General features: G+C 53.1%; 70 protein-coding genes and 4 tRNA genes (2 of these 74 only partly in view). 9 read left to right on the top strand and 65 right to left on the bottom strand.

Going from position 1 to position 55,356, the window contains the following annotated elements; all coding sequences use genetic code 11:
- A protein-coding gene (ispD, locus tag GCD22_RS02220; RefSeq protein WP_031573717.1) for a 2-C-methyl-D-erythritol 4-phosphate cytidylyltransferase crosses the window boundary here: on the bottom strand, positions 1-481 show its 5' portion. It extends 233 nt beyond the left edge of the window; 481 of the gene's 714 nt are visible here — the first part of the coding sequence; its start codon is at positions 479-481; the stop codon falls past the left edge of the window.
- A 139-nt stretch (positions 482-620) separates the two neighbouring features.
- On the opposite strand from ispD, the gene mfd reads away from it, so the two are divergent.
- The 4 genes from mfd (at position 621) to gorA (ending at position 7,499) form a co-directional block, all read left to right on the top strand.
- Positions 621-4,070 carry a transcription-repair coupling factor gene (gene mfd, locus GCD22_RS02215; protein ID WP_031573715.1) on the top strand — a complete coding sequence of 1,150 codons (3,450 nt, stop codon included), beginning with the start codon at positions 621-623 and terminating at the stop codon, positions 4,068-4,070.
- Positions 4,067-5,185, top strand: a complete 1,119-nt coding sequence (serB, locus tag GCD22_RS02210) for a phosphoserine phosphatase SerB (protein WP_031573714.1) — start codon at positions 4,067-4,069, stop codon at positions 5,183-5,185. Before mfd ends, serB begins: the two co-directional genes overlap by 4 nt.
- A 162-nt stretch (positions 5,186-5,347) precedes the next feature.
- Entirely contained in the window at positions 5,348-6,088 is a 741-nt protein-coding gene (locus GCD22_RS02205) for a glutathione peroxidase (protein ID WP_024894025.1), read from the top strand.
- 61 nt (positions 6,089-6,149) lie between these two features.
- The gene (gene gorA / locus GCD22_RS02200) at positions 6,150-7,499 is read left to right on the top strand and encodes a glutathione-disulfide reductase (protein ID WP_031573712.1); all 1,350 of its coding nucleotides are present in this window, start codon (positions 6,150-6,152) and stop codon (positions 7,497-7,499) included.
- Between the two features lie 49 nt (positions 7,500-7,548).
- Here the strand turns inward: gorA and GCD22_RS02195 are convergent, their stop codons facing one another.
- The 7 genes from GCD22_RS02195 to radC form a co-directional block, all read right to left on the bottom strand.
- The gene (locus tag GCD22_RS02195) at positions 7,549-8,364 is read right to left on the bottom strand and encodes an S-methyl-5'-thioinosine phosphorylase (RefSeq protein ID WP_024894023.1); all 816 of its coding nucleotides are present in this window, start codon (positions 8,362-8,364) and stop codon (positions 7,549-7,551) included.
- A complete protein-coding gene (locus GCD22_RS02190) occupies positions 8,365-8,913 on the bottom strand; it encodes a hypoxanthine-guanine phosphoribosyltransferase (RefSeq protein WP_024894022.1) in 549 nt (182 codons plus the stop codon).
- Between the two features lie 7 nt (positions 8,914-8,920).
- On the bottom strand, positions 8,921-9,298 hold the full coding sequence (locus GCD22_RS02185; RefSeq protein ID WP_010641460.1) for a DsrE family protein: 378 nt from the start codon (positions 9,296-9,298) through the stop codon (positions 8,921-8,923).
- Positions 9,299-9,405: 107 nt separating this feature from the next.
- A complete protein-coding gene (locus GCD22_RS02180) occupies positions 9,406-9,768 on the bottom strand; it encodes a YtxH domain-containing protein (RefSeq protein ID WP_024894021.1) in 363 nt (120 codons plus the stop codon).
- Between the two features lie 26 nt (positions 9,769-9,794).
- Positions 9,795-10,148 (bottom strand): hypothetical protein, encoded by a 354-nt coding sequence (locus GCD22_RS02175; RefSeq protein WP_031573709.1) that lies wholly within the window; start codon positions 10,146-10,148, stop codon positions 9,795-9,797.
- Positions 10,149-10,270: 122 nt separating this feature from the next.
- A complete protein-coding gene (locus GCD22_RS02170; RefSeq protein WP_010641454.1) occupies positions 10,271-10,639 on the bottom strand; it encodes a diacylglycerol kinase in 369 nt (122 codons plus the stop codon).
- Positions 10,636-11,310 (bottom strand): RadC family protein, encoded by a 675-nt coding sequence (gene radC / locus GCD22_RS02165; protein WP_010641452.1) that lies wholly within the window; start codon positions 11,308-11,310, stop codon positions 10,636-10,638. The genes GCD22_RS02170 and radC overlap by 4 nt, the downstream gene beginning before the upstream one ends.
- A 32-nt stretch (positions 11,311-11,342) precedes the next feature.
- On the opposite strand from radC, the gene coaBC reads away from it, so the two are divergent.
- Positions 11,343-12,593 carry a bifunctional phosphopantothenoylcysteine decarboxylase/phosphopantothenate--cysteine ligase CoaBC gene (gene coaBC, locus GCD22_RS02160; RefSeq protein WP_031573706.1) on the top strand — a complete coding sequence of 417 codons (1,251 nt, stop codon included), beginning with the start codon at positions 11,343-11,345 and terminating at the stop codon, positions 12,591-12,593.
- A complete protein-coding gene (dut, locus tag GCD22_RS02155; RefSeq protein WP_031573703.1) occupies positions 12,586-13,038 on the top strand; it encodes a dUTP diphosphatase in 453 nt (150 codons plus the stop codon). Before coaBC ends, dut begins: the two co-directional genes overlap by 8 nt.
- 9 nt (positions 13,039-13,047) lie before the next feature.
- Here the strand turns inward: dut and GCD22_RS02150 are convergent, their stop codons facing one another.
- The 48 genes from GCD22_RS02150 to GCD22_RS01915 form a co-directional block, all read right to left on the bottom strand.
- On the bottom strand, positions 13,048-13,329 hold the full coding sequence (locus tag GCD22_RS02150) for a high-potential iron-sulfur protein (protein WP_024894017.1): 282 nt from the start codon (positions 13,327-13,329) through the stop codon (positions 13,048-13,050).
- Between the two features lie 170 nt (positions 13,330-13,499).
- Positions 13,500-13,871 (bottom strand): 50S ribosomal protein L17, encoded by a 372-nt coding sequence (rplQ, locus tag GCD22_RS02145; RefSeq protein ID WP_031573699.1) that lies wholly within the window; start codon positions 13,869-13,871, stop codon positions 13,500-13,502.
- 29 nt (positions 13,872-13,900) lie between these two features.
- Positions 13,901-14,917, bottom strand: coding sequence for a DNA-directed RNA polymerase subunit alpha (locus GCD22_RS02140; protein WP_010641442.1), 1,017 nt, complete (start codon positions 14,915-14,917; stop codon positions 13,901-13,903).
- Between the two features lie 22 nt (positions 14,918-14,939).
- Complete coding sequence (rpsD, locus tag GCD22_RS02135; RefSeq protein WP_031573696.1) at positions 14,940-15,566, bottom strand: 30S ribosomal protein S4; 627 nt, start codon at positions 15,564-15,566, stop codon at positions 14,940-14,942.
- Positions 15,567-15,586: 20 nt separating this feature from the next.
- Positions 15,587-15,982: a 30S ribosomal protein S11 gene (gene rpsK / locus GCD22_RS02130; RefSeq protein ID WP_010639656.1), complete on the bottom strand. Its 396-nt coding sequence runs from the start codon at positions 15,980-15,982 to the stop codon at positions 15,587-15,589.
- A gap of 17 nt (positions 15,983-15,999) precedes the next feature.
- A complete protein-coding gene (gene rpsM, locus GCD22_RS02125) occupies positions 16,000-16,356 on the bottom strand; it encodes a 30S ribosomal protein S13 (RefSeq protein WP_010639657.1) in 357 nt (118 codons plus the stop codon).
- A 59-nt stretch (positions 16,357-16,415) separates the two neighbouring features.
- Positions 16,416-16,529: a 50S ribosomal protein L36 gene (gene rpmJ, locus GCD22_RS02120; protein ID WP_009568281.1), complete on the bottom strand. Its 114-nt coding sequence runs from the start codon at positions 16,527-16,529 to the stop codon at positions 16,416-16,418.
- Positions 16,530-16,538: 9 nt separating this feature from the next.
- Positions 16,539-16,757: a translation initiation factor IF-1 gene (gene infA / locus GCD22_RS02115; RefSeq protein WP_010639668.1), complete on the bottom strand. Its 219-nt coding sequence runs from the start codon at positions 16,755-16,757 to the stop codon at positions 16,539-16,541.
- Entirely contained in the window at positions 16,758-17,420 is a 663-nt protein-coding gene (locus GCD22_RS02110) for an adenylate kinase (protein ID WP_031573694.1), read from the bottom strand.
- Entirely contained in the window at positions 17,417-18,748 is a 1,332-nt protein-coding gene (gene secY / locus GCD22_RS02105) for a preprotein translocase subunit SecY (protein ID WP_010639671.1), read from the bottom strand. Before secY ends, GCD22_RS02110 begins: the two co-directional genes overlap by 4 nt.
- Positions 18,748-19,185 carry a 50S ribosomal protein L15 gene (gene rplO, locus GCD22_RS02100; RefSeq protein WP_031573691.1) on the bottom strand — a complete coding sequence of 146 codons (438 nt, stop codon included), beginning with the start codon at positions 19,183-19,185 and terminating at the stop codon, positions 18,748-18,750. Before rplO ends, secY begins: the two co-directional genes overlap by 1 nt.
- Entirely contained in the window at positions 19,182-19,367 is a 186-nt protein-coding gene (gene rpmD / locus GCD22_RS02095; protein ID WP_077273615.1) for a 50S ribosomal protein L30, read from the bottom strand. The genes rplO and rpmD overlap by 4 nt, the downstream gene beginning before the upstream one ends.
- Positions 19,360-19,890, bottom strand: a complete 531-nt coding sequence (rpsE, locus tag GCD22_RS02090) for a 30S ribosomal protein S5 (protein ID WP_010639676.1) — start codon at positions 19,888-19,890, stop codon at positions 19,360-19,362. Before rpsE ends, rpmD begins: the two co-directional genes overlap by 8 nt.
- 14 nt (positions 19,891-19,904) lie before the next feature.
- Positions 19,905-20,258 carry a 50S ribosomal protein L18 gene (gene rplR / locus GCD22_RS02085; RefSeq protein ID WP_153940364.1) on the bottom strand — a complete coding sequence of 118 codons (354 nt, stop codon included), beginning with the start codon at positions 20,256-20,258 and terminating at the stop codon, positions 19,905-19,907.
- A gap of 18 nt (positions 20,259-20,276) precedes the next feature.
- On the bottom strand, positions 20,277-20,801 hold the full coding sequence (rplF, locus tag GCD22_RS02080) for a 50S ribosomal protein L6 (RefSeq protein WP_031573684.1): 525 nt from the start codon (positions 20,799-20,801) through the stop codon (positions 20,277-20,279).
- 12 nt (positions 20,802-20,813) lie between these two features.
- A complete protein-coding gene (gene rpsH / locus GCD22_RS02075) occupies positions 20,814-21,209 on the bottom strand; it encodes a 30S ribosomal protein S8 (protein WP_031573681.1) in 396 nt (131 codons plus the stop codon).
- 9 nt (positions 21,210-21,218) lie between these two features.
- On the bottom strand, positions 21,219-21,404 hold the full coding sequence (locus tag GCD22_RS02070; protein WP_010639684.1) for a type Z 30S ribosomal protein S14: 186 nt from the start codon (positions 21,402-21,404) through the stop codon (positions 21,219-21,221).
- Between the two features lie 14 nt (positions 21,405-21,418).
- On the bottom strand, positions 21,419-21,961 hold the full coding sequence (gene rplE / locus GCD22_RS02065; protein WP_010639686.1) for a 50S ribosomal protein L5: 543 nt from the start codon (positions 21,959-21,961) through the stop codon (positions 21,419-21,421).
- Between the two features lie 14 nt (positions 21,962-21,975).
- The gene (rplX, locus tag GCD22_RS02060; protein ID WP_031573678.1) at positions 21,976-22,296 is read right to left on the bottom strand and encodes a 50S ribosomal protein L24; all 321 of its coding nucleotides are present in this window, start codon (positions 22,294-22,296) and stop codon (positions 21,976-21,978) included.
- Between the two features lie 9 nt (positions 22,297-22,305).
- Positions 22,306-22,674, bottom strand: a complete 369-nt coding sequence (gene rplN / locus GCD22_RS02055; RefSeq protein WP_010639690.1) for a 50S ribosomal protein L14 — start codon at positions 22,672-22,674, stop codon at positions 22,306-22,308.
- Positions 22,671-22,946, bottom strand: coding sequence for a 30S ribosomal protein S17 (rpsQ, locus tag GCD22_RS02050; RefSeq protein ID WP_010639691.1), 276 nt, complete (start codon positions 22,944-22,946; stop codon positions 22,671-22,673). The genes rplN and rpsQ overlap by 4 nt, the downstream gene beginning before the upstream one ends.
- On the bottom strand, positions 22,946-23,140 hold the full coding sequence (rpmC, locus tag GCD22_RS02045) for a 50S ribosomal protein L29 (protein ID WP_031573675.1): 195 nt from the start codon (positions 23,138-23,140) through the stop codon (positions 22,946-22,948). Before rpmC ends, rpsQ begins: the two co-directional genes overlap by 1 nt.
- Positions 23,137-23,553, bottom strand: coding sequence for a 50S ribosomal protein L16 (gene rplP / locus GCD22_RS02040; RefSeq protein ID WP_010639694.1), 417 nt, complete (start codon positions 23,551-23,553; stop codon positions 23,137-23,139). The genes rpmC and rplP overlap by 4 nt, the downstream gene beginning before the upstream one ends.
- Before the next feature lie 12 nt (positions 23,554-23,565).
- The gene (gene rpsC / locus GCD22_RS02035; protein ID WP_010639696.1) at positions 23,566-24,228 is read right to left on the bottom strand and encodes a 30S ribosomal protein S3; all 663 of its coding nucleotides are present in this window, start codon (positions 24,226-24,228) and stop codon (positions 23,566-23,568) included.
- 11 nt (positions 24,229-24,239) lie between these two features.
- Complete coding sequence (gene rplV / locus GCD22_RS02030; RefSeq protein WP_010639697.1) at positions 24,240-24,572, bottom strand: 50S ribosomal protein L22; 333 nt, start codon at positions 24,570-24,572, stop codon at positions 24,240-24,242.
- 11 nt (positions 24,573-24,583) lie between these two features.
- Complete coding sequence (gene rpsS, locus GCD22_RS02025) at positions 24,584-24,859, bottom strand: 30S ribosomal protein S19 (protein WP_010639699.1); 276 nt, start codon at positions 24,857-24,859, stop codon at positions 24,584-24,586.
- Between the two features lie 18 nt (positions 24,860-24,877).
- Positions 24,878-25,702 (bottom strand): 50S ribosomal protein L2, encoded by an 825-nt coding sequence (gene rplB / locus GCD22_RS02020; RefSeq protein ID WP_031573671.1) that lies wholly within the window; start codon positions 25,700-25,702, stop codon positions 24,878-24,880.
- Positions 25,703-25,717: 15 nt separating this feature from the next.
- On the bottom strand, positions 25,718-26,011 hold the full coding sequence (gene rplW / locus GCD22_RS02015; RefSeq protein ID WP_153940363.1) for a 50S ribosomal protein L23: 294 nt from the start codon (positions 26,009-26,011) through the stop codon (positions 25,718-25,720).
- Entirely contained in the window at positions 26,008-26,625 is a 618-nt protein-coding gene (rplD, locus tag GCD22_RS02010) for a 50S ribosomal protein L4 (protein ID WP_010639705.1), read from the bottom strand. The genes rplW and rplD overlap by 4 nt, the downstream gene beginning before the upstream one ends.
- Positions 26,626-26,635: 10 nt before the next feature.
- Positions 26,636-27,268, bottom strand: coding sequence for a 50S ribosomal protein L3 (gene rplC / locus GCD22_RS02005; protein ID WP_010639707.1), 633 nt, complete (start codon positions 27,266-27,268; stop codon positions 26,636-26,638).
- A 19-nt stretch (positions 27,269-27,287) separates the two neighbouring features.
- Positions 27,288-27,596, bottom strand: a complete 309-nt coding sequence (gene rpsJ / locus GCD22_RS02000) for a 30S ribosomal protein S10 (RefSeq protein ID WP_012536086.1) — start codon at positions 27,594-27,596, stop codon at positions 27,288-27,290.
- Positions 27,596-28,786: an elongation factor Tu gene (gene tuf, locus GCD22_RS01995; protein ID WP_010639711.1), complete on the bottom strand. Its 1,191-nt coding sequence runs from the start codon at positions 28,784-28,786 to the stop codon at positions 27,596-27,598. The genes rpsJ and tuf (GCD22_RS01995) overlap by 1 nt, the downstream gene beginning before the upstream one ends.
- Positions 28,787-28,806: 20 nt before the next feature.
- Positions 28,807-30,906, bottom strand: coding sequence for an elongation factor G (gene fusA, locus GCD22_RS01990; protein WP_010641430.1), 2,100 nt, complete (start codon positions 30,904-30,906; stop codon positions 28,807-28,809).
- Between the two features lie 32 nt (positions 30,907-30,938).
- Complete coding sequence (gene rpsG, locus GCD22_RS01985; protein WP_010641428.1) at positions 30,939-31,409, bottom strand: 30S ribosomal protein S7; 471 nt, start codon at positions 31,407-31,409, stop codon at positions 30,939-30,941.
- Positions 31,410-31,435: 26 nt separating this feature from the next.
- On the bottom strand, positions 31,436-31,807 hold the full coding sequence (gene rpsL / locus GCD22_RS01980; RefSeq protein WP_010641426.1) for a 30S ribosomal protein S12: 372 nt from the start codon (positions 31,805-31,807) through the stop codon (positions 31,436-31,438).
- A gap of 109 nt (positions 31,808-31,916) precedes the next feature.
- Positions 31,917-36,074, bottom strand: a complete 4,158-nt coding sequence (rpoC, locus tag GCD22_RS01975; RefSeq protein WP_081577454.1) for a DNA-directed RNA polymerase subunit beta' — start codon at positions 36,072-36,074, stop codon at positions 31,917-31,919.
- Positions 36,075-36,107: 33 nt separating this feature from the next.
- Positions 36,108-40,196: a DNA-directed RNA polymerase subunit beta gene (gene rpoB / locus GCD22_RS01970; protein ID WP_081577437.1), complete on the bottom strand. Its 4,089-nt coding sequence runs from the start codon at positions 40,194-40,196 to the stop codon at positions 36,108-36,110.
- A gap of 126 nt (positions 40,197-40,322) precedes the next feature.
- Positions 40,323-40,709 (bottom strand): 50S ribosomal protein L7/L12, encoded by a 387-nt coding sequence (rplL, locus tag GCD22_RS01965; protein WP_024895005.1) that lies wholly within the window; start codon positions 40,707-40,709, stop codon positions 40,323-40,325.
- 30 nt (positions 40,710-40,739) lie between these two features.
- Complete coding sequence (rplJ, locus tag GCD22_RS01960) at positions 40,740-41,261, bottom strand: 50S ribosomal protein L10 (protein ID WP_010641415.1); 522 nt, start codon at positions 41,259-41,261, stop codon at positions 40,740-40,742.
- Between the two features lie 142 nt (positions 41,262-41,403).
- A complete protein-coding gene (gene rplA / locus GCD22_RS01955; protein WP_024895004.1) occupies positions 41,404-42,096 on the bottom strand; it encodes a 50S ribosomal protein L1 in 693 nt (230 codons plus the stop codon).
- A gap of 3 nt (positions 42,097-42,099) precedes the next feature.
- The gene (gene rplK, locus GCD22_RS01950; protein WP_010641411.1) at positions 42,100-42,528 is read right to left on the bottom strand and encodes a 50S ribosomal protein L11; all 429 of its coding nucleotides are present in this window, start codon (positions 42,526-42,528) and stop codon (positions 42,100-42,102) included.
- Positions 42,529-42,581: 53 nt separating this feature from the next.
- Positions 42,582-43,115: a transcription termination/antitermination protein NusG gene (gene nusG, locus GCD22_RS01945; RefSeq protein ID WP_010641409.1), complete on the bottom strand. Its 534-nt coding sequence runs from the start codon at positions 43,113-43,115 to the stop codon at positions 42,582-42,584.
- Positions 43,116-43,466 carry a preprotein translocase subunit SecE gene (gene secE / locus GCD22_RS01940; RefSeq protein ID WP_024895003.1) on the bottom strand — a complete coding sequence of 117 codons (351 nt, stop codon included), beginning with the start codon at positions 43,464-43,466 and terminating at the stop codon, positions 43,116-43,118.
- 20 nt (positions 43,467-43,486) lie between these two features.
- A tRNA-Trp gene (locus GCD22_RS01935) sits at positions 43,487-43,562 on the bottom strand.
- A 52-nt stretch (positions 43,563-43,614) separates the two neighbouring features.
- Positions 43,615-44,805 (bottom strand): elongation factor Tu, encoded by a 1,191-nt coding sequence (gene tuf, locus GCD22_RS01930; RefSeq protein ID WP_010639711.1) that lies wholly within the window; start codon positions 44,803-44,805, stop codon positions 43,615-43,617.
- Positions 44,806-44,843: 38 nt separating this feature from the next.
- Positions 44,844-44,919 (bottom strand) — tRNA-Thr (locus tag GCD22_RS01925).
- Between the two features lie 7 nt (positions 44,920-44,926).
- A tRNA-Gly gene (locus GCD22_RS01920) sits at positions 44,927-45,000 on the bottom strand.
- Positions 45,001-45,060: 60 nt separating this feature from the next.
- Positions 45,061-45,145: transfer RNA gene (locus GCD22_RS01915), tRNA-Tyr, on the bottom strand.
- 255 nt (positions 45,146-45,400) lie between these two features.
- Here GCD22_RS01915 and GCD22_RS01910 point away from each other — a divergent pair.
- The 3 genes from GCD22_RS01910 (at position 45,401) to GCD22_RS01900 (ending at position 48,210) form a co-directional block, all read left to right on the top strand.
- Positions 45,401-46,045 carry an OmpA family protein gene (locus GCD22_RS01910; protein ID WP_031573652.1) on the top strand — a complete coding sequence of 215 codons (645 nt, stop codon included), beginning with the start codon at positions 45,401-45,403 and terminating at the stop codon, positions 46,043-46,045.
- A gap of 101 nt (positions 46,046-46,146) precedes the next feature.
- A complete protein-coding gene (gene ubiB, locus GCD22_RS01905) occupies positions 46,147-47,829 on the top strand; it encodes a ubiquinone biosynthesis regulatory protein kinase UbiB (RefSeq protein ID WP_024894706.1) in 1,683 nt (560 codons plus the stop codon).
- 36 nt (positions 47,830-47,865) lie between these two features.
- On the top strand, positions 47,866-48,210 hold the full coding sequence (locus GCD22_RS01900; protein ID WP_024894705.1) for a LapA family protein: 345 nt from the start codon (positions 47,866-47,868) through the stop codon (positions 48,208-48,210).
- Between the two features lie 22 nt (positions 48,211-48,232).
- On the opposite strand, the gene GCD22_RS01895 is transcribed toward GCD22_RS01900, so the two are convergent.
- The 9 genes from GCD22_RS01895 to GCD22_RS01855 all read right to left on the bottom strand — a co-directional run.
- Complete coding sequence (locus GCD22_RS01895; RefSeq protein WP_031573649.1) at positions 48,233-48,808, bottom strand: tetratricopeptide repeat protein; 576 nt, start codon at positions 48,806-48,808, stop codon at positions 48,233-48,235.
- A 112-nt stretch (positions 48,809-48,920) separates the two neighbouring features.
- On the bottom strand, positions 48,921-49,367 hold the full coding sequence (gene nusB / locus GCD22_RS01890; protein WP_031573646.1) for a transcription antitermination factor NusB: 447 nt from the start codon (positions 49,365-49,367) through the stop codon (positions 48,921-48,923).
- A 6-nt stretch (positions 49,368-49,373) separates the two neighbouring features.
- Positions 49,374-49,838: a 6,7-dimethyl-8-ribityllumazine synthase gene (gene ribH, locus GCD22_RS01885; RefSeq protein WP_010641389.1), complete on the bottom strand. Its 465-nt coding sequence runs from the start codon at positions 49,836-49,838 to the stop codon at positions 49,374-49,376.
- Between the two features lie 9 nt (positions 49,839-49,847).
- Entirely contained in the window at positions 49,848-50,969 is a 1,122-nt protein-coding gene (ribB, locus tag GCD22_RS01880) for a 3,4-dihydroxy-2-butanone-4-phosphate synthase (protein WP_031573642.1), read from the bottom strand.
- The gene (locus GCD22_RS01875; RefSeq protein WP_010641384.1) at positions 50,966-51,622 is read right to left on the bottom strand and encodes a riboflavin synthase; all 657 of its coding nucleotides are present in this window, start codon (positions 51,620-51,622) and stop codon (positions 50,966-50,968) included. Before GCD22_RS01875 ends, ribB begins: the two co-directional genes overlap by 4 nt.
- A gap of 3 nt (positions 51,623-51,625) precedes the next feature.
- Complete coding sequence (ribD, locus tag GCD22_RS01870) at positions 51,626-52,726, bottom strand: bifunctional diaminohydroxyphosphoribosylaminopyrimidine deaminase/5-amino-6-(5-phosphoribosylamino)uracil reductase RibD (protein ID WP_081577438.1); 1,101 nt, start codon at positions 52,724-52,726, stop codon at positions 51,626-51,628.
- Complete coding sequence (gene nrdR / locus GCD22_RS01865) at positions 52,716-53,219, bottom strand: transcriptional regulator NrdR (RefSeq protein ID WP_035210942.1); 504 nt, start codon at positions 53,217-53,219, stop codon at positions 52,716-52,718. Before nrdR ends, ribD begins: the two co-directional genes overlap by 11 nt.
- Before the next feature lie 5 nt (positions 53,220-53,224).
- Entirely contained in the window at positions 53,225-54,469 is a 1,245-nt protein-coding gene (gene glyA / locus GCD22_RS01860) for a serine hydroxymethyltransferase (RefSeq protein ID WP_031573636.1), read from the bottom strand.
- Positions 54,470-54,574: 105 nt separating this feature from the next.
- Positions 54,575-55,356, bottom strand: partial view of a hypothetical protein gene (locus tag GCD22_RS01855; RefSeq protein WP_140391094.1) — the 3' portion only. The gene runs 10 nt beyond the window's last position; only the last 782 of its 792 coding nucleotides appear in the window; its start codon lies off the right edge, out of view; it ends in the stop codon at positions 54,575-54,577.

Below are 55,356 nucleotides of genomic sequence, written 5' to 3'. Positions count from 1 at the left end.
CCCGATCCACCGTACCCAGGGAAAGGCCGTCTTTTTCGCGCTTGAGGGTGTCGGCAACCGGAATTCCCAGCAATGCCCCCTGCGGTGATTCTCTCAGACTATCCAGCAAATTGCCCAGGTCTTCGGCGCGCAAACAGGGTCGTGCAGCATCATGTACCAGCACCCAGTCCTTATCGGCAGCACCAGCTTTCCGCAAGGCCTCCAAACCGCGACGCACGGAATCAGCTCGTTGCTTCCCGCCTCTTACAGGGGCCAAAGGCAACGCCAAATCATCGCTCAACAAGTCCCGCCAGACTCCGCTTTCCAGATCCTCACCCGGCAACACCAACTGCACTCCGGATATCCGCTTTTCGTGCAGAAAAATGTTCAGGGTATGCGCAAGAACAGGCTGCCCGCGCAGCAAAACATATTGTTTAGCCTGGGTTCCACCAAAACGTTGGCCCCGCCCTCCGGCTGGAATAATGACCCAGATCCGCTCCATCAATTTTCCTCAACTTATGGATTTCAGACGCAGTATCCGCAGTCTATACAGCAGGCGCAAGCGTTTCAGCTTTTGCAGTTTGGGCACGGGCACCTTACACTAGGCTCCCTGAATTTGCTGATATGATATCCCGGATATTTTGGACTTTCCTCTCGCTTTGGGCCCTGCCCCCCGTGCAGGTAATGCACGCAGTTTCAGCCATGTTTTCGGAGCCGCAGATTGCTGGCTGGCAGCCGAAATGCTCCGCAAATGGAAAAAACCTCTGTTGGTGCTCCTGCCCAATCCCCGTGATCTGGAAGAATGGCAGCGCGAGTGGTCATTTTTTGCGCCGGATCTGGATGCGCCCCTGATTTTCCCGGATCGGGAAATTTTGCCCTATGATCGTCTGGCACCTCCGGCTGATGCGACCGCCACCCGTCTCGCGACATTGGCGGCCTTACCCAATTGGCGTGGGCTGTGTCTGGTCCCTCTGGCGGCCGCTCTACAACGTCTTCCGCCCAGGAGTTTTCTTGATCAACATGCCTTTGTACTGGCGGTGGGAGACAACCTCCAGCCCGAGCGCTTTCGACAACGCCTGATTGATGCGGGCTACCGCAATGTCAGCGAAGTTTCCGAACCCGGAGAGCTCGCCTGGCGCGGCGGCATTATTGACCTGTTTCCCAGTGGTAGCCCGCTGCCCTACCGGATTGAGTTATTTGACACCCAGGTAGAAAGCATCCGGGCATTTGATCCGGAAACCCAGCGGACTCTGGAGAAAGTATCCAGGGTATCCCTGCTGCCTGCACGCGAAATTCCTGTGGATGCGGCAGCGCTGAATGAATTCCGCAGCCAGTTTCGGGCCAAATTCAGTGGTGACCCGCAACGTGCTGAAGTCTATCGAGCGGCAAGTCGCGGACAGGTTCCCCAGGGAGCAGAGCATTACCTGCCTCTGTTTTTCCCGGAAAGCAGCCATCTGCTTAACCATTTTCCTCCGGACGGGATCATTTTCATGCCCCCCGGCCTGGAAAGCGCCAGCCAGCAGATTCGCCAGGACTGGCAGGAACGCCATGAAGAGCGGGCATACGACACCAGTTATCCGATTTTGCCACCAGACGCACTTATTTTGACGCCTTCCGAATGGGAAACAGCACTCCAGAGTCGTGCCCAGGTGCATGGCGAAGCGGAAGGCCCCGGTGAAAGCCTACCCTGCGGACCGCTACCAGCCCTGCAGGGAAACAGCGAAACGCCCCTGTCCGCACTGGAAACTTTTCTGCGTCACCTCCCCCAGCAGGGCCGCGCCCTGATTGCTGCAGAATCTCCGGGCCGTCAGGAAGCGCTGTCTGAGCGCCTGAACAAAGCGGGTTTAAGTGCCACCCGCCTGAAAAACTGGCCGGATTTTCTCCAGTCCACAGAAAAAATCGCTATTACCGTAGCCCCCTTGGAGCGCGGTCTGCTGCTGAAAGAGAAAAATCTGGTCCAGCTTGCACTCATCTCGGAAGCGCAGATTTTCGGTGACCGGGTATTTGCGCAAAGACGAAGTGCGCAGGTCCGCCAACGTCATGTGGAAGGCATGGTTCGCGATCTGGGCGAACTGCAGCCCGGCGATGCGGTCACCCACGAGGAATATGGCATTGGTCGTTTTCAGGGGATGAGTACCCCTTTTGCGGCGCAAGGCGATGTCAACGAATATGTGGTGCTGGAATATGCCCAGGGAGATTTGGTGTATGTCCCGGCAGATCATCTGGATCGCATTGCCCGTTATGTGGGCAATGGAGCAGCAGAACCGGTGCTATCTCGCCTCGGCAGTCAACACTGGGATAAAGCCAAAGCCAGGGCCCGGGAGAAAGCCATTGATGCCGCCAGTGAACTGCTGGACATATACGCGCGGCGGGCAGCTCGCCAGGGCCGTGCTTTTGCGCCACCGGATGAAGCCTATTGGGATTTTATTTCCCGCTTTCCTTTTGAAGAAACGCCCGATCAACAACAAGCCATTGACGCCGTGATTGCCGACATGATCAGCCCGCATCCCATGGATCGACTGGTTTGTGGTGATGTAGGGTTCGGCAAAACCGAAGTGGCGTTGCGGGCAGCCTTTCTGGCCGCCCATGGCGGGGCACAGGTCGTGGTTCTGGTACCTACCACTTTGCTGGCTCAGCAGCACTATGAAAACTTTCAAAACCGCTTTGCCGGGATACCGCTGCGGATTGAGGTCCTGTCCCGTTTTCAGAAGGGCAAAACCCACAAGGAAATCCTGGCTGCCACCCAGGCCGGAGACGTCCGGATTCTGATCGGAACCCATCGCCTGCTCCAGAAAGATGTGGTTTTTAAAGATCTCGGCCTGTTGATTCTGGACGAGGAGCACCGCTTTGGTGTGCGGCAAAAGGAGCAGATCAAGGCCCTGCGTGCCGAAGTGGATATTCTCACCCTGACGGCCACGCCTATTCCCCGCACCCTGAATCTGTCCCTGGCCGGACTGCGGGATTTATCCATCATCGCCACCCCACCCCAGCGTCGGCAACCAGTGCGTACTTTTGTGCAGATCTGGGAAGACGCTGTGGTCGTCGAGGCCTGTCAGCGCGAATTACATCGGGGCGGACAAATTTATTTTCTGCACAATGAAGTACGGGATATCGAACGCATGGCCAGCAACCTCAAGCGTCTGCTTCCCGAAGCCCGGCTCCGGGTCGCCCACGGGCAAATGCCTGAAGGCGAGCTGGAGGCGGTCATGCTAGATTTTTATCATCAACGCTTCGATATTCTGCTCAGCACCACGATTATCGAATCCGGCATCGACAATCCTCACGCCAATACCATACTCATCAATCGCGCTGATAAATTTGGCCTCGCGCAACTCCACCAGCTCCGGGGCCGGGTGGGGCGCTCCCATCAACGGGCTTATGCGTATTTGTTTACCCCGGACCCTCGCGCCATGAGTGATGATGCCCGGCGCCGCCTGGATGCCATTCAGTCCCTGGAAGATCTGGGCGTCGGCTTTGCCCTGGCCAGTCATGATCTGGAAATTCGTGGAGCCGGAGAACTCCTGGGCGAAGAACAAAGCGGGCACATGGATGAAGTGGGTTTCACGCTCTTTATGGAATGGCTCAACGACGCCGTTGCCGCCATCCGTGCGGGCAAGGACCCCCGCAGCCTGGCCGAACAACGCGCCAGCGGACCGGAAATTCATCTGAATACGGCGGCACTGATTCCCGACGATTATCTGCCCGACGTGCACTTGCGTTTGCAACTATACAAGCGCCTCAGCGATGTCCGCAGTGATTCCGCCATTGGTGAAATCATGGTGGAAATGATCGACCGATTCGGGCCATTGCCAGACCCGACCAGAACCTTGCTGTGCCAGACCCAGCTCCGCCTCCTGGCCAGCCAAATCGGCATTGATCAGATTGATGCCGGACCTTCGGGAGCGCGCCTGCAATTCGCCCAGGAAAATCAGGTATCCCCGGAAAAAATCATTGCGCTTATTCAGCGTCCGCACAGTGTCTATCAGCTGGATGGCGGCCAACGCCTCAGAATTCGCCAGGATTTACCCGACGGCGAGGCACGCTGCCAAAAAATCATTCAACTCATTGAACCATTAAGGAGTAATGCATGAGCAGCACGCGCCTTGCCATATTGAGTCCCGCCGGACGTGGCCCCATGACTTTACCCTCCAGTATGGGACAATTTGTTCATAGTACGGAAAGCCATCAGGAACTGTGGGGATGCTGGCTACAAAGCTGGAATTTACCGGTTGCCGTCAGCGAAATTGCGCCGTTTCTGGATGAATTATCGCGGCAGGCCTTGCATCAGCAAAGAGAAGTTTTCTGGTCCCCCATGTCCAGTGTAGACAGCGTCTCCCGTATGGTATTGCGCGGCACGGCGCAGCCCGAGGCGCTGCGCCGTGCATTGACGACCCTGCATCTTCAGAACAGCATGCCTGGCCGCATACTTCATGCCCAGGGCGATAGTCTGGCCATTGCCATTCACGGCCCTCAAGGTCCGGTTCCTGCCGCCAATCGTGCCTTGGCCGACGCTCTGGAAGGCATCCAGCTTGATCTGGCCATAACACCACTCTGGGAAGCTGGTCACTTTAAGCTGTTGTTGACCGACATGGACTCCACCTTGATCAGCATTGAATGTATTGATGAAATGGCGGATCACCTGGGTCTCAAGCGGCAGGTTGCCGCCATTACCGAACGCTCCATGGCGGGTGAACTGGACTTTCAGACCTCCCTGCGCGAGCGGGTGCGCTTGCTCCAGGGCACACCCGCCAGCACTATCGACGCCATCATTCGCGAACGCCTGCAACTGAGTCCAGGCGCCCGGGAACTCATCCAGGCGGCCAAGTCTCAGGGCCTGGAAACCGGTGTAGTTTCCGGTGGATTCACCCAGTTTACCCGCCATCTCCAGGAAATGCTGGATCTGGATTATGCCTTTGCCAATACCCTGGAGATTGTCGATGGTAAAATCACCGGGCAGGTTTTGGGTGATATTGTCGATGCCAACGCCAAGGCCGACCTTCTCGATTTGCTGGCCATCAGTGCCGGAACCGATGCCAGTCACTGCATTGCCATTGGCGATGGCGCCAATGATCTGCCGATGTTACGCAAGGCAGGAGTGGGTATTGCCTATCATGCCAAAGCGGTTGTCCGCGCCCAGGCCGATTTTCAGATTCGCTATGGCGGACTGGATACCGCAGCTCATTTTCTTGGCTGGTCATGTGCTTAGTCCTAAAAACGGCAGTTGCCGTTTTTAGATTAATCCATAGCTTTGCCGCCGGGAGAGATTCAGTAAATTGTTCTTGCATGTTATTTAGACTTATTCTATTATTAATCGCAGTGCAGAACACATCGTGATGCATTGTTTCCACAACCGCACAAGGAGATCGTTATGAAGCTTACCAGTATGGAAGGTAAATCGGTTCCACAAGCCACTTTTCGCACCCGCGTCGACAACCAATGGCGGGATATGAGCAGTGACAGCCTCTTCAAGGACAGAACCGTCGTGGTATTTTCATTGCCCGGTGCTTACACCCCGACCTGTTCTTCCAGCCATCTGCCCCGTTACAACGAATTGGCTCCGACCTTTCGGGAAAACGGTGTGGATGAAATTATCTGCCTTTCAGTGAACGATGCTTTTGTGATGGATGCCTGGGCCAAAGAACTGGGCGTAGAAAATATCCGCCTGATTCCCGATGGGAATGGGGATTTTACCCAAGGTATGGGTATGCTGGTAGACAAAAGCGATTTGGGATTTGGTAAGCGTTCCTGGCGCTACTCCATGCTGGTCAAGGATGGCGTCATTAGCAAAATGTTTATCGAGCCTGACAAACCCGGTGATCCCTTTGAAGTCTCCGACGCGGATACCATGTTGCGTTACATCAATCCCGAGGCCAGGGATCCGGAATTTATCACCGTATTTACGCGTGAAGGTTGTCCGCACTGCGCCCGGGCCAAAGCCCTGTTAAAAGAACGTAATATGGTTTTCGAGGAAATCCACACCGGCATGGGGACGGGCATCAGCTCGCGCAGTATTCGCGCAGTCAGTGGCCGCTCGACGGTACCCCAGGTGTTTATTGGCGGACGCCATATTGGTGGTGCAGATGATCTGGAGAAGTTTTTAGGTAAATAAATTTGTATTAACCTGAATCCAGAAAGCCGGAATAAACGCAGCAAAACAAGGAGAAACCAGCGTGAACCAGGATTATGATTTAATCGTCATTGGCGGCGGCAGTGGCGGTATTGCCACGGCCAACCGGGCAGCCAGCTATGGGGCCAAAACTGCATTGATCGCAGCAGGACCACTGGGAGGCACCTGCGTCAATGTCGGTTGTGTGCCTAAAAAAATCTTCTGGAATGCTGCTCACCTGGCCGAACAAATGCGGATGGCAGAAGACTATGGTTTTGATGCGGTTGCCTCCAGTTTTCATTGGGAACGGCTCAAGGCCAAAAGAGACGCTTATATTGATCGTCTCAATGGCCGCTATGCACAGGGACTGGATGGTAATGGCGTTACCTTGATTCGTGGACATGCGCGTTTTCATGACAAAAACCAGGTGGAAGTAGACAGTAAGATTCTGCGTGCCCCGCACATCCTCATCGCTACTGGTGGCCAACCCACCTGGCCGGATATTCCTGGTGCCGAGCTGGGTATCAGTTCGGACGGTTTTTTTGAGTTGGAAAAGGCTCCACGCTGTGTCGCCATTGTCGGAGCCGGTTATATTGCCGTGGAACTGGCTGGCGTTTTGCATGCTTTGGGCAGTGATGTATCACTGCTCATGCGACGCAAACATTTTCTGAATGATTTCGAGCCGATACTTCGTGAACATCTGATGGATGCCATGCTCCATCAAGGCATCAATTTGCTGGCCCAGCGTCAGGTGCGTGAGCTGGAAAAACGCCCTGATGGTTTATGCCTGCACTTTCAGGATGGAGACTGCCTGGGCGGACTGGATGCCGTCATTTGGGCGATTGGCAGACGCCCAAACAGTGAAGAACTGGAGCTGGAAAATGTCGGCATTAGCCAAGACGCAAACGGATTCATTCCCGTGGATGCTTTCCAGAACACCGCTATTCCCGGCATTTATGCGTTGGGCGACGTGACCAGCGCTCCCGCCCTGACCCCGGTGGCTATTGCTGCCGGGAGAAGACTGGCGGATCGTTTATTCAACCAGCAGTCCGAACGCCACCTGGATGTCACGCTGGTGCCGACGGTAGTCTTCAGCCATCCCCCCATCGCCACGGTAGGCCTCAGCGAAACGGCCGCGCGGGAAACTTACGGAGATGAAGCCGTCAAGGTGTATCAAACCCGTTTTACCCCCATGTTGCGGGCATTTTCCGAAGACCCTGAAAAAACCGCCATGAAACTGGTGACCGTAGGACGGGAAGAAAAAATTGTCGGTTTGCATGCCATTGGCGATGGCGTCGACGAAATGTTGCAGGGTTTTGCAGTAGCTTTACGCATGGGCGCCAGCAAAAAGGATTTTGACGATACCATCGCCATTCATCCCACCAGCTCGGAAGAGTTGGTCACTTTACGCTGAAAGTTAAAAAGGCAGATCTGACTGACGATCTGCCTTTTTTAGTCGATCGTTACTTGCGCCGACTGTGCAAATGTTTAAGTGCTTCCGGGCCTACTGAAACGCCGCAGTCACATTGCGGGCAATCAGCCAGCAGAGGCACCGTACTGGCCAGAATCGCCCGGACTCTTTCCATGCCCTCATGCATGACGGCGTCAATGGCCTCCATGGTGATGGGCTCGCTGGATTTGCCAGCGGCCGGATTGACTACCAACGATAGTGGTGCGTAACAAAGACCGATCTCGCGGGCCAATACCGCTTCCGGTGCCCCAGTCATGCCCACAATATCTCCACCATCTTTTTCGATGCGCCGAATTTCCGCAATGGTTTCAAGACGGGGACCTTGGGTAGCCGCATAGGTAGCCCCATCTATCACCCCCACATCAGAAACCTTTGCCCCCTCTAAAAGACGTTCACGAATACGTCCGCAGTAGGGTTCGGAAAAATCAATATGGACCACCATGCTTTCGCCACCTTCAAAGAAAGTGCCAGGCCTTCCGCTGGTGTAGTCAATCAACTGGTCCGGAACACATATCACCCCGGATTGCATGGCTGCACTGATACCACCCACCGCCGCCACGGCAATCACATGGGTCACTCCCACATGGTGCAAGGCCCAGATATTGGCACGATAATTCACCCGGTGCGGGGGAATGGTATGTCCGTAACCGTGCCGAGCCAGAAAAACCACTTCCTGCCCGCCCAGATCACCAAAAGTCAGGGGGCCGGAAGCCTCACCAAACGGCGTTCTCACCACCCGACGATTACGGATCTGCAGATTATTGAGTCGCGTCAAACCACTTCCACCAATAATGCCGACCACACCCATTTAGTGATCCTCCGGGAGAAAAAAAATTCCCGGGGCATTACGGCCCAGGCCTCGGGCATCCAGACCATAGCCAAACACAAACTGATCTGGAACCTCCAGACCGACGTAATCTACCTGCAGGTCCACAGATCGCGGCCGCATCTTGCGTACCATCACCGCCGTATGCACCGCCACAGCACCTTCTGCCATGCAATAATCCTGAATGGATTTGAGGGTAATACCTTCATCCAGAATATCATCCACCAGGAGCACAACAGCCCCTGAGAGAGACTCCTTGGGACGCGTACGCCATTGCAACTCGCCACCACTGGTTTCTGAACCGTAGCGACTGACCTGTACACAATCCAGCGTCATGGGAAAATGCAAATGCGGCATGAGCTGGCCCACCACGACAATGGCGCCAGTCAACACACAGAGCAGCACCACCGGGCGATGTGGGGTCAGATGTTCAAGATCCTTATTAATGGCAACGGCCATCCTCTGGATGGCCGCTTCCACCTCTTCCGCGCTGAACAGATGTTCAGCGGGCCCCAAATGGGTAGGTGTCATCTTGGCATCAATACGTAAAGGTGACCACGTCGTCGTCCATGGCCTGCTCAATCACATAAGCGCCACCGACCACGTCGGATACTTCAGGAATCAAATCTTCCTTGGTGCAGTCCCACAATTCCAGAGTCGGAGTGCAGACAAAAAACTTTACGCCAGCCTCATGGGCATCCTTGATGAAATCGTAGACACTTTTGGGACTGCCAGGCATCACGAACATTTTTTCCGCCACGCCTTTTTTGGCCAACTCACCGGCACGGGCGGTCAACACCACTTCCACGTCAAAATCCATTGCGGCAGCAACGGTAGCCTGAAAGAACGGCGCGCCCAGTTCCTGGGGGTTGGAAGGATCGGTGTTTACCATAACCATCAACAATTTATCAGCCATCTGTATCTCCTTAAGAATTCGGTCTGCACATCATAGCCGTCCCGACCCACAACCGCACCATGAAATGATTGATTACACCATAAAAAGTCACGTGTCGAACACTGAAATCAGAGGTTCTCTTCTTCTTCCAACAGCACTTCCCGACGGGCACGTGTGCTTCTGGTAAGAATGTCCCGCTCGTCGGCCAGAGCCCGCTTGGCTACCTGGATAGCCTCCAGCAAATCTTCACGTTTGGATTCCATTAAATCTCCGCCGGCATCCATCAATCGAGCAGTTTTTTCCTGGATTTCATCAATCAACACCGCAATGCGTTCTTCCGCCAAAGATTCCAGGTTGTAAAAACGCTCTCTACCCTTGTCCATCGCCTTACGCAATTCCTGACGGGTTTCCGCACCGCTGGCTGGTGCCAGCAATAAGGCGCCTACTGCACCTACCAGAATCCCCACTACAAAACCTTCTGCGTTTCTCATGGTTTTTCTCCTCGCCGTTTCCGGCTTTAACGTTTGCGTGAAAAATAGCGCCAGCCTGTGCGCAAAGCCCGATACCACATACCGAGTTCCTGTACAGGCTGGACCAGGGTTTCGGTGGTTTCCATAATTTCCCGACTGAGGTACTTCATGGTGGAATCCACCCGATTCATTTGCGCCCGCCCCACCTGGGTCATTTTCTTGATATCTACCAAGGCCGACTTCAGCTCAAAAATCAGGGGGCCAACATCCTGTTCAGCACGGGCCAGCAATCTTTCCAAACGCAAAAAAGTCCGAATAAATACGCCCGCAGTCACCGCAATGATCAGCAAAATAATGATCAAGACAACGGCAATAACGGTAATGCCTGCGTTAATACCCATTATTTCTCCCTACGTTTTGCAATTTTCCGGCAACCAGTCTGTGGCTTCCATAAGCCCCGCCGCAACCCGCATATATAGCCATTATAGGCAGCAACAGCGCACCGGGTAAAATAACACCCATCTTATCCACCCCCAGCATGGAAATGCTGCCACAAAATCAGTAACAGCAGAGCAACACCGACACTGCTCAAGACAAAAACCGCTGCCGCCCCACAATCCTTGGCGCGAGCAACCAGGGGATGAAATTCGGGACTGACCAGATCCGCCAGCGACTCTACTGCACTATTCAATAACTCGGTAGCCAACAGCATGGCCATCCACAGCAGGGCCAAGCCCCACCACCATAAAGCGACCTGGGCCCAAAGCAAAAACGCCACGGCCGCCAGCACAGCCCATAATTCTGCGCGAAAGCTGGCTTCTTCCCGTGCGGCAATCCTCAGCCCGCGCAGAGCATAGAGTGCGCGCTGCCAGATGGGTTTATTTTTATTCACCAACCCCCCTGCTCGCGCAAAGACAAGGGTTCACCTTCACCGACAATAAAATGATCCAGCAAACGCAACTCCAGTAACTGCATGGCACTTTCCAGACGCCGGGTCAGCGCAAGATCAGCAGAGCTCGGCTCTGCCACGCCGGAAGGATGGTTATGCGCCACAATCAAGGCGGACGCATTCAACTCCAGCGCGCGCTTCACCACTTCGCGAATATGGACTGTCGCAGCATCTATGGTCCCCAAAAACATTTCTTCGAGCTTCAACACCCGGTGGCGATGATCCAGAAAAATGACAGCGAATATTTCCCGGCCGCGATCGCGCAGACTGGCCGACAAATACTGGCGAACGCGCTGTGGGGAGTCCAGGCAACTACCCCGCTGCCAATCTTCTGCCAGATGCCGTCGCCCCATCTCCAATACCGCCTGCAGTAAAGCATATTTCGCATCACCCATACCATGATGCGCACAAAACTGATCCCGGGTAGCCGTCAGCAAGGCCCGTAACCCACCAAAAATTTGCAACAATTCCCGGGATACATCCACTGCACTTTTACCTTTCACACCAACCCGCAGAAAAATCGCCAAAAGCTCGGCATCAGACAAACTTTGCGCGCCTTTCTGTAATAATCTTTCTCGCGGCCGTTCGTCCACCGGCCAATCAGTAATAGCCATTTGCTCCCTCCTTCCCTTAAACTGGGAATATCATGATAGAAACCCTATTCAACACGACCGAGCCCCTGGCTGGCAAACGAATTCTGCTGGGAATTTGTGGCAGCATTGCGGCCTATAAAAGTCCGGAAATAGTCCGCCATTTGCTGCGCCTGGGCGCCGAAGTACGCGTAGTCATGACCCAAAGTGCCAGGCAGTTTGTTACACCCATCACTTTACAGGCCCTGAGTGGTCAGCCGGTACGCCAGGATTTATTTGCCGCTGAGGAAGAAGCTGCAATGGATCATATTCGCCTGGCGCGCTGGACGGATGCCATTATTGTGGCGCCGGTGACGGCAAATAGTCTTGCCTGTTTTTCCCTGGGCCTTGCCGACGATCTACTCAGTACCCTGCTGCTGGTCACGCGCGCACCCGTTTTTCTTGCTCCGGCCATGAACGCCAGCATGTGGTCACATCCTGCCACCCAGGGACATGTCCGGCGTCTGCTTGAATTTGGTGCCCAATTTCTGGGCCCTGATGCCGGAGTTTTGGCTTGTGGCGAAGAGGGTGCGGGACGCATGTTGGAACCAGAGCAGATAGTTGGCCAACTGCGCCTGGCTCTGGCCAGCAAAACGCTTTCTGGAAAGCAAATACTGGTTACTGCAGGCCCCACTTGGGAAAGCCTGGATCCAGCCCGGGGACTGACCAACCGGGCAAGCGGCAAACAGGGATTTGCTCTGGCTCAGGCTTGTGCTGAAGCCGGTGCGCAGGTAAGACTCATCAGCGGTCCCAGTCATGAAGCAACGCCGCCAGGGGTTGTGCGCGAAGATGTCACCTCGGCTCAGGAGATGCTCGAGGCCTGCCTGCATAGTCTGGAAATACCCACGGATTTATTGATTGCCAATGCCGCAGTTGCGGACCATCGACCCACTCTGCAAAGCCCGCATAAAACGCCCAAATCAGCAGTTCCTGAGCAGATTGCGTTAACGCAGAATCCAGATATCGTGACCAGCATCCATCTTCACCCCCAACGCCCACGGGTCATTGTTGCCTTTGCCGCAGAAACCCGGGATCACTTGGATTCAGCACGCGCCAAGGCAAGCCGCAAGGGGGCCGATACCATTATTGTCAACGATATCAGCAGGAGCACGACTGGAATGGGCAGTGAAATCAATGCCTGCACCCTACTTCACGATAAAATGCAAATAGAAATTCCAGCTTGCCGTAAAATTGATATGGCAAGAATACTCATCCGCCACATCAGCAAAATCCACTTCGCCAGCGAGGTTAATCATTCCCGTGACTAATTTGCAAATTCGCATCCTCGACCCACGCCTTGGTAAACAATGGCCTTTACCCCATTATGCCAGCGCTGACGCCGCTGGAATGGATTTACGCGTCTGCCTGGATAAGCCCTTGCATCTGTTGGCAAACACTGTGGAGTTAGTATCAGCTGGCTTTGCCATGCACATCGGTGATCCCGGAATCACCGCACTCCTGTTACCCCGCTCCGGGCTCGGACATAAGGGACTGGTATTGGGTAATCTAACCGGTCTCATTGATGCGGATTACCAGGGACCCATAAAAATGTCACTATGGAACCGCAGTCAAGATAAAATTGTCATTGAACCGGGAGAACGGGTAGCGCAGATGGTTCTGGTACCCGTTATTCGCCCCGAAATTCTGGTGGTGGATGAGTTTGCTGCCACAGAGAGGGGTAGTGCCGGATTTGGCAGTACCGGACAGCAATAATTCAGTGATTTATTTTTTCGGCATATAAACAGCGCAATACCCATGGGGACTAATTTTGCCCGACACTACCTTGCACGCCCCATCTTCGTTGGGTTTGGCTCCAGGGATAAAAAATTTGCAATTACTGCACATTTCCTTGCCGTTGGGGTGGGTAACATACTGCACTGAGGCCTGACTGGCCTTACTGGTTGCGGCCTCTGCAATATTGGACAGCACTGCCGGTGCCACTGCGGCCGCCAAAACCACCTTACCACTCGACCGGAACCATTCACGACGGGTCAACTTCTTCATACACTTCTCCTATTAGCATGGGTACCGAAGAATAAGCACAACGATACCAAACTACTATAGTACATAGTCATGTTGAATGTGTAGATAGAAACCTAAAAAAAGCACAAAAAAAACGGCCCAGATTTTCATCATGGACCGATTTGTGCTTCAAAAGCCCTTGTACAGAGATATCAGGCAGTAGCAACCTGACGGTCGACCAACTCGACAATAGCCAAAGGGGCATTGTCACCAGCACGAAAGCCATATTTCACAATACGCAAATAACCACCGGGACGCGCAGCATAATGTGGGCCGAGATCATCGAAAAGTTTAACCACGGCCTGCCGATCACGCAAGCGCGCAAAAGCCAGACGACGCTTGGCAACCGTGGCATCCTTCGCCAAGGTTATCATCGGTTCGGCAAAGCGACGCAGCTCTTTGGCCTTTGGAAGCGTCGTAACAATACGCTCATGGTGAAACAAGGACACCATCATGTTGGCAAACATGGCCTGCCGATGGCTGCTATTTCTATTTAGTTGCTTACCACTTTTGCGATGACGCATAACCCATTCCCTCTACCAAATTCTGAACATTAGCCGTTAACATCAACGTCTGCGCCGCGCCCGGAAATGGGCGGCAGGTTCTCCGGCGGCCAGTTTTCAACACGCATACCCAGACTGAGGCCATGGGCCACCAGCACTTCCTTGATTTCAGTGAGTGATTTTTTGCCGAGATTAGGAGCTTTCAATAGTTCCTGTTCGGATTTTTGAACCAGATCACCAATGTAAAAAATATCTTCTGCTTTGAGACAATTGGCAGAACGAACTGTCAGCTCCAGATCATCCACGGGACGTATCAGCAAGGGCATCAGATCCTGGCCGTTTTGTACCTGAGAAGCTTCAGGCTCCTGCTGGTTTTCAGCGCCAGCCAAAACGCCCAACTGACTACGCAGAATCCGTGAGGCCTCCTGAACGGCCCAAACCGGATCAACAACGCCGTTGGTTTCCACATCCAGTACCAAGCGATCCAAATCGGTACGCTGTTCTACACGCGCACTTTCGACCTGGTAACTGACTTTCAAAACCGGACTGAAACTGGCATCCAGCGCCATCACGCCAATACGTTTCTCATGATTCTGACGCCGGGTAGCTGCAGCATCATAGCCGCGACCATCGTCAATCCGCAGATGCATGACCAGTTCGACATCTCGAGTCAAAGTAGCTATGACCTGATCAGGATTGGCCACTTCAATACCATGCTCAGAAACAATATCTGCACCGGTCATCAAACCCGGGCCACGCTTGCGCAAGGTAACCATCACATCACTGTGTCCCTGGGAGCGGACCGCAAGCATTTTCAGATTGAGGAGAATATCCACGACATCTTCCTGCACCCCTTCGATGCTTGAATATTCGTGCAGAACACCCTCAATCTCCACCTCGGTCACTGCCGCTCCCTTCAGCGAAGAAAGCAGAATACGCCTCAAACCACTGCCCAAGGTGTGACCAAAGCCACGTTCCAGAGGGCCCAAAGACAGGCGCGCACGACGTACGGAAATTTCTTCAACTTCTACGCCCTGCGGACGTAACAAATCACCAACATCAGTCATAAGCGTTCCTCAACCCCCGGTCTTACTTAGAGTACAACTCCACGACGACCTGTTCGTTCAAATCCGGTGCGATATCTTCACGCGCCGGTACGGCCTTAATTGTTGCACTGAGTGTGGCAGCATCCATGCTCACCCATTCAGGAAACCCGCGACCACCGGCTGCTTCTACCGCAGCTACAATCCGTACATGTTGACGGGCAGATTCAGCCACACTCACCATATCGCCGGCGCGGACCTGATAGGATGGAATATCAACGCGGCGGCCATTGACCAGAACATGGCCATGGCGAACGACCTGACGGGCCTCCGCACGCGAAGATCCAAATCCAAGCCGGTACGCAACATTGTCCAGACGCAGTTCTAGAAGACGCAGCAGGGTCTCACCGGTTACACCCCGAGTCTGACTGGCCCGCTCGAAATAACGTCGGAACTGACCTTCGAGAACACCATAAATGCGCCGAATTTTCTGCTTTTCACGCAGCTGACCGCCGTATTCGCTCACTCTGCCACGACGCTGACCATGTTGACCTGGTGCATAGGCACGAATGCTCACAGGACATTTGTCCGAAAAGCATTTCTCACCTTTCAGAAAGAGCTTGCCGCCTTCACGACGGCACAAACGACAACTGGGACCCGTATATTTAGCCACTAACTACCTCCACCTAAAAATTAAACACGCCGCTTTTTAGGCGGACGGCAGCCGTTATGGGGAATCGGCGTGACGTCGCGAATACTCGCAATGCGAAAGCCGATGGAATGCAGCGCACGAACAGTACTTTCCCGACCGGGCCCAGGACCGCGCACTTCTACATCCAGATTTTTGACACCATATTCCTGCGCTTTTTTTCCCGCGTTTTCCGCTGCCACCTGAGCGGCAAAAGGGGTGCTTTTGCGCGACCCACGGAAACCGGAGCCACCAGAACTGGCCCAAGTCAGGACATTTCCCTGACGGTCACTGATGGTGATGATGGTGTTATTAAATGACGCATATATATGCGCTACTCCATCAAGTACGTTTTTCTTTACTTTCTTCCGCACACGGGAGTTTGTCTGAGTTTTCGCCATTACTGGAATCTTCCTAGTTAACGAGTGATCGATTTGGCAGGACCCTTACGTGTCCGTGCGTTCGTCTTGGTACGCTGGCCGTGAACAGGAAGTCCACGACGATGCCGAATACCGCGATAGCAACCAAGATCCATCAATCGTTTGATGTTCATGGTTACCTCACGACGGAGATCACCTTCCACCAGAAATTTGGCGACCTCAGCCCGAATGCGTTCCAGCTCGGGTTCGCTGATGTCCTTGACGCGCATATCAAACGCAATATCAGCTGCAGATAAAATACTCTGCGAACGAGTTCTGCCGATACCATAAATATACGTCAAAGCAATTTCTATTTGCTTGTTGTTTGGAATATTAACACCAGCGATGCGGGCCATCCGCAATTCCTCCAAAAGACTAAGTGGGTCAATCCCACAGACTGATAAATTTAGTCGCCTTAACCTTGACGTTGTTTGTGACGGGGTTCCACGCAAATGACCCGCACCACACCGTTACGACGGACTATCTTGCAATTACGACAGAGCTTTTTTACCGACGCCCGAACTTTCATTACAACCCCCTATTTGGCACGATATATAATGCGACCCTTGGTTAAATCATAGGGCGTCATTTCTACGGTCACCTTATCTCCTGGCAGAATACGGATATAATGCATACGCATTTTGCCGGATATATGTGCATTCACTACATACCCATTTTCGAGACGCACTTTAAAAGTTGCACTCGGCAGGTTTTCAATCACTTCGCCCTGCATCTCCAGAGTATCTTCTTTAGACATCTAATCTTTTTCCCTCACCGCTTCCACGATTCTGGCAAACACTTCATCCGCCTCACCATGACCATCAATCTGATGGTAGGCTGGCCGATCGTGATAATAAGCGATCAAAGGAGCTGTTTCCGCCTGATAAACCGCCAGACGTTTTCTGATCACATCCGGCTGGTCATCTTCACGCTGGACCAGACTGCCCCCACACTGATCACATACTGCAGTGACCAATGAAGGATGATAGCGTTCGTGATAAATCGCGCCACAACCAGAACAGACACGCCGTCCTGAAAGCCGCACAACAATTTCCTCATCATCCAGTGCAATATGCAGTACAGCAGAGATGACCCCACCGCTATCCTGCAATAGTTGGTCTAATGCATGCGCTTGATACACGGTGCGCGGGAAGCCGTCGAATATCACCCCAGCAACCGCATCTTCCAACGTCAAGCGCTCTGCAACAATACCAACGATAATGTCGTCGCTGACCAGTGCTCCGGAATCCATCACTGCAGCAGCACGACGTCCTATATCACTACCAGACTGAACAGAGGCGCGGAGCATATCACCGGTAGAGACATGAGGCAAGCCTAAATATTGAGCCAGGCGCTGAGCCTGTGTACCCTTACCCGCTCCTGGAGCACCCAGAAATATGAGGTGTCTGGCCAAACTCATCGTCCACTCAGGGGATTCTTACGAATCAACCCTTCATATTGATGCGTAAGCAGATGACTTTGAATCTGACCCATAAGATCCATCATCACCACAACCACAATCAGCAAACTGGTGCCTCCTAAATAAAAGGGCACGTTGTACTGAACAATGAGAAATTCAGGCAACAAGCAGACCAGTGTCAGGTAAATGGCTCCCCAAAGGGTTAGACGCGTTAAAATCCTGTCCATGTAACGGGCAGTATGTTCCCCTGGTCTGATCCCTGGAACAAACGCACCGGATTTTTTGAGGTTATCAGCCGTGTCTCTCGGATTAAAGACCATTGCCGTATAAAAGAAGGCAAAAAATACAATGGCCGTAGTAAATACGACGACATATAGCGCAGAACCCGGACTCAAGGCCTGGCCGAAGCGCGCCAACCATTCCATACCTGGGACATTGGCAAACCACCCCGAAAGCGTAGCTGGCAACAATAATATGCTGGTCGCAAAAATCGGTGGAATAACGCCACTCATATTGACCTTGAGGGGCATGTGCGTGCTTTGTCCACCATAAATTTTACGTCCAACCTGACGCTTGGCGTACTGAATAGGAACACGTCTTTGGGCGCTTTCCATAAAGACCACAAAAGCGGTAACCAGAAGAGCCAGAACAAATAGTGCCACCACAAACAGCGGCTGGAACTGCCCGGTTTGCATCAACTCAAAGGTTGTCCCGATAGCATCAGGTAGCCCCGCGACAATCCCCGCGAAAATGATCAGCGATATGCCATTGCCAATACCTCGCTCGGTGATTTGTTCACCAATCCACATGAGAAAAACCGTACCGCAGGCCAGAGAGATCGTCGTGGTAAACAAAAACAAAGGACCAGGATCAATTACAACAGGAATATGACCTGCGTGCATTTTTTCAATGGCAACAGCAATACCCAGCCCTTGCATGAGGGCGAGACCGACCGTGGCATAACGCGTGTATTCGGTGATTTTTCTACGGCCTGACTCGCCTTCTTTTTTTAGTTCTTCCAGCTTGGGGAAAACAGAACCCGCCAGTTGGAAAATAATGGAAGCGCTGATATAGGGCATGATCCCCAATGCAAAAACTGTCAAGCGCGACAGAGCACCGCCGGAGAACATGTTGAACATGCCGAGAATTGTTCCGCGCTGCTCATTGAAAAAAGAAGCCATAGCAGCCGGGTCAATGCCCGGAACCGGAATATGCGCACCAATACGAAAAACCAGCAAAGCACCCAGCAAAAATAAAATGCGGTTACGTAATTCATTGATCTTACCAGCGCCCTTTGCAGCACCCGCAATGTTACGCAACCCGGCCATTATTCTTCGACCTTTCCGCCAGCACTTTCAATCGCAGCCTTGGCTCCCGCACTGACTCGCAATCCACGCACGGTAAGCGCTTGGCTCAATTCACCCGTCATAATAACCTTAACGACATCCGGACTGCCCCGAACAATGCGCCGCAACAGCAGCCCTTCCATGTCCACCACACCATCAATCGCTGCATTTTCCAGCTGGGACAAGGTTACCTCGCAAGTACGGGCACCAAAGGTATTCCGAAATCCTCTTTTAGGAATACGACGTTGCAAGGGCATCTGACCGCCCTCAAAACCGACTTTGTGGTAACCACCTGACCGCGCATGCTGCCCCTTGTGACCACGACCTGCGGTTTTACCGAGGCCACTTCCAATGCCGCGTCCGACACGACGACGATCTTTCTTGGCACCCTCTGCAGGCGCTATTGTATTTAATTTCATGACAACTCTTCCCAGCGCAATAGGTAAGGCACTTTATTGACCATGCCACGAATTTCTGGCGTATCAGGACGTTCAACAGTATGGTTGGTGCGGTGCAAACCAAGACCGACCACAACACGGCGATGTTTCTCGGTCACCCCAATTAAACTTTTGACCAGAGTAATGCGTAACTGTTTACTCATCATGACCTCCATCACCACGAATTTCCTTCAGGCTTTTGCCACGCTTCATGGCGATGGCCTGGGGGCTGGAAAGCTTGTTGAATGCATCAAAAGTTGCACGCACAACATTGATAGGATTATTGGAACCCAGCGACTTAGCCACCACGTTGCGCAAGCCTACTGCTTCACAGACAGCACGCATGGCACCACCAGCAATAACACCACTACCTTCTGGAGCAGGACGCAACATGACACGAGCAGCACCATGACGACCTTCTACCGGGTAGGGAATTGTGCCACCACGCATCAATGGGATTTGCGTCATCCAACGACGAGCCTGGTCTGTGGCTTTCTGGATTCCCGCAGGAACCTCCTTGGCTTTACCACGACCAAACCCAACCTTGCCATCACCATCGCCGACAACCATCAGTGCTGCAAAACCAAATTGCCGACCGCCCTTGACCACCTTAGATACACGATTGATATGAATCAGCTTTTCCTGCATGCCATCGCTGGGCTGAGCATCACGATTTTCCCTTGCCATTTTTCAGATCTCCGTCAGAACGACAACCCGCCCTCGCGGGCGGCGTCGGCCAGGGCTCGCACCCGACCATGATAACGATAACCGCTTCGGTCAAAGGCTACTTCCTTCACACCAGCAGCCAATGCTTTTGCGGCAACCCGCTGACCGATGGTCACTGCCGCAGCCAGATCGGCACCTCGGGGCATGGTCGCACGCAACTCACCTTCCACGCTGGATGCCTGGACAATGACGACCCCCTTTGAATCATCAATGACCTGTGCATAGATGTGCTTTCCGGAACGAAAGACGCAAAGTCTTGGTTTGGCCTGAGATGCAATTCGGGCACGGGTTTTACGTGCACGACGGAGTCTGGATGTATTTTTATTCATGATTACCTGCCTCAACCATTATTTCTTCTTGGCTTCTTTACGACGGACATTTTCACCTGCATAACGTACACCTTTACCTTTGTACGGTTCAGGAGGACGATACGCACGAATGTCTGCGGCAATTTGCCCGATTTTCTGCTTATCAATACCCTTGATCACGATTTCTGTCTGGGTGGGCGTTTCAATCGTAATGTCGTCAGGTACTGGATAATCTACAGGATGTGAAAATCCAAGACTCAAGCTTAGAGTTTTGCCTTTTGCTTGCGCACGATAACCCACACCGATAATTTCAAGTTTCTGCTCAAAACCTACCGAGACGCCATGCACCATGTTGTTTAACAGGGCACGCATTGTACCGGCAAAAGCATTTTGCCCATCAGTCCAGGCTAAGGTAGCGACTCCATCGTCCACCTGCAGCGTCACACTGGAGTGAAATGGAGTGGACATCTGACCTTTGGGACCTTTTACATGCAAATACTTATCAGCCACATGAACTTCCACACCTTTAGGAAGAGTAACAGGCTGTTTCCCTACTCGAGACATACTGAATCTCCCTTAAGAGACTACGCAGAGTACTTCACCACCAATCCCGGCAGTACGTGCCGCACGATCAGTCATGATTCCCTGCGAAGTTGAAATGATGGCAATGCCAAATCCATCCCGAACCTTGGGAAGATCATCAGCACCCCGATAAATACGCACACCCGGTCGACTTATACGACGGATTTCGGCAATAACCCCGGCTCCAGCATAATACTTAAGAGTCAGGTTCAGAACCGGATGACCATCCTGTGTTTCTTCCCGGAAATCGGTAATATAACCTTCTTCAACCAGAACGCGAGCAATGGCGCGTTTCAGTTTTGAAGCAGGCATTAAGACTTTCGCTTTATTTACTTGTTGCGCATTTCTAATGCGCGTAAGCATATCAGCAATAGGATCCGTTACGCTCATCGTGTTTCCTCACCAGCTCGCTTTGACAATACCGGGAATTGAACCCGCCGAGGCATGCTTACGCAGGCACAAACGACACAGACCAAATTTCCGATAGTAACCACGTGAACGTCCGCACAATTTGCAACGGTGGTACGCACGCACCTTAAACTTTGGGGTCCTTTCGGACTTTGCAATCAATGATTTTTTTGCCACGCGTCAAACTCCCTTCAAGGCCGGAAGGGCATCTTGAAGGCTTTTAACAGCCCAAGGCCCTCTTCATCATTCTTGGCGGTGGTAGTGAACACCACGTCCAACCCGCGCAAACGATCAATTTTATCATATTCAATTTCAGGGAATATGATTTGTTCTTTCACACCCAAGGTGTAGTTACCACGGCCATCAAAAGATTTTGGTGACAGACCACGGAAATCGCGAATGCGGGGAATAGCTACTGTTACCAGGCGATCGAGAAACTCATACATGACCAGACCTCGCAAAGTCACCATGCAACCAATTGGATAACCATCCCGAATTTTAAAAGCAGCAACCGATTTACGGGCACGGGTAACTACCGGCTTCTGACCCGCAATTTTAGTCATGTCACCAACGGCGGCTTCAAGAATCTTCTTGTCACCAACTGCTTCGCCCACACCCATATTCAAGGTGATTTTGAGAATTTTGGGTACTTCCATCACGCTTTGATAACCGAAATCCTGCATCAGCTTGGGGGCGATGGCGCTTTTGTACAAAGTATGTAAACGTGCTTCCATTTTATATTTTACCCTTAACGGCCGCTGATAACTTCGCCGCTGCTCTTGAAAACCCGAACCTTACGTTCGCCTTCCTGCGTTTTATAACCAACTCTGTCTGCAGTTCCCGCAGCAGCATTGAAAATAGCCACATTGGAAATATGAAGTGGCGCTTCTTTTTCGACAATGCCACCAGGCTTGCCCATACGATCAGGACGAACGTGACGCTTGATCATGTTCACCTTCTCCACCAGCACCCGTGATTCGCTACGAAGAACTTTCAGCACCTTACCGCGCTTACCTTTGTCCTTACCGGCCAGAATCACGACTTCATCATCCTTACGCAACTTCAACATGGTCATCCCCTACAGCACTTCTGGCGCTAACGAAATTATTTTCATGAAATTAGCCCCGCGCAATTCACGGGTTACCGGTCCAAAAATACGCGTACCAATAGGCTGTAACTGATTGTTAAGCAGCACCGCTGCATTGGTATCAAAGCGAATCAAGGAACCATCCTCACGACGAACGCCTTTGCGAGTACGGACGACCAGGGCATTGTAAACATCGCCCTTTTTGACCTTACCACGAGGCACTGCGTCCTTGATGCTGACCTTGATAACATCGCCAATGTCCGCATAACGCCTGTGCGAGCCGCCGAGAACCTTGATGCACATCACTTCCCGCGCACCACTGTTGTCCGCGACGCTTAATCTAGTCTGCATCTGAATCATGCGTTATCTCCTTCGACAACACCCTGGCTGAGCACATTCACCAGGCGCCAGCTTTTGGTTTTAGACAAAGGCCGACATTCTTCAATTTTTACCGTGTCACCAATGTGGCAGGCATTATCAGCGTCGTGCGCATGAAACTTTTTGGAACGACGAATATACTTTTTGTAAAGCGGATGCTGGATACGTCTTTCGACCAGAACAACAATAGTTTTATCCATACGGTCGCTAACAACAGTGCCAACGAGACTACGGGGATTTTTTACTTCACTCATCACTGCACTCCCTTCTTGGCACTAATCGCTGTACGCACACGGGCAATATCTCTGCGCACTGTACGCAAACGGGTGGTCTTGGCGAGCTGACCAGTAGCATGCTGCATGCGTAACTTGAACTGCTCTTCCAGCAATTGCATGAGTTCAGTCTGGCAGCCGGCCAGATCCAGTTTTTGTATTTCTTGCGCTTTCATCCCATCACCCGCCGACTTACAAATACGGTCTGCACTGGAAGTTTGGCCGCACCCAAAGCGAAAGCTTCACGGGCCACTTCCTCACTGACACCTTCCATTTCATAAAGAACTTTACCAGGCTGGATCAGCGCCACCCAATACTCAGGGTTACCTTTACCTTTACCCATCCGGACTTCTGCCGGCTTTTTACTGATGGGCTTGTCAGGGAAAATACGGATCCAGATCCGACCGCCACGTTTTACATGACGACTAATGGCACGCCGTGCGGCTTCCAACTGACGCGCAGTAATTCTGCCCCGGCCAATGGCTTTAAGGCCAAATTCGCCAAAGCTTACCTTACTCCCACGCGTCGCTATGCCGCGATTGCGTCCCTTGTGTTGTTTACGAAATTTCGTACGTTTAGGCTGCAGCATCTGAAGCTCCCGTTACTTCTGGTGAGCACCGGTATTTTGTACCGTGCTCCATTCCAGAATTTCGCCCTTAAAAATCCATACCTTGACACCAATAATACCGTAGGTGGTTTTCGCCTCAGCAAAACCGTAATCAATATCGGCCCGCAGGGTGTGCAAAGGCACCCGCCCTTCCCGATACCATTCAGTACGAGCAATTTCTGCACCACCCAATCGACCGGCACAATTAATGCGCATACCCAGTGCTCCGAAACGCATGGCATTGGTAACGGCTCTTTTCATCGCCCGACGGAACATGATTCGGCGTTCCAGCTGTTGTGCAACACTTTCAGCAACCAGCTGCGCATCCAATTCGGGCTTACGAATTTCTTCGACATTAATATGAACCGGAACGCCCATGCGCTTTTGCACATCGTGACGTAACTTTTCGATGTCTTCGCCCTTTTTACCGATAACGATACCAGGGCGCGCAGTATGAACTGTGATACGCGCACTCCGTGCAGGACGTTCGATAATGATATCGGAAACAGCTCCACCGGAAAGTCTCTCACGAATGAACTGGCGGATTTTAATATCTTCCAGCAACTTTTCCTGGAAATCGCCCTTCCCGTACCAACGGGAGTTCCAATTCTTAATGATTCCCAGACGCAGTCCGACTGGATTGGTTTTTTGTCCCATAGCTTCCTCAGTTAACTCTCTGCGACCACAATCGTGATATGGCTGGTCCGTTTCAGGATCCGTGAGCCCCGACCTTTTGCCCGGGCCGCAAAGCGCTTCAGCACCGCACCACCGTCAATCAGAATCTGTTCGACGAAAAGGGCGTCCACATCGGCACCTTCATTGTTTTCTGCATTAGCAATTGCTGATTCGAGACATTTCCGAATGGGCAATGCTGCTTTCTTGTTGGTAAACTGCAAAATCTCCAACGCCTTGTCTACCGGTTTGCCGCGCACCAGGTCAGCAACCAGTCGCGCTTTTTGGGGAGACATCTGCAGTCCTTTAAGTACAGCTGATGATTTCATCTGATTCCCCTTTATCGCTTGGCTTTTTTGTCAGCCACGTGACCTTTGAAGGTCCGTGTCAGTGCAAATTCACCGAGCTTATGGCCAACCATGTTCTCGTTGACCACAACAGGAATATGCTGACGACCATTATGTACACTGATGGTCAGACCGATGAAATCAGGGGTAATAGTGGAACGACGCGACCATGTTTTGATCGGACGCCGGCTACTACTCGCCTGTGCACTTTGTACTTTACGGTCCAGATGTTCATCAATGAACGGACCTTTTTTAATGGAACGTGGCACGTCAAATCCCCTTAACCACTAACGCGAACGACGTCGTACAATCATATTGCTTGTACGCTTGTTTTTACGGGTACGATAACCCTTGGTCGGTTGCCCCCAAGGTGAAACCGGATGCCGACCACCGGAAGTACGACCTTCACCACCACCGTGGGGGTGATCTACCGGGTTCATAACCACACCTCGTACGGTTGGGCGAACACCCCGCCAACGTGTGGCACCAGCCTTACCCAACTGCTGAGATCCGTGTTCTTCATTACCGACCTCACCAATGGTAGCGCGGCAGGATACATGAATTCGACGCACTTCACCAGAGCGCAAACGTAACTGAGCATATTCTCCATCACGCGCCATGAGCTGAGCCGATGCACCTGCCGACCGGGCAATCTGACCACCCTTGCCCGGACGCATTTCAATATTGTGCACTACCGAACCTACCGGGATACCGCGCAGAGGCATACAGTTGCCGGGCTTGATCGGCGTTTGCTCAGCCGAAAGAATGGCGTCACCGACATTCATTCCTTTGGTGGCCAGAATGTAACGACGTTCTCCATCAACATAGCAAACAAGTGCTATATGCGCCGAACGATTGGGATCGTACTCCATACGTTCCACTTTACCGGGAACGTCAAATTTATTGCGCTTAAAATCAATAAGGCGATAGTGTGACTTGTGCCCACCACCTTGGTGACGTCGGGTGATTCGCCCATGATTATTGCGGCCGCCACTATGTGATTGCGATTCCACCAACGTCGGATACGGGTCCCCTTTGTGCAGACGCGTATCTACGCTCTTAACGACAAAACGTCGACCTGCGGAGGTGGGTTTGGTTTTAATCAATGCCATTTTTAGATCCTTTCCTCAGGCCACGCCGTAGTCAATGCTGTTGCCTTCGGCCAGACGTACATAAGCCTTTTTCCAGGAAGAGCGGCGGCCAACGTGTCGTCCCATACGCTTTTCCTTGCCCAAGTAATTGCAGGTTTGAACAGACAACACCTGAACTTCAAATAGTTTTTCAACAGCTGACTTGATTTCAAGTTTGGTAGAGTCGCGCGCCACTTTGAATACAAACTGGTTCGTCTTCTGCTGCACCATGGTGCTTTTTTCGCTGATAACCGGGGCCAAAAGGACCAGATATTTACGTTCTGCGTTCATCCGTACACCTCACCTAATTTCATGACTGCGTCCTGATCCATCAGCACACGGCCATATTGGAGAAGATCTGCAGGACCGATATCCTGCCAGCCGGCAATACCGACTCTCGGAAAATTGCGCAAGCTTAAGAATAAATTGACTGGCACTTCACCCATGACCAGGAGAAAATCCGTACCACCGGCCTGATCAATCCACTCACGCGCGTTTTTACTGCGTGCTTCGGAAAAATCTTCCTGCTGAATAATCTGTAACCGACCCTGGCGCAACAACTCTGCCAGGACAGTACGCATGGCACCTGCCCACATCTTTTTATTGACCTTTTGATGATAGTTTTCACCACCAGCAGGGAACACCCGACCACCACCACGCCAGATTGGGCTGCGCGTTGTACCAGCGCGCGCACGACCGGTACCCTTTTGCTTCCAGGGTTTACGACCACCACCGCGCACAGCAGAACGATTCTTCTGGTGCGCAGTTGCAGCCCGCATGCCAGCCATTTGCGCTACAACCACCTGGTGCAACAGCGCTTCGTTGTAGGGAACGTCAAAAACACCGTCGGCAATTTCAACCGGACTGTTTTTGCCGCTGGCAATTTCCAGACTTTGGACTTGCATATTCTCTCTCCTAACCGCGCACTGCAGGACGCACGATGACATCACCATCGCGTGCACCAGGAACAGCACCTTTGATCATCAGCAAATGCCGAGCTTCATCAATGCGCACCAATTCAAGGTTCAGCGTAGTGACCTGTTCATCACCTAAATGTCCAGCCATCTTCTTGCCCTTGAATACCCGACCAGGTGTCTGCCGACAACCAATGGAGCCCGGTGCATTGTGCGCCCGTGAGTTACCATGACTGGCGCGATTACTCCGGAAATTATGACGCTTGATGGCCCCAGCAAATCCTTTACCTTTGCTGGTTCCAGTTACATCGACCTTTTGACCAGCAGTAAACACATCAAGACCAATCTCACTACCACTGCTGTATGCCCCGGTATCTTCAACCCGGAACTCTCTCAGCAAGCGGCCGGGGACTACACCACTTTTACGGAAGTGTCCTGCCAGTGCAGACGTTACCCTTTGGGGACGACGTTCACCGCAGGCCACCTGTACGGCACAGTAACCATCAGTGGCGATATCTTTAATCTGGGTCACCTTGTTCGGTGCCACATGAATGACGGTAACCGGCAAAACCCGTCCATCATCAGAAATGATGCGCGTCATACCTACTTTCCGTCCGATCAGACCCATTACCATTTTCTTGTCCTTTCTAAAATTACAGCTTGATCTCGACGTCGACACCCGCTGCAAGATCCAGCTTGATCAGCGCATCTACGGTTTTATCATTGGGATCGAGAATATCGAGCAAGCGCTTATGAGTCCGCTGTTCAAACTGATCCCGGGCGTTCTTATCCACATGGGGTGAACGCAACACCGTGAAGCGCTCGATTTTGGTGGGCAGAGGAATAGGACCGCATACCCGAGCCCCGGTCCGCCGGGCTGTTTCAACGATTTCTGCTGCAGAAATATCCAGCATGCGGTAATCGTATGATTTCAAGCGAATACGAATTTTTGAACTGTCCATTATTCGACCACCTTGGAAACGACGCCGGCACCCACCGTACGGCCGCCTTCACGTACCGCAAAGCGCAAGCCTTCTTCCATCGCAATCGGGGCAATCAGGGCAACCTTAAACAACACGTTGTCACCAGGCATCACCATCTCTACACCTTCCGGCAATTCCACCGCACCGGTTACGTCCGTGGTGCGGAAGTAAAACTGCGGACGGTAACCATTGAAAAACGGAGTATGACGGCCGCCTTCTTCTTTCGACAGGACATACACTTCCGCTTCAAAACGGGTGTGCGGCTTGATGCTGCCGGGCTTGGCCAATACCTGTCCACGCTCCACGTCGTCTTTCTTGGTGCCACGCAGCAACACGCCGACGTTGTCGCCAGCCTGCCCCTGATCCAATATCTTCCGGAACATTTCCACACCGGTCACAATGCTCTTGGCGGTGTCGCGGATGCCGATGATTTCAATTTCATCACCAACCTTGACAATTCCACGCTCAATACGCCCGGTGACCACGGTGCCACGTCCGGAAATCGAGAAGACGTCTTCGATCGGCATCAGGAAGGGCTTGTCAACCGGACGCTCAGGCAGCGGAATGTAGCTGTCCAGGGCGTCTGCCAGTTTGAAAATAGCAGGTTCGCCGATGTCGCTCTGATCGCCTTCCAGGGCCTTCAGGGCGGAGCCAATGACGACCGGGATATCGTCTCCCGGGAAATCATACTTGGACAGCAGTTCGCGGACTTCCATTTCGACCAGCTCAAGCAGTTCGGCGTCATCCACCATGTCAGCCTTGTTCAGGAACACGACAATGAAAGGTACGCCCACCTGACGGGCCAGCAGGATGTGTTCACGCGTCTGCGGCATGGGGCCGTCCGCCGCTGAACAGACCAGAATGGCACCATCCATCTGCGCCGCTCCGGTGATCATGTTCTTGACGTAGTCGGCGTGTCCGGGGCAGTCCACATGAGCATAGTGACGCGCTTCCGTCTCATACTCGACGTGTGAGGTCGCGATCGTGATGCCACGCGCCCGTTCTTCCGGCGCGTTGTCAATCTGATCATAGGCCCGTACTTCTCCACCAAACTTCGTCGACAGCACCTTCGTCAGCGCCGCCGTTAATGTGGTCTTACCATGGTCCACGTGACCAATCGTTCCCACGTTTACATGCGGCTTCGTCCGCTCAAATTTCCCTTTGGACATCTTGAACTCTCCCGTTACGACTAGCGCTGACTTTTCTTGACAATGGCCTCGGCCACATGGCCGGGGACTTCCATATACTTCTCAAACTGCATGGTGTAGGTGGCACGCCCCTGTGACAATGAACGGACCGTCGTTGCATAACCAAACATTTCCGACAGCGGCACTTCACAACGAATGACCTTGGCACCGGCTTCGTCTTCCATACCCTGCATCATGCCGCGACGACTATTGATATCACCGATGATATCACCCATGTATTCTTCCGGCGTCACCACTTCCACTGCAAAAATAGGCTCTAACAGCACTGGATTGGCTTTTGCTGCACCGGCTTTGAAACCCATGGACCCTGCTATTTTAAATGCAGCTTCTGATGAGTCGACGTCATGATAAGAACCGTCAAAAATGGTTACCTTGACGTCCACTACCGGGAAGCCGGCGATAATACCATTTTCGAGGGCTTCTTCAACACCTTTTTGCGTAGGTCCGATAAATTCTTTGGGAACCGTACCGCCAACCACACCATTTTCGAAACTAAATCCGGTTCCGGGTTCCAAAGGTTCCAGACGCAACCAGACATGACCATACTGACCGCGACCACCAGACTGACGGACAAACTTACCTTCAGCCTCTACGGTCTTGCGGATTGTCTCACGATAAGCGACCTGAGGCGCACCCACCGTGGCTTCGACGTTAAACTCGCGTTTCATACGATCTACAATGATTTCAAGATGAAGCTCGCCCATACCGGAAATAATCGTCTGTCCTGATTCCTGATCAGTACGCACCCGGAAGGAGGGATCTTCCTGAGCCAACTTACCCAGGGCAATGCCCATTTTTTCCTGATCGGCCTTGGTTTTGGGCTCGACAGCAACATGAATGACCGGCTCAGGGAATTCCATCTGTTCAAGCGAAATAGGTTTATTGAGATCACAGAGGGTGTCACCGGTATAGGCAGTTTTCAAACCTACTGCAGCAGCAATATCACCTGCCAAAACTTCCTTGATTTCATGACGCTCATTAGCATGCATCTGGAGCACACGACCAATACGTTCTTTTTGATTGCGACCCGGGTTCAATACCGTGGAGCCAGCTGTCAGAACGCCTGAATACACCCGGAAGAAGGTCAGCTGGCCCACAAATGGATCTGTAGCAATTTTGAATGCCAGTGCAGAAAATGGCGCTTCATCATCGGCAGAACGTACAATTTGCGCGCCGGAATCCGGATCCGTGCCAACTACTGCCTCAATATCTACAGGCGAAGGCAAGTAATCTAAAACTGCATCTAATGCAGCCTGTACACCTTTGTTTTTGAAAGCACTGCCGCACAGAACCGGAACGGTTACGCCAGCAATGGTCGCCTTGCGCAAAGCAGCCTGAAGCTCTGGGATGGAGATTTCCTCCCCTTCCAGATATTTCATCATGACTTCTTCATCCGCGTCAGCAATGGCTTCAATCATGAAGTGACGGGCGGCTTCAGCTTCTTCACGCAGGTCTGCAGGAATTTCTTCTTCAGTAAAGCGCGTCCCTTGAAGGGCATCATCCCAGTTGATGGACTTCATTTTCATCAAATCGATGACACCACTGAAACGGTCTTCTTCACCGATGGGCAACTGGACCGGAACCGGGTTCCCTTTCAACTTGGTTGCAATTTGCTCGACTACCCGCTTGAAGTTGGCACCCTGACGATCCATTTTGTTCACAAAAGCAATGCGCGGGACCTTGTATTTATTAGCCTGACGCCATACCGTTTCGGACTGGGGCTGCACACCGCCCACTGCGCAGAAAACCGCCATAGCGCCGTCGAGGACGCGCAACGAACGCTCCACTTCAATGGTGAAGTCTACGTGTCCGGGGGTATCAATGATATTGATGCGATGTTCCGCACGCTGTCCATCCATACCTTTCCAGAAACAGGTCGTTGCGGCAGAAGTAATGGTAATGCCGCGCTCCTGTTCCTGAGCCATCCAGTCCATAACGGCAGTACCCTCATGCACCTCACCAATCTTATGAGACACGCCTGTGTAAAATAAGATACGTTCAGTGGTAGTCGTTTTGCCGGCATCAATATGCGCCATAATGCCGATATTGCGATAACGTTCAATGGGGGTCGTGCGAGCCACAGTTTAGTCCTTTTGGGTGAGAGGCCGATCAATTACCAACGGAAATGCGCAAAGGCCTTGTTGGCTTCTGCCATACGATGGGTTTCTTCACGCTTGCGAACTGCGTTTCCACGATTCTCTGCTGCCTCAAGAATCTCGGCGGCGAGACGGTTGCCCATGGATTTTTCATTCCGCTTGCGCGCTGAATCACGCAGCCAGCGCATGGCCAAAGCCATTCTCCGGTCGGAACGAATTTCTACCGGCACCTGATAAGTAGCACCGCCGACGCGACGACTTTTGACTTCGACGACCGGACGGACATTGTCAATGGCCTTGCGAAATACTTCCAGAGCATCACTTTTACTGCGCTCCGCAACCATTTCAAGGGCACCGTAGACAATTTTTTCCGCCGTGCTTTTTTTGCCGTCACGCATCATGACATTCGCAAATTTGGCGATGACTTCTTCTTTATACTTGGGATCCGGGAGAACAATCCGCTTGGGGACTTCACGACGTCTGGGCATGGCGCAACAACTCCTTCAATCTTTGCTTATTTGGGACGCTTGGCGCCGTACTTGGAGCGGGACTGCTTGCGGTTTTTCACGCCAGCGGTATCCAGGGTACCACGCACAATATGATAACGAACGCCGGGCAAATCCTTCACACGACCACCCCGGATGAGTACCACCGAGTGCTCCTGCAGGTTATGACCTTCACCAGGAATATAGCTACTTACCTCAAAACCATTCGTGAGACGCACACGGGCGACCTTACGCAATGCCGAGTTCGGCTTTTTAGGCGTCGTGGTGTAAACACGGGTACAAACTCCACGTTTTTGTGGATTGGCATCCAGGGCTGGCACCTTACTTTTGGCGACAGGCCGCTTGCGTGGCTTGCGCACGAGTTGATTTAATGTGGGCATTTACAATCTCCAGAGTACGATGATGGCACCCAGCCTCACCGATGAGAGGGCGCATTCTAGTGAGGCTTGCCCTGACTGTCAAGGCAAACCTCGGACATACCTTACAAAATTACCGATTTTCGCTGTTCAGCAAGGCTTCTGCAGCATTAGACGATGATTCCCCAGCAGTCGCCAACACTTCGCCACGATTCAGACGGCGGCGATGTTCATGGTAGGCAAGCCCGGTGCCGGCGGGAACCAGACGACCGACAATGACGTTTTCCTTGAGGCCACGCAGGTCATCCAGCTTTCCTGACACCGCTGCTTCGGTTAGTACACGCGTGGTTTCCTGGAAACTGGCCGCTGAAATAAAGGACTCGGTGGACAAACTGGCCTTGGTAATACCGAGCAGCATCGGCTTAAAGCGCGCCGGTTCCTTGCCATCCCGCTCCAACTGGGCATTTTCATCTTCAACCCGGGCCCGATCCACCTGGTCGCCTGTAATAAAGGTTCCGTCCCCACTGGAAGTCACCTCTACCCGCCGCAGCATCTGGCGCAGAATCACTTCAATGTGTTTGTCGTTAATACGCACACCCTGTAAGCGATAGACGTCCTGCACTTCGTCGACAATGTAATTGGCAAGCGCCTGGACACCCAACACCCGCAAGATGTCATGGGGTACTGGCTGACCTTCTACCAATTGCTCACCGGGAACAACACGCTCCCCTTCGTACACCGTAACGTGACGGCCCTTGGGAATGAGATATTCATGCTGTTCAGCGTTTTCGTCGGTAATGATGAGGCGCTGCTTACCCTTGGTATCCTTGCCAAAACCGACAATGCCTTCGTGCTCCGCAATAATCGCAAAGTCCTTGGGACGACGGGCTTCAAACAACTCGGCCACACGTGGCAAACCACCGGTAATATCACGGGTTTTCGTGGTACCGGCGGGCAGACGGGCCAAAATGTCGCCCGGGAATATCTCCATCCCTTCCTGTACCGCAATAATCGCTCTGGCGGGCAGGAAATAACGTGCCGGCAAGTCGGTTCCCGGCAATTTGAGGTCTTGGCCCTTTTCATCAAGGATGCCAATGACCGGTCGCAAATCCCGACCCTGCGGTGGACGCTGTTTCGTATCAATGACCATCAAGGTCGACAGACCGGTTATTTCATCGGTCTGAATAGCGACACTGGCACCTTCTACAGCATCTTTCAGTGATATTCTACCGCCTACCTCGCTGACAATCGGACGCGTATGCGGATCCCATTCAGCAACCCGCATACCAGCCGTCACCGGAGTATTATCATTGACGAGTAATGTCGCGCCGTAAGGCATTTTGTAACGTTCTTTTTCACGACCCTGTTCGTCTGTCACGGTCACTTCACCGTTACGACCGACAACGACGTGACGACCACTGGAGTGCGTTACAATGCGCAAGTTCGACTGATAATGGAATACGCCACCCTGCTTCACATCCAGACTGCTTTGCGCAGCAGAACGACTGGCGGCACCACCAATATGGAAAGTTCGCATGGTCAACTGGGTACCCGGTTCGCCAATGGATTGCGCAGCGATGACGCCAACTGCTTCGCCTGCGTTCACCAGATGACCTCGGGCCAGATCACGTCCATAACACAGGGCACAAACCCCGTGCCGTGAATGACAGGTGAGCGGTGATCGTACCTTCAATGCATCCACACCCAGTGCGTCAAGCTGGCCCAAATGCTGCTCCGCCAACATGGTATTGCGGGGGATGACAATCTCCCCGGTATTCGGATGCAGAAGATCTTCGGAAAGCACCCGACCGAGCACCCGGTCGCGCAAGGGTTCGATGACTTCGCCACCTTCCACCAGCGAGGTCATGGGCAGACCTTCTTCCGATCCACAATCGCGTTCAACCACCACCAGATCCTGGGTTACGTCCACCAATCTGCGGGTCAGGTAACCGGAGTTTGCGGTTTTCAGCGCCGTATCCGCCAGTCCCTTACGTGCGCCATGGGTCGAGATGAAGTACTGGAGAACGTTGAGTCCTTCACGGAAGTTGGCGGTGATGGGCGTTTCAATGATGGAGCCATCCGGCTTGGCCATCAGGCCGCGCATTCCGGCCAACTGACGAATCTGGGCCGCAGAACCACGCGCTCCGGAATCCGCCATCATGAAGATGGAATTAAACGAATCCTGTTGCACCTTGCTGCCGTCTGGAAGTTCAACGGTTTCCTTGCTGACCCGATCCATCATGGCTTTCGCCACTTCATCGGTGGCTCTTGACCAGATATCGACGACTTTATTGTAACGTTCACCCTCGGTGACCAGGCCAGACGTATATTGGGCCTGGATGGCTTTCACCTCGTCTTCGGAGCGGCTGAGAATTCCTTCCTTCTCCTGCGGGGTCACCATATCGCCGGCACCGAAAGAAATGCCCGCGCGGGTCGCCATACGGAAGCCGGTGTACATCAGCTGGTCCGCAAAAATGACGGTGTCCTTGATTCCCAGGGTGCGGTAACACGTATTGATCAGTTCGCCAATGACTTTTTTCTTCAGCACCCGGTTGATGACACTGAAGGATAGCCCTTCGGGCAAAATATCGCCGAGCAGGGCGCGTCCGGCGGTAGTTTCAATGCGCTCGCCCCGGAAACGGACCGTGATGCGGGCATGGAGTCCCACCTGACCAGTTTCATAAGCCCTACGTACTTCGCGAATATCGGAGAACATGCCTCCGGTACCCTTGGCATCAGCACGCTCCTGACTGGCATAGTAAAGTCCCAGCACAATATCCTGTGACGGCACGATGACCGGATCACCATTGGCAGGACTGAGAATGTTATTGGTGGACATCATTAATGTCCGGGCTTCGAGCTGCGCCTCCAAAGACAGCGGTACATGGACCGCCATCTGGTCACCGTCAAAGTCGGCGTTGTAGGCCGCACAAACCAGCGGATGCAACTGAATGGCCTTGCCCTCGATCAACACCGGTTCAAATGCCTGGATGCCCAGACGGTGCAGGGTCGGGGCGCGGTTCAGCATGACCGGATGTTCGCGAATGACTTCTTCGAGAATATCCCAAACCTCGGGTTTTTCCTGCTCTACCAAGCGTTTGGCCGCCTTGATAGTCGTCGCCAAACCGCGCTCTTCCAGCTTGTTGAAAATAAAGGGTTTGAACAACTCCAGCGCCATTTTCTTGGGAAGGCCGCACTGATGCAGACGCAACTCGGGACCAACCACAATGACCGAACGGCCGGAGTAATCGACCCGCTTACCCAGCAGGTTCTGGCGGAAACGCCCCTGCTTACCCTTGATCATATCTGCCAAGGACTTGAGCGGACGCTTGTTGGGGCCGGAAATGGCGCGACCACGACGACCATTATCCAGAAGGGCATCAACCGCTTCCTGCAACATGCGTTTTTCGTTGCGCACGATAATATCCGGCGCTTTCAATTCCAACAGGCGCTTCAGACGGTTGTTGCGGTTAATAACGCGACGATATAAATCGTTGAGATCCGAAGTCGCAAAACGACCGCCATCCAAAGGCACCAGAGGACGCAGATCGGGTGGCAGTACCGGCAAAACTTCCAGGATCATCCATTCCGGGCGATTTCCCGAGGATTCAAAACCTTCAAGAATTTTCAGACGCTTGCTCAGTTTTTTGGTTTTGGTGTCCGAGTTACTTTCACGCAGTTCGTTACGGATACGTTCAATTTCCTGAACCAGTGGAATGCCGCGCAGCAGATCGCGAATACCTTCTGCACCCATCTTGGCGACAAATTCGTCACCATGTTCTTCGAGCGCATCCAGATACTGGTCTTCACTCATGATCAGACCACGTTCCAGCGCGGTCACACCGGGGTCTACCACCACATAAGCCTCAAAATACAGAACGCGCTCGATATCCCGTAATGGCATATCCAGAATCATACCCATACGACTGGGCAAGGACTTGAGGAACCAGATATGCGCTACCGGGCTGGCGAGCTCAATGTGGCCCATACGCTCACGCCGCACGCGCGCCTGGGTGACTTCCACACCACATTTTTCGCAAACCACACCACGATGCTTGAGACGCTTGTACTTGCCACAAAGACATTCGTAGTCCTTGATCGGGCCGAAAATCTTGGCACAGAACAAACCTTCGCGCTCAGGCTTGAAAGTCCGGTAGTTAATGGTCTCAGGCTTTTTTACTTCACCAAACGACCAGGAACGCACCTTGTCCGGAGAGGCAATACCTATCCGTATGGCATCAAATTCTTCTTGCTGATCGTTTTGTTTAAAGAGCTTCAGTAAGTCTTTCAACGCATCCATCCTTGCCCGCCCGGGGCGGAAATATTACTTGGACTGTTCCAATTCAATGTCGATACCCAGCGAACGCAGCTCTTTCAACAGCACGTTAAAAGATTCCGGCATTCCGGCATCCATACGGAAATCACCTTTGACGATGGACTCATACATTTTACTGCGGCCACTGACGTCATCAGACTTCACGGTCAGCATTTCCTGCAATGTATAAGCGGCTCCATACGCCTCCAGGGCCCAGACTTCCATTTCACCGAAGCGCTGGCCACCAAACTGAGCCTTACCCCCCAGCGGTTGCTGGGTAACCAGACTGTACGGTCCGGTGGACCGGGCATGCATTTTGTCATCGACCAGATGGTGCAGCTTGAGCATATAGAGGTAACCCACCGTCACAGGACGATCAAAGGCTTCGCCGGTACGCCCATCGTACAGGGTGACTTGACCACTGCGCGGTAACCCTGCCAGCTCCAGCATATCGCGGATTTCTTCTTCCGCAGCGCCGTCAAATACGGGAGTCGCCATCGGAACGCCACCGCGCAGGTTCCGCGCCAGTTCCCGGATTTCCTCATCCGACAGGCTATCGAGATCTTCTTTCTTGCCTGCCCGATTGTAGATTTCCGCCAGGAAGGCACGCATTTCCTTCATGGCCAAATCGCTTTCGAGCATTCCGGCAATTTTTTTACCCAGCCCTTTGGCAGCCCAACCCAGATGGGTTTCCAGAATCTGACCCACGTTCATACGTGACGGCACACCCAGCGGATTGAGGACAATATCTACTGCCGTTCCATCAGCCAGATGCGGCATATCTTCTACGGGAACAATTTTGGATACCACACCCTTGTTACCATGGCGCCCGGCCATTTTGTCACCGGGTTGCAGATGACGCTTGATGGCTACATGCACCTTGACCATTTTCAGGACACCAGGACTCAGATCATCGCCCTGGGTGAGCTTGCGACGTTTTTCTTCCAGCACCGCATCCAAACGTTGACGCTGTTCTTCCAACTGGGCTCGGATTTGTTCCAGTGCGTCATTACCTTCATCGGAACGCAAACGGATTTCAAACCATTGCGCGCGGGGTAGATCTTTCAGATACGCCTTGGTCACCTTGTTGCCGGCTGCAAGTCCATTGGGACCGCCCTCAGCCACCTTACCCGTCAACAGTCGCTCAATACGCTGGTAGCTGTCTTCTTCAACAATACGGTACTGATCGTTCAGATCCTTACGAATCCGGGTCAGTTCGTGTTCTTCGATAGACTTGGCGCGCGCATCTTTGTCAATACCATCACGGGTAAATACCTGGACGTCTATGACCGTTCCATACATACCTGCCGGCATACGCATGGAATTATCCTTCACGTCCGAAGCCTTCTCTCCGAAAATGGCGCGTAACAATTTTTCTTCCGGGGTCAGCTGGGTTTCACCCTTGGGGGTCACCTTACCTACCAGGATGTCTCCGGGGGCCAGTTCTGCGCCGATTACGACAATACCGGATTCATCCAGATGACGCAGGGCACCTTCAGCCACATTGGGAATATCCCGCGTGATTTCTTCCGGCCCGAGTTTGGTATCACGGGCAAACACCGAGAACTCTTCAATATGGATGGTGGTGTAACGATCTTCAGCAACCACCCGTTCCGAAATCAAAATGGAGTCTTCAAAGTTGTACCCATTCCAGGGCATGAAAGCCACCAGCATGTTCTGACCCAGAGCCAGCTCACCCATCTCCGTGCTGGGTCCGTCCGCCAAAACATCCCCACGGCTGACCACATCACCGACTTTGACTACCGGACGCTGATTCAAGGTCGTATTCTGGTTGGAACGGGCGTACTTGACCAAATTGTAGATATCTACGCCGGGTTCTTCGGCCAGTGTTTCTTCATCATTGACCCGAATCACAATGCGAGCGCCATCGACAATATCGACCACACCACCGCGCCGCGCTACTACTGCCGCACCAGAATCAATAGCCACCACCCGTTCCATGCCTGTGCCAACCATGGGCGCATCGGAACGAATGGTCGGAACCGCCTGGCGTTGCATGTTGGAGCCCATCAACGCGCGGTTGGCGTCATCATGCTCCAGGAAGGGGATCATGCTGGCCGCGACCGAAACAATCTGGCGGGGAGAAATATCCATGAACTGCACCTGATCCCGATTAGCCAGGGTCGTCTCGTTTTTGTGGCGGCAGGAGATAAGTTCTTCCACCAGCAGGCCATCATCATCCAGGACCGAGTTCGCCTGGGCGATTACATAATTACCTTCTTCAATGGCCGAGAGGTATTCGATTTCATCCGTCGCTCGACGATCTACTACACGCCGGTAAGGTGTTTCCAGAAATCCGTAGTCGTTAGTCCGGGCATAGCAGGCCAAACTGTTGATCAAACCGATATTTGGACCTTCCGGCGTTTCAATCGGACAGATCCGGCCATAGTGGGTCGGATGCACGTCACGGACTTCAAAACCGGCTCGTTCACGGGTCAAGCCACCCGGTCCCAGAGCGGAAACACGACGCTTATGAGTGACCTCGGAAAGCGGATTGGTCTGATCCATAAACTGGGAAAGCTGACTGGAGCCAAAGAACTCATTGACCACCGCAGCAATCGGCTTGGCATTGATAAGATCCTGAGGAGTCAACCCTTCACTCTCGGCGAGGGCCAGACGATCTTTGACCGCCCGTTCAACACGCACCAGTCCCAGACGGAACTGGTTCTCCATCAACTCGCCCACAGAACGCACACGGCGGTTGCCGAGATGATCAATATCGTCAATTTCGCCGATGCCGTTGCGCAGGGATACCAGCACCTTGAGTACGGCCAGGATATCCTCGCTGCTCAGCACTCCGGGACCCGTAATTTCCTCGCGCCCGACGCGACGATTGAACTTCATCCGTCCGACGGCCGACAGATCATAGCGATCGGGGCTGAAAAACAGACCCTGGAAAAGATTCTGAGCAGCATCCTTGGTCGGCGGCTCACCCGGACGCATTAAACGATAGATTTCCATCTGCGCTTCATGGGCATCACGAGAAGTATCAATTCGCAGCGTCTCGGAAATATAGGGACCCCGATCAATTTCATTGATGTACAGGGTGTGCAGTGATAAAGAAGGTCCCTTGCGCAGCACATCGAGCACTTCTCCGGTAATGGGTTCATTGACTGCCAGCAACACTTCACCGGTTTCCGGGTTGACGACGTCCTTGGCAAGCACTTTGCCCAGAACAAACACATCCGGGACGGGCAACTGCTGTAATCCCGGAACTTCGGCCAATACTTTGATATGCCGTGCAGTAATGCGTTTGCCAGTAGACACGATGACTTCACCCGTGGCCGGATTGACGATATCAAAGCTGGCAATTTCCCCCTGGAGACGTTGGGGAATCAAGTCATAATGCAACTCTCCATCCAGAATATGGAAGGTATCGGTCTCAAAAAACATTTCGAGAATGTCTTCGGTACTATAACCCAGGGCCCGCAACAAAGTTGTTGCCGGCAATTTGCGACGGCGATCAATACGCGCGTAAACATGGTCCTTGGGATCAAATTCAAAATCCAGCCAGGAACCGCGATAGGGAATAATACGGGCATTAAATAACAGTTTGCCCGAGGAATGGGTTTTACCCCGATCATGGTCAAAAAACACACCTGGTGAACGATGCAACTGCGAAACAATAATACGCTCGGTTCCATTGATGACAAACGAACCGTGTTCGGTCATGAGCGGTATTTCCCCCATGTACACGTCCTGTTCCTTCACATCTTTGACCCGCTTGGCGCCGGTACTGTCATCTTTTTCCATGACCGCCAGGCGCAACCGTACGCGCAGGCCGGCATTAAAGGTCAGACCGCGCTGACGACATTCCACCACATCAAAAGCCGGTTTTTCCAGGCGATAGGACACATAATCCAGCATGGCATTGCCGGAATAGCTCTCCATTGGAAAAATCGAGCGGAAAACCGCCTCTAACCCTGTTTCCTTGCGCGCCGCCGGAGCCGCTGACTCCTGGAGGAACTCCCGATAAGAATCCATCTGCGTAGCCAGCAGATATGGCACTGCGAGAATGCTCTGGCTTTTGCCAAAGTCTTTACGAATCCGTTTCTTTTCAGTAAAAGAGTAGGCCATGGATGCTCCGCGCGACGACTGCAAGGTTTAGGGAAAACATTTAAAGCTGCTTTCCACAAACGATGAATGGGCTGGCAACCGTATTTGTTGCCAGCCGGATAAACTGCTTAATACATGTACAACTAATTACTTGATCTCCGCCTCGGCACCAGCCTCGACGAGTTGGGCCTTGACGCTTTCGGCCTCAGCCTTGGCGACGCCTTCTTTCACAGCCTTGGGCGCGCCGTCGACCAGATCCTTGGCTTCTTTCAAGCCAAGACCGGTAATGGCACGCACTACCTTGATGGTATTCACCTTGTTGGCACCAGCACTGGTCAGTATGACATCAAATTCAGTCTGCTCTTCTGCTGCTGCAGCTCCATCACCACCAGCGGCACCACCGGCAGGGGCGGCAACAGCCACTGCGGCTGCAGAAACACCAAATTTTTCTTCCATTTCCTTAATCAGTTCAGAAAGTTCAAGAACCGTCATACCTGCAATAGCGTCTAAAATTTCAGCTTTGGACAATGCCATTTTTACAACTCCTTCATCATTAATTTTGAGTTAGGCAGCGCGTTGATCGCGAACTGCTGCAAGGACCCGAACAAAACGACTCGGAACCTCGTTGAGGGTGCGTACGAAACCGGATACGGGTGCCTGCATGGTGCCGAGCAACTTGGCCAGCAATTCTTCACGAGACGGCATCTTGCTCAATTGGGCAATAGCCGCAGCATCAATCTGCTTGCCACTCAATACACCACCGGTAATCACCAGCTTGTCAAAACGCTTGGCGAAATCCGTAAAAATTTTGGCTAATGCCACCGGATCTTCCGCTGCCGCAAATACCAGGGGCCCCTTCAACAAAGAGTCCATGACCGCGAATGGCGTGCCCGCCAGGGCTCGCTTCAACAGCGTGTTTTTTACCACCTGAACATGTACGGACTGTTTCAGTGCTTCTGCCCGAAACGCCGTCATTTGTGCCACAGTCAAACCACGATACTCTGCTACCACAGTGGCTTGCGCCTCTGCGATTTTGGCTTGAAGGGCGATGACGACCTGTTCCTTTTCTGCGAGTTTAAGACTCACGTGAATGTCACCTCCTATCTAACCGAGGCGGCCAAAAGGCTGGCGCGCCGTCGCCTACGCAGGGAAAAACATTAAGGCTTGCGCCCCCTGCGGTCTTTGTACGCCGGCTCACGCCGACCTTTCCGCCCGAAGACAGAAACTGTTACGCCAAGCCAGAAAGATCTACGCCGACCCCGGGACCCATGGTCGGAGATAAACTGACTTTACGAATATAAATACCCTTACTGGTGGCCGGTTTGGCTTTACGCAAGCTGTCAATCAGCGCCATCAGGTTTTCCTGCAGCGCTTTAGCTTCAAAGGAAGACTTGCCAATACTGCTATGCACAATACCGCCCTTGTCGGCACGGTAACGCACCTGACCACCCTTGGCATTGACTACCGCAGTACGCACATCTGCCGTGACGGTACCCACTTTGGGGTTTGGCATCAAACCACGCGGCCCCAGAACCGGACCCAAAGTGCCGACAATACGCATCGCATCTGGAGTGGCAATGACCACGTCAAAATCCATCTGTCCGGCCTTGACCTGTTCGGCCAAATCTTCCATACCAACGATATCAGCTCCAGCTTCACGGGCTTCATTAGCCTTGTCAGCTGTTGCAAACACAGCGACCCGCATTTGTTTACCGGTGCCATTGGGCAACACTACCGCGCCGCGAACCACCTGATCGGATTTGCGGGGATCAATCCCCAGACCGACTGCGACATCTACTGATTCATCGAACTTGGCTGTGGCCATTTTCTTGACCAGCTCCAATGCTTCTTCAATGGCGTAGCGTTGGTTGCGATTGACCAAATCACGAGCAGCAGTACTCCGTTTGGATTTATTAGCCATGTCTTAGCCCTCCACCGTCAGGCCCATACTCCGGGCAGTACCACGCACACTCCGTTTGGCCGATTCCAGATTTTCGGTATTGAGATCGGGCATCTTGGTCTTGGCGATTTCCTCGACCTGCGCCTCTGTCACCTTACCGACCTTCATGGTATTTGGACGGCCGCTACCTTTTGGTAAGCCTGCAGCTTTCATCAACAACACGGCAGCGGGTGGTGTTTTAACTTCAAAAGTAAAACTTTTGTCTGCAAATACTGTAATCACCACGGGCAAAGGCAAACCGGGTTCTACGCCCTGAGTTTGGGCATTAAAAGCCTTGCAAAATTCCATGATATTGAGGCCGCGCTGACCCAAGGCCGGGCCAATGGGCGGACTCGGATTGGCTTGGGTAGCCTTAACCTGTAATTTGATATAACCTGTTATTTTCTTTGCCATTACTCAGCTCCTGTGAGGTGCAAACGCCGTCAGGCTCCCTCGTCATGTAACCGTCAGACTTTTTCTACCTGACCGAAATCCAGCTCTACGGGGGTGGAGCGACCAAAAATGGTGACCGATACCCGCAGTTTACTTTTCTCAAAATTGACTTCTTCAACTACACCATTGAAGTCCTTGAAAGGACCGTCGATGACCCGCACCTGCTCGCCCGCATCGAAACTGAATTTCGGACGCGGCTTTTCAACGCCTTCCTTGATGCGATCCATGATGGCATCGGTCTCTGCATCACTAAGCGGATGCGGACGCCCGACCGAGCCGCCCACAAAACCGGTGACCCTGGGCGTGCTTTTCACCAGGTGCCAGGTTGTATCATCCATTTCCATTTGCACGAGAACGTAGCCTGGATAAAACATGCGCTGTGAATTGGTTTTTTGACCATTGCGCATTTCCACGACTTCTTCCACAGGGACCAGTATCTCGCCAAAACAATCGCTAAGACCCTCGCGTTGCGCCCGCTCGCGAATTTCTGCCTGAACTTTCTTCTCAAAACCCGAGAATGCATGCACTACATACCAACGCATAGCCATTTAGCCAACTCCTCCGAGTAGTAGCCGTACCACACCAAGGAGTGCCAGATCGACCAACCACAGAAAGGCCGCAATAACGGCAATCAACCCTATGATAATGGCAGTGCTCCGCAATACTTCAGGGCGGGTTGGCCAGACGACTTTCAGCAATTCAAGATACGCTTCCCGAAAAAATACCAAAAGCTTCTTTCCGCTTTCACTATAGGCAAACAAGCCTACGGCAATCAGCAGGCCGACTGCCAACCCAACACTCGGGTAATACGTCCCGATACGCGTGGGGATCAGAAAATACGCGAACACCCCGAGGGCAGCGAAACCTGCCGCAAAATAGAGCTTCACTTTTTCCAACATGACCACCGCACCTTTAATAATGGCAGGGCAGGAGGGGATCGAACCCCCAACCTGCGGTTTTGGAGACCGCTGCTCTACCAATTGAGCTACTGCCCTGCAGACGGCAAACGGCGGACAGGCCGCCGTTCAACTTTACAACTAAACTGACTTACTCAACTACCTTGGAAACGACGCCGGCACCCACCGTACGGCCGCCTTCACGTACCGCAAAGCGCAAGCCTTCTTCCATCGCAATCGGGGCAATCAGGGCAACCTTAAACAACACGTTGTCACCAGGCATCACCATCTCTACACCTTCCGGCAATTCCACCGCACCGGTTACGTCCGTGGTGCGGAAGTAAAACTGCGGACGGTAACCATTGAAAAACGGAGTATGACGGCCGCCTTCTTCTTTCGACAGGACATACACTTCCGCTTCAAAACGGGTGTGCGGCTTGATGCTGCCGGGCTTGGCCAATACCTGTCCACGCTCCACGTCGTCTTTCTTGGTGCCACGCAGCAACACGCCGACGTTGTCGCCAGCCTGCCCCTGATCCAATATCTTCCGGAACATTTCCACACCGGTCACAATGCTCTTGGCGGTGTCGCGGATGCCGATGATTTCAATTTCATCACCAACCTTGACAATTCCACGCTCAATACGCCCGGTGACCACGGTGCCACGTCCGGAAATCGAGAAGACGTCTTCGATCGGCATCAGGAAGGGCTTGTCAACCGGACGCTCAGGCAGCGGAATGTAGCTGTCCAGGGCGTCTGCCAGTTTGAAAATAGCAGGTTCGCCGATGTCGCTCTGATCGCCTTCCAGGGCCTTCAGGGCGGAGCCAATGACGACCGGGATATCGTCTCCCGGGAAATCATACTTGGACAGCAGTTCGCGGACTTCCATTTCGACCAGCTCAAGCAGTTCGGCGTCATCCACCATGTCAGCCTTGTTCAGGAACACGACAATGAAAGGTACGCCCACCTGACGGGCCAGCAGGATGTGTTCACGCGTCTGCGGCATGGGGCCGTCCGCCGCTGAACAGACCAGAATGGCACCATCCATCTGCGCCGCTCCGGTGATCATGTTCTTGACGTAGTCGGCGTGTCCGGGGCAGTCCACATGAGCATAGTGACGCGCTTCCGTCTCATACTCGACGTGTGAGGTCGCGATCGTGATGCCACGCGCCCGTTCTTCCGGCGCGTTGTCAATCTGATCATAGGCCCGTACTTCTCCACCAAACTTCGTCGACAGCACCTTCGTCAGCGCCGCCGTTAATGTGGTCTTACCATGGTCCACGTGACCAATCGTTCCCACGTTTACATGCGGCTTCGTCCGCTCAAATTTCCCTTTGGACATCAGAAACTCCCCAAGAAAACAGACCCAAGAAAAAAATATGGAGCCCACAACCGGATTCGAACCGGTGACCTCTTCCTTACCAAGGAAGTGCTCTACCGCCTGAGCTATGTGGGCCTACTTCTGGAGCGGGTGATGGGAATCGAACCCACACCATCAGCTTGGAAGGCTGAGGTTCTACCATTGAACTACACCCGCATAAACCGTGGCGCCCGCGCCGCTTACTATTTATTTACCTATGCACTTTTAATCGAAATATGGTGGAGGGAGGAGGATTCGAACCTCCGAAGGCAGAGCCGTCAGATTTACAGTCTGATCCCTTTGACCGCTCGGGAACCCCTCCACGATTAGCGGCGCATTGTGCCGCTTAGTGCTGGCACCTGTCAATAGAAATTATGACAATCTCTGTCGCACTTTATTTATCCCGCACCACGCCAGTCAAGTGCCCCAGATGGCTTTTTTGATCTTGATTTTAAAAGATCCTCTTTGCTTATTGTGCCCATTTCTTGACATCGTTGCCGATTTACAACATTCTCTGCCTGGCTGTACTAGATTTTGCCAGGTAGATTTCTGCCCGGGCTTGAGAGGAGGGTTTATAATGCAACATATTAAACGTATTACGCTGATGCTTGCCATCAGCGGCGGTTTTATTGCTGGAACGGCGTTTGCTGATAATGCTTACAACGGTTATGCCATTGAGGCTGGTGGAAAGCCGGTAGTCGCTTCCAATGGTGCTTGTGTCCGTGGCGGACGTCCAGACACGGATGGCGCCATTCCTGCTTATTGCGCACCTCAGCCTGCTCCGGTTGCGGTGAAGCCAGCACCCGCTCCGGCTCCCGTTCCGGCACCTATTGCCCCAGTCGAACGTACGGTTCTGGTCAGTAAGCCCATTACCATTACTGGCATCAACTTTAAATTTGATTCCTACAAACTCCTGGATCATGACATCAGGGTTTTGGACGAAGTAGCCGATTTTGCCAAAAATCATCCGACGGCTGTTCTGGACGTGAATGGATATTGCAGCAAAGTTGGTAGTTACGCCTACAACCTGAAGCTGTCCAAGTTACGCGCCCAAAGCGTTGCTCAATACCTTGCCAATCATGGTGTTTCCAATGATCGCATGGTCTTGAAAGGACATTCCTACAATGATCCCGTCGCCAGCAACGCCACTTCACAAGGGCGCTTCCTGAACCAGCGTGTGGAAATCAATTCCAACATCAAGGTTCAAAAAACAGTTCAGTAACCAGTCCTGAACGGCTGAATAAGGCGGGTCGAAATTGATCCGCCTTTTTTGTGCCTTTTGTCCATCATGCAGCATTCAAATTCCATGCTAGACTAGCGACCATGCGACAATCCCTGCTTCGTTTCGTACGTACTCTGCACATCACTCGCGTCCTGGTGAGGTACCGCCTGGATGAAGTGCTTTATTTTCTGCCCATATTAAAGCCGTATCAGGCTATTTTACGCCTTAGCCCCATGTCCTGGCTGGGTCCCAAGCCGCAGGGGGATTTTGCAGAACGACTGCGCCAGGCTCTGGAAACTCTGGGACCAACTTTCATCAAGCTCGGACAAATGTTGTCGACCCGACGCGATCTTCTGCCTGACTATATCACCCAGGAACTGGCCAAGCTGCAAGATGCCGTCCCACCCTTCCCCTCTGAAGAAGCTTGCAAAATCATTGAAAGCGCATTGGGCAAACCGATCAATACAGTGTTTTCAGAGTTTCATTCCAAACCGGCTGCGGCGGCTTCTATTGCTCAGGTTCATTTCGGCGTGCTGCAGGATGGTCGCGAAGTCGCTATTAAGGTCCGCCGTCCCGGCTTAAGACGAATTATTGATCAGGATCTGGCTATTTTAGGCCTGTTGGCTGATTTGGCGGAACGCTATTCCCAGGAAGGACGACGACTGAGAATTCGCGCTGTTGTCGCGGAATATGCCAAGACCTTGCGCGGAGAACTGGATTTGCTTCGCGAAGCTGCTAATGCCAGTCAATTACGTCGCAATTTTGCCGCCGATCCTGATCTGCTTTATATCCCTGAAATTTACTGGGATTACTGCAGTTCCTCGGTCCTGGTCATGGAACGGATTTACGGTATCCCGATTGGTCAGTTGGATGCCTTACGCGCTGCCGGCATCAACTTTGATCAACTCTCCAGACGCGCCGCAGATATTTTCTTCCGTCAGGTTTTTCGCGACGCCTACTTTCATGCAGATATGCATCCCGGCAACATTTTCATAGATCCCCAAAGCGGGCGCTTTATTGCTGTGGACTTTGGCATCATGGGCAGCCTGGATGATGCCAGCCAGCATTATCTGGCAGAAAACATGATCGCCTTTTTTCAAAGAGATTACCGGAGAGTCGCCGAGGCGCATGTGGAGGCAGGCTGGGTTCCGCCCGATACCAATGTTCAGGATTTTGAAACAGCGATCAGGGCCATTGCTGAACCTGTGTTTGAAAAACCCCTAAACGAAATTTCAGTCGCTAACTTGTTGCTGCGCTTATTCCAGACGACCCGGGCCTTTCACATGCAAACCCAGCCCCAACTTCTATTGCTCCAGAAAACTTTAGTGAACGTCGAAGGTATCGCCCGCGATTTCAATCCTGCATTGAACATGTGGGAAGTGGCCACTCCACTGCTGACTGAATGGCTCAGTCGTCAGCGCGGCCCCCGTGGCTGGTGGACGGAAATGAAGCGCCATTTTCCAGAATGGGGACTGGTCCTTCCGGAAATGCCCGTTTTACTGCATGGCATTCTTCGTCAGGCCCAACAGGGAGAGCTGCCCCTGGTTATTCGTAATCAGGATCTGGAAGGGATTCGTAAGGAAATCCGTCGCGGCATGTTGCGCCTTTCATTTGGTGTCAGTGGTACTTTCATTGTCGTCGGCATTGGTATTATGGCGGCACTCGCGCATAAACTGGACTATGCGATTCTCGATCTGCCACTCTGGGCCTGGTTGATTTTAATACCCGGATTCACCTGGGTTGGCGTTCGATGGGTCGGTAGTTTTTTCAGGATCCGAGATTAACGCTTAATCGATAAACAACAAGGGAGGATTGCTTTTATGTGGGTCATTATTTCGCTGGTGATAGCTGCTGTTGCTGTCCTATTCGCCGTACAGAATAATACCATGACATCCGTGCATTTTTTTTCATGGACTTTTGCCCAATCTCAGGGCGTGATTTTACTGGGTGGGTTTGTGGCGGGATTTATCGCCAGCATGCTGATCTATCTACCCACCCATATCCGCAACAAGCTCAAAATACGTCGTCATGAACGCCGCCTGTCTGATCTTGAAGGGCAACTCAATGAAGAAAGGGGCAAGCGGGAATATATCGAAAAAGAACATGCCGCCGCCTTACGCATCCAGAAAAACAACGGTGTGACCGGGTCCAAGGCCGAAAGCTGAGAACCCGGCGATATTGGTCCGCTTATTCGGCTTTTTTGTCCGCGACGGGTACCGCAGAAGCCGTTTTATTAATCGGCACGGCACGGGCAAGTACTTCGAGGTTTTTGGTAGCTTGCGTGTTACCTGCTTCTGCAGCCTTGTGCCACCACAATGCCGCTTTGGCGTAATCCTGAGGAACACCCTGGCCCATGAAATAGAGGTTGCCCAGATTATACTGAGCAGCCGAAACCCCCAACTCTGCCGCCTTGTTCCACCAATAGGCCGCTTTAATCAGGTCTTTGGGCACGCCCTGACCAAAATAATATTGCATGCCCAGGTTGTACTCGGCCTTGCCGTAACCATGCATGGCTGATTTTTCAAACCACTGTGCCGCCAACGTGTAATTTTGTGGCACACCATCGCCCAATGCGCAGCGGGTACCGATGCTGTTTTCCAGTTTGGCGGTGGTCAAATCGGTCGGCTGCGAGCTGGCTGAGTCTTCCATTTCTGCTTTATTGGCCGTCGTCTGGGCATTGGCCAAGGGTGTGGCAAGGAGCAAAAACGCGGCAGCCGAACAAGCAAGCACCGCAGGATTGGAAAATAAACGATGAGCTGGCATGATTCACTCCATAAATGAGGGTTAATAGCTTTCAGATGTGAAGGTTACACCATAAAGCTAAGAAACTGCCACAACTTTTTACGCCAACCTCCCAACCAGGGAAAATCCTCTTTCAGGATTTTGTGCTTTGCTCTATCTCGCCCTGGCGCCAGCGCTGGGCCAGCTTATCAAGTACCGCATTGACAAAACGATGCCCCTGTTCAGCCCCAAAGTCCTTTCCCAATTCAATGGCTTCATTGATGACTACCCGGTATGGTGTTTGCGGCAGATCTCGGAGCTCATAGGCGGCAAGACGCAAAATGGCGCGCTCCACTTCACTGATTTCATCAGTCCAGCGCCGATCCGGGATTTCTTCGGCGATGGCCGGATCCAAGTGCGGAATCGCCTGGCAAACGCCTTCCCATACTGTCGCAAAGAAAGCGCGATCAGCGCCCTGAAGCCGTTCCGGGTCTGTAGTAAACTGAAGCGCAATTTCTGCACAATGTCCCGGATTCAGCTGCCACTGATAAAGGGCCTGGATAATAGCCTGACGCGCCAGGCGACGACGACTGTTTTTCATGGAGGCTCAGATCTGACCCAGAAGCTGTACCATTTCGAGAGCCGTCATGGCCGCATCAAAACCTTTATTGCCTGCCTTGGTACCGGCACGCTCAATAGCCTGTTCAATGCTGTCAGTGGTTAAAATGCCGAAAATCACCGGAATACCCGTGTCCATGGCCACCTGTGCCACACCCTTGGAAACCTCTCCTGCTACATAATCAAAATGGGGCGTTCCGCCACGAATAACGGCACCCAGACAAAGAACCGCGTCGTAATTTCCACTACGCGCCAGTTTTTGCGCAACCAATGGAATTTCATAAGCGCCAGGCACATAGACCACATGAATTTGTTCATCACTGGCACCATGACGACGCAAACCATCTATAGCGCCCTGCTCCAGTTGCTGGGTAATGAAACTGTTAAAGCGGCTGACCAGCAGGGCAAATCGAAACTTACCGGCCTGGAGACTACCTTCTATTTGCTGAATCATGATTTTTCCTTATTTATTTTCCTGAAATGGACGCTGGCCCACAATTTCGAGACCAAATCCGCCAATACCCCGGTACTGGAAATGGCTGTCACTCAGCACCTCGGCACGATGCACGCCCAGATCCGTGAGGATTTGGGCGCCAATACCAAAAGTGCGCAAAACCCGACCAGCATCTCCAGCCTGCCCAGGCCCTTTGGGCATTTCCGGCAAGGCAGATACTTCCTGGACCAGCTCTTCCACACTTTCTTCATGGTGCAAGTACACCAGCACGCCCCGACCCTCAGCCGCAATCCGCTCTAACGCGCGCGTATTCGGACTGGCCGCTCCCGCAAACAAATCATTGAGGGTTTTACCCACCTGAACACGGACCAGCACGGGACTTTCTGTAGCCGCCACTTCACCCATGACCAAGGCAAAATGCGTTTCTTTCGCTACCCAGTCCCGATAAACCGTTAGCTGGAATTCTCCATGGGGACTCTGCCATGGCCCCTGCGCTTGACGCTCGACAATCCGCTCTCTTTCAAGGCGATAGCGGATCAAGTCGGCAATGGTGCCAATTTTGAGTCCATGCTTTGCTGCATAGGGAAGCAGATCGGGTAAGCGAGCCATTTCCCCATCGGCATTGAGAATCTCGCAAATCACTCCTGCTGGCTGACAACCCGCCAGTCGTGCCAGATCAACGGCCGCTTCGGTATGCCCGGCGCGGACCAGAACCCCACCCGGCTCGGCAGCAAGGGGAAAAATATGTCCGGGCATGACCAGATCTTCGGGCGCAGCATTTTCAGCAATAGCAGCCTGAACTGTGGCTGCCCGGTCGGCTGCAGAAATACCCGTAGTCACTCCCCGAGCCGCTTCAATGGATACTGTAAAGGCGGTTCCCAGGCTGGCCGTATTATGTCCGACCATTTGTGGCAGACGCAGCTGCTGGCAACGTTCCCGGGTCAAGGGCAGACAGACCAGTCCGCGTGCCTGGGACACCATAAAATTAATGGCGGCGGGAGTCACGAACTCCGCCGCCATGATCAGGTCACCCTCATTTTCACGGCCCTCGTCATCCATGAGGATCACCATACGACCCGCTGCAATTTCGGCAATAATTTCTTCGGCGGGACTGATTTTACCTTCACTCATACGGGGTATCCTCTGGCAGCTAGTGATTCGCGGGTAATTTCCGATTTTAGCCCCGACTGCGCCTCCGTCGCTACCCAACGTTCCAGATAGCGGGCAATCAGGTCCACTTCGAGATTGACCGCCTGACCCGCACGCCAGGCTGATGCAGTCGTATTTGTCAGTGTATGGGGAATCAGATTAAGCATAAATTGCTCGCCTTCCAGAGCATTGACGGTCAGGCTGATACCATCCACGCAAATGCTGCCTTTGGCGGCGATATAGCGCAGCAGTTCGCGCGGTGCGGTCACCGCAAAAACCTGTGAACGTCCGGATTTCTGCACACTATGGATTTGTCCGACCCCATCCACATGACCCGCCACCAGATGACCGCCCAGACGGTCAGCCAGACGCAGCGCTTTTTCGAGATTCACGGCACTACCTGTTTTAAGACTACCCAGCAGGGTCTTGTCCAGGGTCTCGCGGGAAATATCCACGGCAAACCCGTCTTTGTGCAGTTCCACTACGGTCAGGCAAACACCCGATACAGCAATACTGTCACCGAGTTTGACATCACCCAAATCCAGCCCGCCAGAGGCGAGCGTCATCCGAAAATCACCGCCCTGAGGCTGCAATTGTCTAACCTGACCCAAGGCCTCGATAATACCGGTGAACATGAATCAAAACTCCTGCGGACCCAGGGTCCACTTCAAATCATTACCCAGCGACTCGACCCGAAGACTCCGCCAGCGCGGCGCTTCGGTCAGTTGTTGAAAAGGACCAACCTGCATGGCGGGCAATGCCCCCTGGCCGAGGAGCATGGGGGCCATATAGAGCAACCACTCATCGACCAATCCGGCTGCAAACAGGGTACTGGCCAGACCCGGGCCCGCCTCTACCAATACTTCATTCATTTGTTTCTCTGCCAAAATGCGCATGACTGCCGGACAATCCAGGCGCTCGCCATCCAGCGGCACGGCAAACAAATCTGCACCTGCCGCCTGCAATGCATTTTTGGCTGCCTCCGGCTGGTCCGGCCCATGGAATATCCAGACCGCGCCGGGTGAAGCAAACAGTGCCGCATCTGCCGGGGTCCGCAAACGGGTGTCCAAAATCACCTTCACTGGACACCGGCGCAGCGGAATATCCAGACGGGGGGCCAGACGCGGGTTGTCGGCCAGAACCGTGCCAATCCCCACCAGGATGGCACTGGCGCTGGCCCGCTCTTTTTGCACATCGGCGCGCGCCAAGGTACCGGTCAGCCACTGACTTTGTCCATTGCCCAGCGCCACACCTGCATCCAGACTGACTGCCTGCTTTAAGCGAATCCAGGGACGCCCGCCTTCCATGCGCATAAAAAATCCGGGGTTCAGCGCACGACTTTCGGCTTCGCAACAGCCCAGTTCAACCTCGATGCCAGCGGCCCTGAGCCGGGCAATGCCCTGCCCGGAAACCAGAGGATTGGGATCCTGAACCGCCACCACCACCCGTTTCACCCCTGCGGCCATCAGGGCGTCCGCACAGGGGCCGGTCCGCCCCTGATGACTGCAGGGTTCGAGGGTGACGTAAACGGTCGCAGCACGCGACGCCGCTCCGGCTTCGGCAAGGGCCAGCACTTCGGCATGGGCTTCACCAGCAAAAAGGTGAGCGCCACGACCAACAACGATCCCTTCCTGCACCACCACCGCACCCACTCGCGGATTAGGTTGCGTCGAATATAAACCCCGCTTCGCCAGGTCCAGGGCCATTTCCATGAAATGATGGTCCTGCTCAGTCAGCACCAGAACGGCCTTTTCCGGGTACCTGTTGCTGATCGGGATGGGGGCCCTCTTTCAGGCGGGCAATTTCCGCACTGAATGCATCCACATCTTCAAAACGCCGGTACACCGAAGCGAAACGCACATAAGCCACCGGATCGAGGCCACGCAAAGCTTCCATAACCAGTTCGCCAATCAGGCGCGCCGGCACTTCGCGCTCGCCTCTTTCACGAAGACGCCGTTGAATCAAACGCAGGGCTGAATCTACCTGGTCGGTAGCGACCGGACGCTTGCTCAGCGCCCGCGTCAAACCACGCTGCAATTTGTCTTCGTTAAAAGACTCACGACGCCCATCGGTTTTAACCACCATGGGCAAAGCGAGTTCGGCACGCTCAAAAGTCGTGAAGCGCTGATTACATTGCGGACATTCCCGACGGCGCCGCACCGTCCCGCCCTCATCCGCAAGGCGGGAATCCACCACCCGGGTGTCAGCGAAGGCGCAGAACGGGCAATGCACGGAACCTAGCCGTACACCGGAAACTGCTTGCACAGGGCAGTCATATCCGCCTTGACCCGAGCAATCACTGCGGCATCTGCGGGAGCATCCAGCACATCGGCGATCCCCTTGCCCAAGCGCTGCATTTCCGCTTCTGCAAAGCCACGGGTGGTTGCTGCCGGGGTGCCGATGCGAATACCACTGGTCACCGCTGGCGGACGGGTATCGAAAGGCACTGCGTTTTTGTTGACCGTGATGTGCGCCTGACCCAGCGCTTCCTCGGCTTCCTTACCGGTCACCTTTTCGCCCAGATTGAGGAGGAAAAGGTGATTATCCGTACCGCCTGACACGGCTGTATAACCTCGCCCGGCAAGTACCTGACTCAGCGCCTGGGCGTTGCGAATGACCTGCTGCTGATAGGTTTTGAACTCCGGCTGCAAAGCTTCCCGGAAAGCTACCGCCTTGCCAGCAATGACGTGCATCAGAGGACCACCCTGCAAGCCAGGGAAAATCAACGAGTTGACCTTCTTGGCATATTCTTCCCGACAAAGGATGAGACCACCACGCGGTCCACGCAGGGTTTTGTGGGTCGTGGTGGTGACAAAATCCGCATGGGGAACGGGACTGGGATGTAAACCGGCCGCAACCAACCCGGCAATGTGGGCCATGTCCACCAGCAAATAAGCGCCGATACTCCGGGCAATTTCACCGATTTTTTCGAAATCGATAATGCGCGAATAGGCACTGGCCCCGGCGACGATCATTTTGGGACGTTCCTGCTCGGCCTGTGCTGCCATTGCCTCATAGTCAATTCGACCATCTTCGGCGCGCACCCCATAAGCGGCCACCTGAAACAGCTTGCCCGAAACATTGACCTTGGCTCCGTGGGTCAGATGTCCACCATGCGCCAGACTCATGCCCATAATTTTGTCGCCCGGCTTCAATACCGAAAGGTAAACAGCCTGATTAGCCTGAGAACCGGAATGGGCCTGAACGTTGGCGTGTTCTGCGCCGAACAGCTCCAGAGCCCGATCAATGGCCAACTGTTCAGCAACATCCACATACTCGCAACCACCATAATAGCGTTTGCCCGGATAACCCTCGGCATACTTGTTGGTCAGCACTGAACCCTGCGCCACCATTACCATGGGGCTGGCATAATTTTCAGAAGCAATGAGTTCCACATGATCTTCCTGGCGCTGGGTTTCTTTGCACATGGCATCCCATAGTGCAGGATCAAAATCAGCAATACTGAGGGTTTTGGAAAACATGGTGCACTCCTTCAAAAACTTCCGTTAAAATTGTGGCTAGACACTAATGGATGCAAGAACGAACGGCAAGGGTAAAAAATGCGTGCAAGTCATGAATGAAACTCATCAGAGTTTGACACGCACCGGCTGCGGGTGATGGGCGAGTACAAAGCGGGCGGCCTTCTTTTCTTTCTTTTTTCGGGGAGGACGCCGCTTGTCAGCAAAAATATCCTGATAGGCCACATGGATGACCGGTGGACCCAACACCCAGACAATCAAGCCCAACCATAACTGGGAAAAAGCTGGCATAAACAGATTCGCCAGCAAAATGACGGCCCAGAGACCGATCAGAGGATCCCGCAATTCCGGCCTGAACAGCAGGGTGAGTGTAGTTTCCACTTCTGACTCCAGCCAGCCATGTCCTTTGTGCAAAGCAAGGGCAATCCCGAAAAAAGCCGGAGAGAACCAGAAGTAAGGCATTAGCGATAAATCCGAAAACCGCTGTCCGAAAGCGAACCACCAGCCCCAGAATCCCTGACCCATGCCCGAGTCGTCATGCCAGGGAATATTTATCCCGGCCAGCAAGCTGCCCATGACCACTATGTCTTGGCCAAATTCGAAAATCATGCCAAAAACGGCAAAAAGCATACCCCAAACCACCGCCACATGGAGGGCATGCCGCATTTGTCGGTTCGTATAAGATTCCGTTTCTTCATCGGTATTGGCAGCGATTTCCAGGCCAAACAGCAGGCCAAAGGGCGCCATGGCGTACATCAACCATTCGGGAAAGGGAATGGCCGCAAACACCAATGCAGCAGCGGAAAGCAGCAGCCATGGCCGAGGCCGGGCCACTACCAGCTCAGCACCCCCTTCGACCCAGCTCACTACACGATTTACCCACTTCCAGG

It is taken from the genome of Acidithiobacillus thiooxidans ATCC 19377 (assembly GCF_009662475.1).
Taxonomy (GTDB): Bacteria; Pseudomonadota; Gammaproteobacteria; order Acidithiobacillales; family Acidithiobacillaceae; genus Acidithiobacillus; species Acidithiobacillus thiooxidans.
The sequence above is the reverse complement of the archived record's forward strand: the minus strand, read 5'-3'. Positions and strand labels throughout refer to the sequence as shown.

Coding starts and splice junctions, on each gene's coding strand:
- GCD22_RS02195 (WP_024894023.1), bottom strand. CDS start 8,364: ATGGGTGTGGTCGGCATTATTGGTGGAAGTGGTTTGACGCGACTCAAT.
- infA (WP_010639668.1), bottom strand. CDS start 16,757: ATGTCTAAAGAAGATACTCTGGAGATGCAGGGCGAAGTGATTGAAAAC.
- rplL (WP_024895005.1), bottom strand. CDS start 40,709: ATGGCATTGTCCAAAGCTGAAATTTTAGACGCTATTGCAGGTATGACG.
- rpmC (WP_031573675.1), bottom strand. CDS start 23,140: ATGAAAGCGCAAGAAATACAAAAACTGGATCTGGCCGGCTGCCAGACT.
- GCD22_RS01875 (WP_010641384.1), bottom strand. CDS start 51,622: ATGTTCACCGGTATTATCGAGGCCTTGGGTCAGGTTAGACAATTGCAG.
- rpsL (WP_010641426.1), bottom strand. CDS start 31,807: ATGCCCACATTAAATCAACTCGTGCGCAAGCCACGCAAGCGGCCTGTC.
- rpoB (WP_081577437.1), bottom strand. CDS start 40,196: ATGGCCTACTCTTTTACTGAAAAGAAACGGATTCGTAAAGACTTTGGC.
- rplO (WP_031573691.1), bottom strand. CDS start 19,185: ATGAAATTAAATACAATAGCGCCTGCAGAGGGTGCCAAGAAAGATCGT.
- rpsH (WP_031573681.1), bottom strand. CDS start 21,209: ATGAGCGTAACGGATCCTATTGCTGATATGCTTACGCGCATTAGAAAT.
- secY (WP_010639671.1), bottom strand. CDS start 18,748: ATGGCCGGGTTGCGTAACATTGCGGGTGCTGCAAAGGGCGCTGGTAAG.
- rplW (WP_153940363.1), bottom strand. CDS start 26,011: ATGAACGCAGAACGTAAATATCTGGTCCTTTTGGCCCCGGTTATCAGC.
- GCD22_RS02205 (WP_024894025.1), top strand. CDS start 5,348: ATGAAGCTTACCAGTATGGAAGGTAAATCGGTTCCACAAGCCACTTTT.
- rplA (WP_024895004.1), bottom strand. CDS start 42,096: ATGGCTAATAAATCCAAACGGAGTACTGCTGCTCGTGATTTGGTCAAT.
- rplR (WP_153940364.1), bottom strand. CDS start 20,258: ATGAATAAAAATACATCCAGACTCCGTCGTGCACGTAAAACCCGTGCC.
- rplB (WP_031573671.1), bottom strand. CDS start 25,702: ATGGCATTGATTAAAACCAAACCCACCTCCGCAGGTCGACGTTTTGTC.
- GCD22_RS02175 (WP_031573709.1), bottom strand. CDS start 10,148: ATGGGTATTAACGCAGGCATTACCGTTATTGCCGTTGTCTTGATCATT.
- GCD22_RS02190 (WP_024894022.1), bottom strand. CDS start 8,913: ATGACACCTACCCATTTGGGGCCCGCTGAACATCTGTTCAGCGCGGAA.
- rplC (WP_010639707.1), bottom strand. CDS start 27,268: ATGGTAATGGGTCTGATCGGACGGAAAGTAGGTATGACGCGCATCATT.
- serB (WP_031573714.1), top strand. CDS start 4,067: ATGAGCAGCACGCGCCTTGCCATATTGAGTCCCGCCGGACGTGGCCCC.
- rplE (WP_010639686.1), bottom strand. CDS start 21,961: ATGGAAGCACGTTTACATACTTTGTACAAAAGCGCCATCGCCCCCAAG.
- rplD (WP_010639705.1), bottom strand. CDS start 26,625: ATGCAAGTCCAAAGTCTGGAAATTGCCAGCGGCAAAAACAGTCCGGTT.
- rpmJ (WP_009568281.1), bottom strand. CDS start 16,529: ATGAAAGTTCGGGCGTCGGTAAAAAAGCTCTGTCGTAATTGCAAGATA.
- rpsQ (WP_010639691.1), bottom strand. CDS start 22,946: ATGAGTGAAGTAAAAAATCCCCGTAGTCTCGTTGGCACTGTTGTTAGC.
- rplN (WP_010639690.1), bottom strand. CDS start 22,674: ATGATTCAGATGCAGACTAGATTAAGCGTCGCGGACAACAGTGGTGCG.
- rpsM (WP_010639657.1), bottom strand. CDS start 16,356: ATGGCCCGCATCGCTGGTGTTAATATTCCAAACAACAAGCAAATAGAA.
- glyA (WP_031573636.1), bottom strand. CDS start 54,469: ATGTTTTCCAAAACCCTCAGTATTGCTGATTTTGATCCTGCACTATGG.
- GCD22_RS02185 (WP_010641460.1), bottom strand. CDS start 9,298: ATGGCTGATAAATTGTTGATGGTTATGGTAAACACCGATCCTTCCAAC.
- rpsJ (WP_012536086.1), bottom strand. CDS start 27,596: ATGGACAGTTCAAAAATTCGTATTCGCTTGAAATCATACGATTACCGC.
- nusB (WP_031573646.1), bottom strand. CDS start 49,367: ATGAAAAACAGTCGTCGTCGCCTGGCGCGTCAGGCTATTATCCAGGCC.
- rpsE (WP_010639676.1), bottom strand. CDS start 19,890: ATGGCAAGGGAAAATCGTGATGCTCAGCCCAGCGATGGCATGCAGGAA.
- coaBC (WP_031573706.1), top strand. CDS start 11,343: ATGATAGAAACCCTATTCAACACGACCGAGCCCCTGGCTGGCAAACGA.
- GCD22_RS01895 (WP_031573649.1), bottom strand. CDS start 48,808: ATGCCAGCTCATCGTTTATTTTCCAATCCTGCGGTGCTTGCTTGTTCG.
- tuf (WP_010639711.1), bottom strand. CDS start 44,805: ATGTCCAAAGGGAAATTTGAGCGGACGAAGCCGCATGTAAACGTGGGA.
- GCD22_RS01900 (WP_024894705.1), top strand. CDS start 47,866: ATGTGGGTCATTATTTCGCTGGTGATAGCTGCTGTTGCTGTCCTATTC.
- ribB (WP_031573642.1), bottom strand. CDS start 50,969: ATGAGTGAAGGTAAAATCAGTCCCGCCGAAGAAATTATTGCCGAAATT.
- rplF (WP_031573684.1), bottom strand. CDS start 20,801: ATGTCTCGAGTAGGGAAACAGCCTGTTACTCTTCCTAAAGGTGTGGAA.
- rplX (WP_031573678.1), bottom strand. CDS start 22,296: ATGTTGAAGTTGCGTAAGGATGATGAAGTCGTGATTCTGGCCGGTAAG.
- rplK (WP_010641411.1), bottom strand. CDS start 42,528: ATGGCAAAGAAAATAACAGGTTATATCAAATTACAGGTTAAGGCTACC.
- rpmD (WP_077273615.1), bottom strand. CDS start 19,367: ATGAGTAAACAGTTACGCATTACTCTGGTCAAAAGTTTAATTGGGGTG.
- rpsG (WP_010641428.1), bottom strand. CDS start 31,409: ATGCCCAGACGTCGTGAAGTCCCCAAGCGGATTGTTCTCCCGGATCCC.
- nusG (WP_010641409.1), bottom strand. CDS start 43,115: ATGGCTATGCGTTGGTATGTAGTGCATGCATTCTCGGGTTTTGAGAAG.
- rpsC (WP_010639696.1), bottom strand. CDS start 24,228: ATGGGACAAAAAACCAATCCAGTCGGACTGCGTCTGGGAATCATTAAG.
- ribH (WP_010641389.1), bottom strand. CDS start 49,838: ATGATTCAGCAAATAGAAGGTAGTCTCCAGGCCGGTAAGTTTCGATTT.
- secE (WP_024895003.1), bottom strand. CDS start 43,466: ATGTTGGAAAAAGTGAAGCTCTATTTTGCGGCAGGTTTCGCTGCCCTC.
- tuf (WP_010639711.1), bottom strand. CDS start 28,786: ATGTCCAAAGGGAAATTTGAGCGGACGAAGCCGCATGTAAACGTGGGA.
- rpsK (WP_010639656.1), bottom strand. CDS start 15,982: ATGGCGAAAACTCAGACAAACTCCCGTGTGCGGAAGAAAGTAAAGAAA.
- rplQ (WP_031573699.1), bottom strand. CDS start 13,871: ATGCGTCATCGCAAAAGTGGTAAGCAACTAAATAGAAATAGCAGCCAT.
- GCD22_RS02110 (WP_031573694.1), bottom strand. CDS start 17,420: ATGAGTTTGGCCAGACACCTCATATTTCTGGGTGCTCCAGGAGCGGGT.
- GCD22_RS02140 (WP_010641442.1), bottom strand. CDS start 14,917: ATGACTGATGTTGGTGATTTGTTACGTCCGCAGGGCGTAGAAGTTGAA.
- ubiB (WP_024894706.1), top strand. CDS start 46,147: ATGCGACAATCCCTGCTTCGTTTCGTACGTACTCTGCACATCACTCGC.
- rplP (WP_010639694.1), bottom strand. CDS start 23,553: ATGCTGCAGCCTAAACGTACGAAATTTCGTAAACAACACAAGGGACGC.
- rplV (WP_010639697.1), bottom strand. CDS start 24,572: ATGAAATCATCAGCTGTACTTAAAGGACTGCAGATGTCTCCCCAAAAA.
- radC (WP_010641452.1), bottom strand. CDS start 11,310: ATGGCTATTACTGATTGGCCGGTGGACGAACGGCCGCGAGAAAGATTA.
- GCD22_RS01910 (WP_031573652.1), top strand. CDS start 45,401: ATGCAACATATTAAACGTATTACGCTGATGCTTGCCATCAGCGGCGGT.
- GCD22_RS02180 (WP_024894021.1), bottom strand. CDS start 9,768: ATGAGAAACGCAGAAGGTTTTGTAGTGGGGATTCTGGTAGGTGCAGTA.
- GCD22_RS02150 (WP_024894017.1), bottom strand. CDS start 13,329: ATGAAGAAGTTGACCCGTCGTGAATGGTTCCGGTCGAGTGGTAAGGTG.